This window comes from Streptomyces sp. NEAU-174 (assembly GCF_052665095.1).
In genome coordinates this window covers 380,418-438,088 of sequence record NZ_JBQTCE010000006.1, presented here as the reverse complement: position 1 = coordinate 438,088, position 57,671 = coordinate 380,418, and the positions used below count along the sequence as shown (strand labels likewise).

At 70.9% G+C, this 57,671-nt stretch carries 32 protein-coding genes and 1 pseudogene (1 of these 33 only partly in view); 19 read left to right on the top strand and 14 right to left on the bottom strand.

Translation table 11 applies throughout. The annotated features are described in order from the left end of the window. From ACT2CW_RS20265 to ACT2CW_RS20250, 4 genes are all read left to right on the top strand, one after another. Positions 1 to 12,269: the 3' portion of a non-ribosomal peptide synthase/polyketide synthase gene (locus tag ACT2CW_RS20265; RefSeq protein ID WP_445517667.1), read on the top strand. The gene continues 8,266 nt to the left of window position 1, outside the view; only the last 12,269 of its 20,535 coding nucleotides appear in the window; its start codon lies beyond the left edge, outside the window; its stop codon occupies positions 12,267 to 12,269. After that, a complete protein-coding gene (locus ACT2CW_RS20260; protein WP_445517666.1) occupies positions 12,269 to 19,531 on the top strand; it encodes an amino acid adenylation domain-containing protein in 7,263 nt (2,420 codons plus the stop codon). Before ACT2CW_RS20265 ends, ACT2CW_RS20260 begins: the two co-directional genes overlap by 1 nt. 54 nt (positions 19,532 to 19,585) lie before the next feature. Continuing rightward, on the top strand, positions 19,586 to 19,810 hold the full coding sequence (locus ACT2CW_RS20255) for an MbtH family protein (RefSeq protein ID WP_182468489.1): 225 nt from the start codon (positions 19,586 to 19,588) through the stop codon (positions 19,808 to 19,810). A gap of 133 nt (positions 19,811 to 19,943) precedes the next feature. Continuing rightward, entirely contained in the window at positions 19,944 to 20,756 is an 813-nt protein-coding gene (locus ACT2CW_RS20250) for an alpha/beta fold hydrolase (RefSeq protein ID WP_182468488.1), read from the top strand. Between the two features lie 104 nt (positions 20,757 to 20,860). On the opposite strand, the gene ACT2CW_RS20245 is transcribed toward ACT2CW_RS20250, so the two are convergent. Continuing rightward, positions 20,861 to 23,053 (bottom strand): MMPL family transporter, encoded by a 2,193-nt coding sequence (locus tag ACT2CW_RS20245; protein ID WP_445517665.1) that lies wholly within the window; start codon positions 23,051 to 23,053, stop codon positions 20,861 to 20,863. A 383-nt stretch (positions 23,054 to 23,436) separates the two neighbouring features. On the opposite strand from ACT2CW_RS20245, the gene ACT2CW_RS20240 reads away from it, so the two are divergent. Beyond that, positions 23,437 to 24,465, top strand: coding sequence for an ornithine cyclodeaminase family protein (locus ACT2CW_RS20240; RefSeq protein ID WP_445517664.1), 1,029 nt, complete (start codon positions 23,437 to 23,439; stop codon positions 24,463 to 24,465). A 139-nt stretch (positions 24,466 to 24,604) separates the two neighbouring features. On the opposite strand, the gene ACT2CW_RS20235 is transcribed toward ACT2CW_RS20240, so the two are convergent. From ACT2CW_RS20235 to ACT2CW_RS20225, 3 genes are all read right to left on the bottom strand, one after another. After that, entirely contained in the window at positions 24,605 to 25,249 is a 645-nt protein-coding gene (locus tag ACT2CW_RS20235; protein WP_164422414.1) for a response regulator, read from the bottom strand. Next, positions 25,240 to 26,457 (bottom strand): sensor histidine kinase, encoded by a 1,218-nt coding sequence (locus ACT2CW_RS20230; protein WP_445517663.1) that lies wholly within the window; start codon positions 26,455 to 26,457, stop codon positions 25,240 to 25,242. Before ACT2CW_RS20230 ends, ACT2CW_RS20235 begins: the two co-directional genes overlap by 10 nt. A 92-nt stretch (positions 26,458 to 26,549) precedes the next feature. Next, on the bottom strand, positions 26,550 to 27,206 hold the full coding sequence (locus ACT2CW_RS20225) for a DedA family protein (protein ID WP_445517662.1): 657 nt from the start codon (positions 27,204 to 27,206) through the stop codon (positions 26,550 to 26,552). 205 nt (positions 27,207 to 27,411) lie between these two features. On the opposite strand from ACT2CW_RS20225, the gene ACT2CW_RS20220 reads away from it, so the two are divergent. The 5 genes from ACT2CW_RS20220 to ACT2CW_RS20200 all read left to right on the top strand — a co-directional run bounded on the left by ACT2CW_RS20220 (position 27,412) and on the right by ACT2CW_RS20200 (position 31,908). Next, positions 27,412 to 28,128, top strand: a complete 717-nt coding sequence (locus ACT2CW_RS20220) for a GntR family transcriptional regulator (RefSeq protein ID WP_445517661.1) — start codon at positions 27,412 to 27,414, stop codon at positions 28,126 to 28,128. A gap of 99 nt (positions 28,129 to 28,227) precedes the next feature. Beyond that, positions 28,228 to 29,517, top strand: coding sequence for an MFS transporter (locus tag ACT2CW_RS20215; RefSeq protein WP_445517660.1), 1,290 nt, complete (start codon positions 28,228 to 28,230; stop codon positions 29,515 to 29,517). 35 nt (positions 29,518 to 29,552) lie between these two features. Next, a complete protein-coding gene (locus ACT2CW_RS20210; protein ID WP_445517659.1) occupies positions 29,553 to 30,914 on the top strand; it encodes an acyclic terpene utilization AtuA family protein in 1,362 nt (453 codons plus the stop codon). 4 nt (positions 30,915 to 30,918) lie between these two features. Then, positions 30,919 to 31,227 carry a DUF4387 domain-containing protein gene (locus ACT2CW_RS20205; RefSeq protein ID WP_445517658.1) on the top strand — a complete coding sequence of 103 codons (309 nt, stop codon included), beginning with the start codon at positions 30,919 to 30,921 and terminating at the stop codon, positions 31,225 to 31,227. Positions 31,228 to 31,512: 285 nt separating this feature from the next. Next, on the top strand, positions 31,513 to 31,908 hold the full coding sequence (locus ACT2CW_RS20200) for a hypothetical protein (RefSeq protein WP_445517657.1): 396 nt from the start codon (positions 31,513 to 31,515) through the stop codon (positions 31,906 to 31,908). A gap of 79 nt (positions 31,909 to 31,987) precedes the next feature. Here the strand turns inward: ACT2CW_RS20200 and ACT2CW_RS20195 are convergent, their stop codons facing one another. From ACT2CW_RS20195 to ACT2CW_RS20155, 9 genes are all read right to left on the bottom strand, one after another. After that, positions 31,988 to 32,722: a YqjF family protein gene (locus ACT2CW_RS20195; RefSeq protein WP_445517656.1), complete on the bottom strand. Its 735-nt coding sequence runs from the start codon at positions 32,720 to 32,722 to the stop codon at positions 31,988 to 31,990. Positions 32,723 to 32,757: 35 nt separating this feature from the next. Then, complete coding sequence (locus tag ACT2CW_RS20190; RefSeq protein WP_445517655.1) at positions 32,758 to 33,933, bottom strand: CaiB/BaiF CoA transferase family protein; 1,176 nt, start codon at positions 33,931 to 33,933, stop codon at positions 32,758 to 32,760. 77 nt (positions 33,934 to 34,010) lie between these two features. Beyond that, positions 34,011 to 34,979 (bottom strand): acetylxylan esterase, encoded by a 969-nt coding sequence (locus ACT2CW_RS20185; protein ID WP_445517654.1) that lies wholly within the window; start codon positions 34,977 to 34,979, stop codon positions 34,011 to 34,013. Positions 34,980 to 35,117: 138 nt separating this feature from the next. After that, the gene (locus tag ACT2CW_RS20180) at positions 35,118 to 36,161 is read right to left on the bottom strand and encodes a LacI family DNA-binding transcriptional regulator (RefSeq protein ID WP_182468477.1); all 1,044 of its coding nucleotides are present in this window, start codon (positions 36,159 to 36,161) and stop codon (positions 35,118 to 35,120) included. Positions 36,162 to 36,379: 218 nt separating this feature from the next. Continuing rightward, the gene (locus tag ACT2CW_RS20175; RefSeq protein WP_432046085.1) at positions 36,380 to 37,216 is read right to left on the bottom strand and encodes an amino acid ABC transporter ATP-binding protein; all 837 of its coding nucleotides are present in this window, start codon (positions 37,214 to 37,216) and stop codon (positions 36,380 to 36,382) included. A gap of 5 nt (positions 37,217 to 37,221) precedes the next feature. Then, complete coding sequence (locus ACT2CW_RS20170; RefSeq protein ID WP_086881762.1) at positions 37,222 to 38,007, bottom strand: amino acid ABC transporter permease; 786 nt, start codon at positions 38,005 to 38,007, stop codon at positions 37,222 to 37,224. 49 nt (positions 38,008 to 38,056) lie between these two features. Then, positions 38,057 to 38,854, bottom strand: a complete 798-nt coding sequence (locus tag ACT2CW_RS20165) for an ABC transporter substrate-binding protein (RefSeq protein WP_445517653.1) — start codon at positions 38,852 to 38,854, stop codon at positions 38,057 to 38,059. 231 nt (positions 38,855 to 39,085) lie between these two features. Beyond that, complete coding sequence (locus ACT2CW_RS20160) at positions 39,086 to 41,062, bottom strand: glycoside hydrolase family 127 protein (protein WP_445517652.1); 1,977 nt, start codon at positions 41,060 to 41,062, stop codon at positions 39,086 to 39,088. 180 nt (positions 41,063 to 41,242) lie between these two features. Continuing rightward, positions 41,243 to 42,328, bottom strand: coding sequence for a MerR family transcriptional regulator (locus ACT2CW_RS20155; protein WP_445517651.1), 1,086 nt, complete (start codon positions 42,326 to 42,328; stop codon positions 41,243 to 41,245). 335 nt (positions 42,329 to 42,663) lie between these two features. Here ACT2CW_RS20155 and ACT2CW_RS20150 point away from each other — a divergent pair, with 335 nt between their 5' ends. From ACT2CW_RS20150 to ACT2CW_RS20110, 9 genes are all read left to right on the top strand, one after another. Beyond that, on the top strand, positions 42,664 to 43,695 hold the full coding sequence (locus tag ACT2CW_RS20150) for a hypothetical protein (protein WP_164422444.1): 1,032 nt from the start codon (positions 42,664 to 42,666) through the stop codon (positions 43,693 to 43,695). A gap of 186 nt (positions 43,696 to 43,881) precedes the next feature. After that, the gene (locus ACT2CW_RS20145; RefSeq protein WP_445517650.1) at positions 43,882 to 45,687 is read left to right on the top strand and encodes a family 43 glycosylhydrolase; all 1,806 of its coding nucleotides are present in this window, start codon (positions 43,882 to 43,884) and stop codon (positions 45,685 to 45,687) included. 59 nt (positions 45,688 to 45,746) lie between these two features. Next, entirely contained in the window at positions 45,747 to 47,633 is a 1,887-nt protein-coding gene (locus ACT2CW_RS20140) for a family 43 glycosylhydrolase (RefSeq protein ID WP_445517649.1), read from the top strand. Next, entirely contained in the window at positions 47,633 to 49,075 is a 1,443-nt protein-coding gene (locus ACT2CW_RS20135) for an RICIN domain-containing protein (protein ID WP_445517648.1), read from the top strand. Before ACT2CW_RS20140 ends, ACT2CW_RS20135 begins: the two co-directional genes overlap by 1 nt. 40 nt (positions 49,076 to 49,115) lie before the next feature. Then, positions 49,116 to 51,665 carry a beta-L-arabinofuranosidase domain-containing protein gene (locus ACT2CW_RS20130; RefSeq protein ID WP_445517647.1) on the top strand — a complete coding sequence of 850 codons (2,550 nt, stop codon included), beginning with the start codon at positions 49,116 to 49,118 and terminating at the stop codon, positions 51,663 to 51,665. Positions 51,666 to 51,738: 73 nt separating this feature from the next. Then, entirely contained in the window at positions 51,739 to 52,746 is a 1,008-nt protein-coding gene (locus ACT2CW_RS20125; RefSeq protein WP_182468468.1) for an aldo/keto reductase, read from the top strand. 105 nt (positions 52,747 to 52,851) lie between these two features. After that, a complete protein-coding gene (locus ACT2CW_RS20120; protein WP_445517646.1) occupies positions 52,852 to 53,925 on the top strand; it encodes a CobW family GTP-binding protein in 1,074 nt (357 codons plus the stop codon). A gap of 96 nt (positions 53,926 to 54,021) precedes the next feature. After that, on the top strand, positions 54,022 to 55,473 hold the full coding sequence (locus ACT2CW_RS20115; RefSeq protein ID WP_445517645.1) for an FG-GAP-like repeat-containing protein: 1,452 nt from the start codon (positions 54,022 to 54,024) through the stop codon (positions 55,471 to 55,473). 77 nt (positions 55,474 to 55,550) lie between these two features. After that, positions 55,551 to 57,497: a cellulase family glycosylhydrolase gene (locus ACT2CW_RS20110; protein WP_445517644.1), complete on the top strand. Its 1,947-nt coding sequence runs from the start codon at positions 55,551 to 55,553 to the stop codon at positions 57,495 to 57,497. 16 nt (positions 57,498 to 57,513) lie between these two features. On the opposite strand, the pseudogene ACT2CW_RS20105 reads toward ACT2CW_RS20110, so the two are convergent. Further along, a pseudogene (locus ACT2CW_RS20105) lies at positions 57,514 to 57,671 on the bottom strand (aldo/keto reductase); the annotation flags it as partial.

The window sequence follows — 57,671 nt, the reverse complement described above, 5'->3', positions numbered from 1 at the left end:
TGCTGGCGGTGACCACGGTGGGGTTTGACATCGCGGGTCTGGAGTTGTTTGTGCCGTTGCTGAGTGGTGCGGCGGTGGTGGTGGCGGAGCGGGATGTGGTGCGGGATCCGGTGGCGTTGTGTGGGTTGGTGTCGGCTGAGCGGGTCTCGGTGATGCAGGCGACGCCGAGTCTGTGGCGGGCGGTGCTGGCTGAGGATCCGGCGGTGCTGAGCGGTGTGCGGGTGCTGGTGGGTGGTGAGGCGCTGCCTGCCGATTTGGCGGTGGCGTTGGCTGAGCGGGCCGAGTCGGTGACGAACATGTACGGCCCCACCGAGACGACGATCTGGTCGACGGTGTGGCCGGTCACCCCGGAGGCCGCGCGTGCGCCGCGCATCGGGCGGCCGATTGCCAATACCCAGGTGTATGTGCTGGACGGTGGGTTGCGGCCGGTGCCGGTCGGTGTGCCGGGTGAGTTGTATATCGCGGGTGAGGGTGTGGTCCGTGGGTATCACGGTCGGTCGGGACTGACCGCTGAACGCTTCGTGGCCGATCCGTTCGACCGCACCGGCGGTGGGCGGATGTATCGCACGGGTGACTTGGTGCGGTGGACCGCCGATGGTGAGCTGGAGTATCTGTCCCGGGTTGATGACCAGGTCAAGCTGCGTGGTTTCCGGATCGAGCTCGGCGAGATCGAGACGGTGCTGGCCGGGCATGACCATGTGGCCCACGCCGCCGTCCTCGTCCGCGAGGACCGGCCCGGCGACAAGCGCCTCGTCGCCTATGTCGTTCCGGCGAGCGCCGACGTGATGAGCGTCGCTGACCTGCGCGAGCATGTCGGCTCGCAGCTGCCTGGCTACATGGTGCCGTCGGCGTTCGTCACGCTGGAGGCCCTCCCATTGACGGCGAACGGGAAGCTGAACCGGCGTGCGCTGCCCGCGCCCGACTACGGCGCCGACTCCGCCATTGGCCGGGCGCCACGTTCGCCGCGCGAGGAGATCCTGTGCGGTCTGTTCGCCGAGGTCCTAGGCGTGGAGTCGGTCACCATCGATGACGACTTCTTCCACCTTGGCGGCCACTCCCTGCTCGCGACCAAGCTGGTCAGCCGGATCCGTACCGTCCTGGACGCCGAACTGGCCGTACGCCGCGTCTTCGAAGCACCCACCGTCGCCGAACTCGCGCATGTGCTGGGCGCATCGGCTGTGGCGCGGACCCGGCTGCGGGCGGTGGTGCCGAGGCCGGCGCGGTTGCCGCTGTCGCTGGCCCAGCAGCGGTTGTGGTTCCTGCATCAGTTCGAGGGGCCGAGTGCCACGTACAACATTCCGGTGGCGTTGCGGCTGAGTGGCGCGCTCGACGAGCGTGCGTTGCGGCTGGCCCTGGGCGATGTGGTGGCCCGGCACGAGAGCCTGCGCACGGTGTTCGCCGAGGACGGCGACGGTGCGTACCAGGTGATCCTGGACGCCGCCGAGGTGGACCTGACGGTGGCCGCGATCGACCGGGAGGCTGTACGGGAAGAGCTGAACCGGGCGATCCGGACGCCCTTCGACCTCACGGACGAGGTGCCGCTACGGGCGTGGCTGTTCGAGCTGGGCCATGACGAGTCCGTCCTGCTGGTCGTCGCGCATCACATCGCGAGCGACGCGTGGTCGATGGGCCCGCTGGCTCGCGATCTGACGCGCGCCTACGCGGCGCGGGTCAGCTCCGGTGAGGCTCCGGAGTGGGAGCCGCTGCCCGTCCAGTACGCGGACTACAGCCTGTGGCAGCGCGAGGTGCTGGGCGCGGAACAGGAGGCGGGGAGCGAGATCTCCCGCCAGCTCGGCTACTGGCAGGACGCGTTGGCCGACCTTCCGGAGGAGCTTTCGCTGCCCTTCGACCGGCCGCGCTCGGCGACCGCCTCGTTCGACGGCGACCGGATCACCTTCGAGCTGCCGTCCGCCCTTCACGACGAGTTGACGCGGATCGCCCGTGAGCGCCGGGCCAGCCTGTTCATGGTGGTGCAGGCGGCGCTGTCCACGCTGCTCACGCGGCTCGGCGCCGGTACGGATATCCCGCTGGGCACGGCCATCGCCGGCCGCACGGACGACGCACTGGACGATCTCGTCGGCTTCTTCGTGAACACCTTGGTGTTGCGGACGGACACCTCCGGCAACCCCACCTTCAGCGAGCTGATCGAGCGGGTGCGGGCGCGGGATCTGGAGGCGTACGCCCATCAGGACCTGCCCTTCGAGCGGCTGGTCGAGGTGGTCAACCCGGAGCGTTCGCTGTCCCGGCATCCGCTCTTCCAGACGATGCTCACGCTGAACAACACCCAGCAGGCAGGGGCGTCGGCCGTCGCCTCGCTGCCGGGGCTGACGGTGACCGATGAGCCGGTGGCCTCGGGTGGGGCGAAGTTCGACCTGTCCTTCCGGCTCGGCGAGCGGCGCGACGGTGGCGCGGAAGGGGGTGTGGTGGTGCTGGAGGGGGCTCTGGACTTCAGCACCGATCTGTTCGACCGGGCCACGGCGCAGCGCATCGCGGAGCGTTTCGTTCGCGTGCTGACCGTGCTTGCCGAGGATCCCGAGCGTCGTATCGGGGAGGTGGAGTTGCTGGATGCGGCGGAGCGGGAGCGAGTGCTGGTCGAGTGGAACGGCGAGCGGCGCGATGTACGGGGTGTGTCGCTGCCGGTGCTGTTCGCCGAGCAGGTGGCGCGGACGCCGGACGCGGTGGCAGTGGTGTCGGGTGATGCCCGACTGACGTACGCGGAGCTGGACGCACGGTCGAACCGGGTCGCCCGGTGGCTGATCGAGCAGGGCACGGGACCCGAGCGGTTTGTGGCCATCGCCTTGCCCCGGTCGGTGGAGTTGGTGGTGGCGCTGCTGGGTGTGGTGAAGGCGGGTGGTGCGTATGTGCCGGTGGATCCGGAGTATCCGGCGGAGCGCAAGGCCCACATCCTGGGCGACGCACGGCCGGTCCTGGTGATCGATGACGTGGCGGACCTCGCGGCCGCTGATGCGTATGCGGATGAGCCGGTGCGGGTGGTGGCGAGTCTCAACTCCCCTGTGTATGTGATTTATACGTCGGGGTCGACGGGTCGGCCGAAGGGTGTGGTGGTTGAGCATCGTTCGGTGGGGGCGTATCTGGAGCGGGCGCGGGAGGTGTATCCGGATGCGTCGGGTACGGCCTTGCTGCACTCTTCGGTGGCTTTCGACCTGACGGTGACGGCGTTGTATACGCCGTTGGTGAGTGGTGGCCGGGTGGTGCTGGGTGAGCTTGATGAGCGGGCCGGGGACGCTGGTCGGCCGTCGTTTATGAAGGTCACCCCCTCTCACCTGGGGCTGTTGGAGGCGCTGCCGGAGGGTGTGTCGCCGTCGGGGACGTTGATCATTGGTGGTGAGGCGTTGGTGGGTGAGGCGCTGGCGTCGTGGCGGGCCGTGCATCCGGGTGTGACGGTGGTCAATGCGTACGGTCCGACGGAGGCGACGGTCAACTGCACCGATTTCCGGATCGAGCCGGGCGCGGTGGTTGCCGGTGGTGCTGTGCCGATCGGGCGGCCGTTCTGGAACACGCGGGCGTATGTGCTGGACGCGGGGTTGCGTCCGGTGCCGCCGGGAGTGGCCGGTGAGCTGTACGTCGGTGGTGTGGTGCTGGCGCGTGGTTACTTGGGGCGTGCGGATCTGACCGCCGAGCGCTTTACCGCCGATCCTTACGGACCGGCGGGCGCGCGGATGTATCGCACGGGAGATCTGGCGCGCTGGAACGCCGATGGACAACTGGTCTATGTGGGCCGGGTCGATGATCAGGTCAAGGTGCGGGGCTTCCGTATCGAACTGGGGGAGATCCAGGCCGTGTTGCGTGGCCATCCCGAGGTGGCCCAGGCGGCCGTCGTCGTGCGGGAGGACCGGGCCGGGGACCAGCGCCTCGTCGCCTATGTGGTGTCCGATACCGCCGTCTCGGACACGGTCCTGCGGGAGTACGCCGCCGACGCTCTGCCGGATTACATGGTCCCCTCGGCCTTCGTCACCCTCGAAGAGCTGCCGTTGACCCCCAACGGAAAGCTGGACCGGCGTGCCCTGCCCGCGCCCGACTACGGTTCGGACACCGCTACCGGCCGGGCGCCGCGTTCACCGCGCGAGGAGATCCTGTGTGGTCTGTTCGCCGAGGTGCTGGGCGTGGAGTCGGTCACCATCGACGACGACTTCTTCCGGCTCGGTGGTCACTCGCTGCTGGCCACCCGGCTGGTCAGCCGGATCCGTAGCGTCCTGGAGGCGGAGCTGCCCATCCGGCAGCTCTTCGAGACCCCGACCGTCGCGGGTATCTCCACCGCCCTCGCGACCGACGCCGTGCGGCGCCGCGTCACCGTGGCCGATCCGCGACCGGAGCGTATCCCGCTGTCGTATGCCCAGCAGCGGCTGTGGTTCCTGAACCAGTTCGAGGGCCCCAGCGCCACCTACAACGTCCCGATCGCGCTGCGGCTGACCGGGCCGCTGGACCGGGACGCCCTACGGCTGGCCCTGGGTGATGTGGTCGCCCGGCACGAGAGCCTGCACACCGTCTTCACCGAGGACACCGACGGTGCGTACCAGGTCGTTCGCCCGGCCGATGAGGCAAGGCCCGAGCTGACGACAGTGGAGACGGACCGGGCGAGCCTCGAAGGGCAGTTGCGTAAGGCCGCGCGCCGTGGCTTCGACCTGTCCGCCGACGCGGCGGAACTGCCGCTCCGCGCAACGCTGTTCGCACTCGACAGCGGTGAGGAGCACATTCTCCTGCTGGTTCTGCACCACATCGTGAGCGACGCGTGGTCCCGTTCACCGCTGGCCCGCGACCTGACGGCCGCGTATGCCGCGCGGGTCACCACCGGCGAGGCTCCCGTACTCGAACCGCTGCCGGTGCAGTACGCCGACTACAGCATCTGGCAGCGCGACGTCCTGGGTGAGGAGTCCGACCCGGACAGTGAGATCGCACGGCAACTCGACTACTGGACCGGCGCGTTGGCGGGCCTGCCGGATCAGCTGGAGCTGCCGTACGACCGGCCGCGCCCGCCCGTCGCCTCCTACCGGGGCGACCGCATCCCCTTCGAGATTCCGGCCGACCTCTACGACAAGGTGGCCGCGCTCGCACGGGACACGCAGTCGAGTCCGTTCATGGTGGTTCAGGCGGGGCTCGCGGCATTGCTGACCCGGCTCGGCGCGGGTACGGACATCCCCATCGGTACACCGATAGCGGGCCGAACCGACACCTCGCTCGACGATCTGGTCGGCGTCTTCATCAACACGCTGGTGCTGCGCGCCGACACGTCAGGACGTCCCACGGCCCGCGCGCTGATCGAGCGCGTCCGTGCGCGGAACCTGGCCGCTTACGCCCATCAGGACCTGCCCTTCGAGCGGCTGGTCGAGGTGCTCAACCCGGAGCGCTCGCTCTCCCGTCACCCGCTCTTCCAGGTGCTCCTGGCCTTCAACAACACCGACACAGCGGCCACCGACCAAGCCGTGGCCGGGATCCCCGACCTCACCGTGTCGCCGGTGGCGGCTGACACCGGCGTGGGCAAGTTCGACCTGTCCTTCACTTTCACCGAGCAGCCGCACCGAGCCGACGGGCTGCGAGGAGTGCTGGAGTTCAGCACCGACCTGTTCGACCGGAGCACGGTCGAAACGCTCGGCAAGCGGTACCTGCGTGTGTTGCGGGGCATGGTCGATGCCCCGGACGCCCCGCTCGACCGTATCGATCTGCTGGACGAGGCCGAGGCCCGGTCGGTGTTGTGGGACTGGAATGACACGGCGGGTGAGGTGCCGGGTCGTTCGGTGGTGGAGTTGTTCGAGGAGCGGGTGGCGCGGACGCCGGATGCGGTGGCAGTGGTCGCTGGTGGGGTGTCCCTGCCGTACGGCGAGTTGAACGCTCGGGCCGATCGTCTCGCGCGGCTGCTGGCCGATCGCGGGGTGCGACCCGAGGGCTTTGTCGCGGTGGCGTTGCCGAGGTCGGTGGATCTGGTGGTGGCGTTGCTGGCGGTGTGGAAGGCGGGGGCGGCGTACCTTCCGCTGGACACGGAGTATCCGGCCGATCGGCTCGCCTACATGCTCCAGGACGCCAGGCCCGAACTCATCCTGACCACAGGTGAGTTGATGTCTGTGCTGCCGGACGTCGACATCCCACATGTGCTGCTGGACGCGCCCGGGACCGCCGAGGAGCTTGTCCGGACGGCGGGGGAGCGGCGGCCCACCCACCCGGCGCCGTCCCACGCGGCGTATGTGATCTACACGTCGGGTTCGACGGGTCGGCCGAAGGGTGTGGTGGTGCCGCAGGGGCCGTTGGCGAATTTCGTGGTGGCGATGGCCGAGCGGTTCCAGCTCACCGGGGTGGACCGGTTGCTGGCGGTCACCACCGTCGGGTTCGACATCGCGGGTCTGGAGCTGTTCGTGCCGTTGCTGAGTGGTGCGGCGGTGGTCGTGGCCGAGCGCGATGCGGTACGGGACCCGGTGGCACTGTGCGCGCTCGTATCCAACGAGCGGATCTCGGTGATGCAGGCGACACCCAGCCTGTGGCGGGCGGTGCTGGCCGAGGACCCGGCGGTGCTGAGCGGTGTGCGAGTCCTCGTCGGTGGCGAGGCTCTGCCCGCAGACCTGGCGGTCGCATTGGCCGAGCGGGCCGAGTCGGTGACGAACATGTACGGCCCCACCGAGACGACGATCTGGTCGACGGCGTGGCCGGTCACCCCGGACACCGCGCGTGCGCCGCGTATCGGGCTGCCGATCGCCAATACTCAGGTGTACGTGCTGGACAGTGGGTTGCGGCCGGTCCCGGCCGGTGTCCCCGGTGAGCTGTATATCGCGGGGGAGGGTGTGGTCCGTGGGTATCACGGGCGCTCGGGACTGACCGCTGAACGCTTCGTGGCCGATCCGTTCGACCGCACCGGCGGTGGGCGGATGTATCGCACCGGTGACCTGGTGCGGTGGACCGCCACGGGCGAGCTGGAGTACCTCTCCCGGGTCGATGACCAGGTCAAGCTGCGGGGCTTCCGGATCGAGCTCGGCGAGATCGAGACGGTGCTGGCCGGGCATGAGCACGTTGCCCAGGCCGCCGTACTCGTCCGTGAGGACCGGCCCGGCGACAAGCGCCTCGTCGCCTACGTCATCCCATCCGTGGCGGGCGGACCGGAGCCCCTGGCCCTGCGTGAGCACGTGGCCGCGCAACTGCCCGGCTACATGGTGCCGTCGGCGTTCGTCACGCTGGAGGCCTTCCCGCTCACCGCGAACGGGAAGCTGAACCGGCGTGCGTTGCCCGTGCCCGACTACGGCCTCGACTTGGCCACCGGCCGGGCGCCGCGTTCACCGCGCGAGGAGATCCTGTGCGGTCTGTTCGCCGAGGTCCTGGGCGTGGAGTCGGTCACCATCGACGACGACTTCTTCCACCTCGGCGGCCACTCCTTGCTCGCGACCAAGCTGGTCAGCCGGATCCGTACCGTCCTGGACGCCGAACTGGCCGTACGCCGCGTCTTCGAGGCACCCACCGTCGCCGAACTCGCGGATGCGCTCGACGAGTCCGCCGCCGTACGGGGCCGGGTGGTGAGCGCGAAGCGGCCCGCCCGGGTGCCGCTGTCCCACGCCCAGCAGCGTCTGTGGTTCCTCCAGCACCTGGAGGGGCCGAGCGACGCCTACAACATGGTCATCTCCCTCGACCTGACCGGCGCGCTGGACGAGGAGGCACTGCGTCAGGCCCTGAACGACGTGGTCTTACGCCACGAGAGCCTGCGTACGGTGTTCGCCGACGACGCGGGCGGCGGCGCCTATCAGGTCGTCCTCGCCCCCGATCAGGCACAGGTTCCGCTGACCGTGGAGGAGGTGGCAGACGAGGCGTCCGTGGACCGATTGATGCGCGACGCCGCCGCGTACGCCTTCGACCTCTCCGCCGAGATGCCGATCCGCGCCTCGCTGTTCCGGCTGCCCGCCGTCGCCGAAGGTTCCGACGGGGCGGAAACCGACCGTTCGGCCCTGCTCCTGCTGACGCATCACATCGCGAGCGACGCCTGGTCGCGCGGTGTCCTGGTCCGTGACCTGACGGCGGCCTACGCGGCGCGCGTGACGACCGGCCGTGCCCCCGCCTGGGAGCCGCTGCCGGTGCAGTACGCGGACTACAGCCTCTGGCAGCGCGACCTCCTCGGCGACGAGTCCGACGCGGGCAGCGAGATCGCGCGCCAGCTCGGCTACTGGACCCGGGCGCTGGAAGGGCTCCCGGAGGAGCTGGCCCTGCCCTTCGACCGGCCACGGCCGGCCGCCGCCTCCTACCGGGGCGACCGGGTCGGCTTCGAGCTGCCGCCGGGCCTGTACGAGCGGCTGGTGGGGGTCGCCGGTGAGCATCGCGCGAGTCTGTACATGGTCCTCCAGGCGGCGCTGGCGACCCTGCTGACCCGGCTCGGGGCGGGCAGCGACATCCCCATCGGCACGCCGGTCGCGGGCCGTACCGACGACGCGCTCGACGAGCTCGTCGGGTTCTTCGTCAACACACTGGTGCTGCGCACCGACACCTCCGGCAACCCCACCTTCACCGAACTGGTCGACCGCGTCCGGGCGCGGGACCTGGAGGCGTACGCGCACCAGGACCTGCCCTTCGAGCGGCTGGTCGAGGTGGTCAACCCGGAGCGCTCGCTGGCCCGGCACCCGCTCTTCCAGACCGTCCTCAACCTGAACAACGCCGCTCGGCCCCTCACCGCGCGGACGGGGCTCACCGTCACCGGGCGACCGCTCGGGGCGCCCTCGGCGAAGTTCGACCTCTCGTTCGAGATCGCCGAGGCCGCCGGGACCACCGGGGCCGGGCTGGGCTGTGCGCTGGACTTCAGCACGGACCTGTTCGACCGGGCGACCGCGCGGAGCATCGCCGACCGCTTCGTCCGCGTGCTGGAGCAGGTGGCCGCCGACCCGGCCGTCCGGATACAGGACCTCCAGATCCTCGACCCGGCCGAGCGGCGCGAGCTGACCATGCCGCCACGGCACACCTCAGCCTCCGGTGACACCTCAGCCTCCGGTGACACCTCCGGCGACACCTCTGGCGACACCTCCGGTGACACCATCGTGTCCAGGTTCGAGCGGCAGGTGGCGGCCACTCCGGACGCGATCGCGGTGACCTACGAGACCACGTCCCTCACCTATTCCGAAGTGAACGCGCGGGCGAACCGGCTGGCCCAGCTGCTCCGCGAGCGGGGAGCGGGCCCGCGGCGGTACGTGGGCTTGAGCATGCCCCGCACCGAGGAGCTCGTCGTCGCGGTGCTCGGCGTGCTCAAATCGGGCGCGGCATACGTGCCCATCGACCCGGCCTACCCGGCCGACCGCATCGCGTACATGATCGACGACGCGCGGCCGATCCTCACGGTGACGCCCGATGTGCTCGCCGAGTCCGAGCGGTGTCACGCGGCCGACCCGGATGTGGCACTCTCGCCCCTGGACACCGCGTATGTCATCTACACCTCGGGATCCACGGGGCGGCCCAAGGGCGTTGAGGTGCCGCACGGCAACGCGATACGCCTGATGGACTCGACCGGTCACTGGTTCGGCTTCGGCCCCGACGACGTATGGACGCTGTTCCACTCCTACGCCTTCGACTTCTCCGTCTGGGAACTGTGGGGACCGCTGCTGCACGGCGGACGCCTGGTCGTCGTCCCTTACGAGACCAGCCGGACCCCGGACCGGTTCCTGAAGCTGCTGGCGGACGAGCGGGTCACCGTACTGAACCAGACCCCATCGGCCTTCTACCAGCTCATGGCGGCCGACCGGGACGACCCCGAGGCCTCCGCACGGCTTCGCCTGCGCCATGTCGTCTTCGGCGGCGAGGCGTTGGAGCTGGGCCGGCTGGCCGACTGGTACTCCCGGCACCCCGATGACGCCCCGTCCCTGGTGAACATGTACGGCATCACGGAGACCACCGTGCATGTCACATATGCCGCGCTCGACGAGGCCGTCGTCGCCGCCTCGTCCGGGTCGGTGATCGGCGAACCGATCCCCGACCTCGCCGTGTATGTGCTGGACGAGCGGCTCCGGCCGGTCCCCAGGGGTGTCGTCGGGGAGCTGTACGTCGTCGGAGCCGGTCTGGCCCGCGGCTATCTGGGCCGGCCCGGACTCACCGCCGAGCGGTTCGTGGCCAACCCGTTCGGCGAGGGCCGCATGTACCGCACCGGGGACACCGGACGCCGACTGGCCGACGGGCGCCTGGAGTACCACGGCCGCGTGGACGACCAGGTCAAGCTGCGTGGCTTCCGTATCGAGCTCGGCGAGATCGAGGCGGCGCTCGAGACACACGCCGCGGTGGCTCGGGCAGCGGTGATCCTGCGCGAGGACCGGCCCGGCGACAAACGCCTCGTGGCCTATGCCGTGCCGGCCGCCGGCGCCGAGTCCACCCCCGGGCCCGACGCGCTGCGCGCCCACCTCGCCACCGCCCTGCCCGAGCACATGGTGCCGTCGGCCGTGGTCACGCTGGACGCGCTCCCGCTCACCCTGAACGGGAAGCTCGACCGGCGCGCCCTGCCCGCGCCCGTGTACGGCGGGAAGCCGGAGACGGACCGGCGGGGTCCGCGCACCGAGCGGGAGAAGACGCTGTGCGGGCTGTTCGCCGAGGTGCTGGGGCTGGACGGGGTCGGTATCGACGACGGCTTCTTCGATCTCGGTGGCGACAGCATCATGTCCATCCAGCTCGTCAGCCGCGCCCGGCGGGCCGGACTCGAACTCGCGGTGCGCGACGTCTTCGAGCACCGCACGGTGGCCGCGCTCGCCGACATCGCCACGGAAACCGTCCGCGTGGCCGCGGAGGAGCCGGGGGCGGACGTCGGTGACGTACCACTGACGCCGATCGTGCGCTGGTTCCTCGAACGGGGCGGCCCGGCCGACCAGTTCAACCAGTCACGGCTCGTCCAGGTGCCCGCGGCGCTCCGCCAGGAGCAGCTGCGGTCCGCGGTGCAGTCGGTGCTCGACCACCACGGCGCCCTGCGGGCCCGGCTCACCGCCGCTCCCGAACGGCGGCTGGAGATACGCCGGCCGGGCGCGGTCGACGCCGCGTCCCTGGTCCGCCGCGTGGCTGCCGCCGGGCTCGGGGAGTCGGCCCAGCGGGATCTCGTACGGCGGGAGACCGAGGCCGCACGGGAGCGTCTCGACCTGGACGCGGGACGGCTCGTCCAGGTGGTCTGGTTCGACCGCGGCGCGGACACACCGGGTCTGCTGCTCCTCCTCATCCACCACCTGGTGGTCGACGGGGTGTCCTGGCGCATCCTGGTACCCGACCTGGCCGAGGCGTACCGGGCCGTGAGCGCCGGGCGGGAGCCGGAACTCCAGCCCGTGGGCACCTCGCTGCGCCGCTGGGCGCGGCGTCTGACGGAGGCGGCGGCACGGCCCGCGCGGGCGGCGGAGGCCGCCTGGTGGCAGGAGGTGCTGCGGCCGGGGGACCCGCTCCTGGGCCGACGGCCACTGGACCCGGCCGGGGACACCTACGGGAGCGCGGCGCATCTGACGGTCACGCTGCCGGTCGCGGTCACCGAGAGGCTGCTCACCCGGGTGCCATCGGTGTTCACCGCGGAGGTCAACGACGTGCTGCTGACGGCGTTCGCCCTGGCGTGGGCCCGCTGGCGCGGCGGCCGGGGCGTCCGGGGCGCGGGCGGCCGGCCGGCCGGGGTGCTCCTCGACCTGGAGGGCCATGGGCGCGAGGAGGACCTCGTGGGTGCCGTGGACCTGTCCCGCACCGTGGGCTGGTTCACCAGCCTCTATCCCGTACGGATCGACCCGGGCACCGCGGACCTCACCGACGCGTTCGCGGGGGGCCCGGCCGCGGGGGAGGCCGTCAAGCGGATCAAGGAGCAGCTGCGGGCCGTGCCCGACAAGGGCATCGGCTATGGCCTGGTCCGGCATCTCAACGCGAGCACCGCACCGGGGTTCACCGGCCTGCCCGAGCCGCAGGTGGCATTCAACTACCTGGGACGTTTCACGGTCGCGGATGCCGAGGAGGCGGGCAGCGCCACGGTCCCGGACTGGACCGTGCTCACCAGCGCCGCCGGTATCGGCGGCACCGACCCCCGGGTGCCGCTCGCCCACCCCCTGGAGCTCAACGCCCGCACCGACGACGGACCGCGCGGACCCGAACTGGCCGCGACCTGGACCTGGGCGGAGGGCATCCTCGACCGGGCCGAGGTCGGCACGCTGGCGGACCTGTGGTTCCAGGCCCTCACGGCCCTCACCGAGCACGCGGAACGCCCCGACGCGGGCGGGCTCACCGTCTCGGACGTTTCCCTGAGCCTGCTGAGCCAGGACGAGATCGAGTTGCTGGAAGACGACTGGAGGACCATGTGATGGCGACGCAGCCCGGATTACAGGACATCCTGCCGCTGGCCCCGCTTCAGGAAGGCTTGCTCTTCCACAGCGTCTACGACGAGGCGGCGCCGGACGTCTATGTCGTGCAGGACACCATGGATCTGGAGGGCGACCTCGACCCGGAGGCGCTGCGCGCCGCGTGCCGCACCCTGCTCCGGCGCCACGCCAATCTGCGCGCGGGATTCCGCTACGCGGGCCTGCGGCGACCCGTCCAGTTCATTCCGCATGAGGTGCCCCTTCCCTGGGAGGAGTTCGACCTCGCCGCGCTGTCCGATGACGAGCGCGCCGCGGCGGCCGACCGGGTGCTGGAGGCGGACCGGCGGCGCCGTTTCGACCTCGGCAAGCCGCCGCTGATGCGGTTCACCCTGCTGCGGCTCGGCGCGGGCCGGCACCGCTTCGTCCTGACCAACCACCACATCCTGCTGGACGGGTGGTCGCGCCCGATGCTGCTGCGCGAACTGCTCGCGCTGTACGCGTCCCGGGGGGACGACAGCGGGCTGCCACGGGTCCGGCCCTTCCGGGACTACTTGCGCTGGCTCGCCGACCAGGACCGGGACGCCGCGGTGGCCGCGTGGCGCGAGGCGGTGGCCGGACTCGACGGCCCCACGCTGGTCGCGCCCCGGGCCGGCGACCGGCCCGCGGTCGTGCCGGGACGCCTGGACGCCGAGCTCGAACCGGCCGTCCACGAAGCGCTCTCGGCTCTCGCCCGGGAGCGCGCGCTGACCCTCAACTCGCTGGTGCAGGGCGCCTGGGCGGTCGTCCTCGGCGGGCTGACCGGCCGCGACGACGTGGTGTTCGGCGCCACCGTCTCCGGGCGGCCGCCCGAGCTGGCCGGGGTCGAGACGATGGTGGGCCTGTTCATCAACACGCTGCCGGTCCGGGTACGGCTGCGCCCCGGCGAGCCGCTGGTGGACATGGTGCGCCGGGTCCAGGACGAGCAGACCCGGCTCCAGGCCCACCAGCAGATCGACCTCGCCGAGGTGCGGCGGCTCGCCGGAGCCGGTGAACTCTTCGACACCACGATGGTGTTCGAGAACTACCCCGTGGACCTCACGGCCGGGAACGACGAGCCCGGCGGGGTGAGCGGCCTGACCGTGGTCGGCGCCCGCAACCGCGACGCCGCCCACTATCCGCTGGCGCTCGTCGCGGTCGCCCGCGGCGGCCTGCTGCGGCTGCGCCTGGACCACCAGCCCGATCTCTTCCCCGACGCGTCGGCCCGCGCCGTCCTGGACCGGGTGGTGCGCGTCCTCACCGCGGTGGCCACCGACCCGCTGCGGCCCGTCGGCCGGCTCGAACTGCTCTCCGGGGACGAACAGCGGGCCGTGTCCGCGTTCGGCCGTGGCACGGACACCGACATCCCGGACCTCAGCCTGCCGGAGGCGTTCCGTGCCCAGGCCGCCCGCACCCCGCACGCCACCGCCGTCCGCACCGGTGCCGACGCCCTCGACTACGCCGCGCTCGACGCCCGCTCCGAAGCGCTGGCGCGCCGCCTCACCCGGCTCGGAGTGGCTCCGGAGACCCCGGTGGCGCTGCTCATGGAGCGCTCGGCGAACGTGGTCGTGTCCGCGCTGGGAGTCCTCAAGGCGGGCGGCGCGTATGTGCCGCTGCGCGAGCGCGACCCGGCCGACCGGCTCCGTCAGCTCACCGGCCTCGCCGGTGTCTCCCTGGTGCTGACCGACCGGGCGAACGCCGACCGCGCCGCGGACCTGGGACTCCCCTCGGTCGTCGTGGACGACGGCGCCGTGGCGCCCGATCCCGCGCCGGGGGAGCCCGATCCCGCACTGGGGGAGCCCGATCCCGCGCCGGGAAAGCCGCTGCCGCGCCTCCACGCCGACCAGATCGCCTACATCTGCCACACCTCCGGCTCCACCGGAACCCCCAAGGGCGTCGCCGCCACCCACCGCCATGTGCTCGAACTCGCCCATGACCGCTCGTTCACCGGCGGCGCCCACACCCGGGTCCTGGTCCACTCACCGCACGCCTTCGACGCCTCCACCTACGAGATGTGGGTGCCGCTGCTGACCGGCGGCACCGCCGTCGTCGCCCCGCCCGGCGACCTCGACGCAGGCCTGCTCGGCAAGCTGCTCGTCGAGCACGAGATCACCGGGATGTTCCTGACCACCGGACTCTTCCAACTCGTCGCCGACGAGGCGCCCGAACACTTCGCGGGCCTCCAAGAGGTGTGGACCGGGGGAGAGGCGGTCCCCGCCGCGTCCGTCCGCCGGGTGATGGACGCCTGCCCCGACACGACCGTCGTCGACGTGTACGGGCCCACCGAGACGACCACGTTCGCGGTGCGGCACCGGCTTCCCCGGGGACAGGAGGTCCCCGCCTCCGTCCCCATCGGCAGCCCGCTGGACAACACCCGGCTGATGGTCCTGGACACGGGCCTGCGCCCGGTGCCGCCCGGCACGGCGGGCGAACTGCACATCGCCGGAGCGGGTCTGGCACGCGGCTACTGGCGGCGGCCCGGGATCACCGCGGAACGCTTCGTCGCCGACCCCTACGGCCCGCCCGGCGCCCGCATGTACCGCACCGGCGACCTGGTGCGCTGGAACCCCGACGGCGTCCTCGAATACCTCGGGCGCGCGGACGAACAGGTGAAGCTGCGCGGCTTCCGCATCGAGCTCGGTGAGATCGAGGCGCGGCTGGGCGGCCACCCCGACGTCGCCCAGACCGTCGTCACCGTGCAGGAGCCACGCCCCGGCGACAAACGCCTGGTGGCCCACCTCGTCGCCGAGCGCGGCACCACCCCCTCCCCGGAGGACCTGCGGGCGCACCTCGCCGCCGAACTCCCCGACTACATGGTGCCCGCCGCGTTCGTCGTCCTCGACGCGCTGCCGCTGACCGCCAACGGCAAAGTGGACCGCAGGGCCCTGCCCGTGCCCGACACCGGTCCGGCCGCCGCCACCGGAGCGCGCCGCGCCCCGCGCAGCCCCCAGGAGGAGATCCTGTGCGGTCTCTTCGCGGAGGTCCTCGGTCTGCCGTCGGTCGGCATCGACGACGACTTCTTCGACGCAGGCGGACACTCGCTGCTCGCCACCCGGCTCGTCGGGCGCGTCCGTTCGGTCTTCGGCGCCGAGCTGGCGGTGCGGCAGCTGTTCGACACGCCGACCGTGGCCGGGCTCGCCCGCGCCCTCGACACGGCCGGATCGGCCCGGCCGGCGCTGGTGCCCGCCGAGCCGCGCCCCGACCGCGTCCCGGCCTCCTTCGCCCAGCGCCGGCTGTGGTTCCTGCACCGCTTCGAGGGCCCCTCCCCGACGTACAACATCCCCTTCGCGCTGAGGCTCACCGGCGATCTGGACCGCACGGCGCTGCGGGACGCGCTCGTGGACGTCGCGGGGCGCCACGAGTCGCTGCGCACGGTCTTCGCCGAGGACGCCGAAGGCCCGTACCAGGTCGTGCTGAGCTGCCCGGAGGCCAGACCCGCGCTGACCGTCGTCCCCGACGTGCCGCCGGACCGCCTGGAGCGGGAGATCGCCGCCGCCGTGGGGTACGCCTTCGAGCTGACCGAGGAACTCCCCCTGCGGGTATGGCTGTTCGAGACCGGTGAGCGGGAACATGTGCTGCTGCTCCTGGTCCACCACATCGCGGGCGACGGCTGGTCGGTGCCGCTGCTCGCCCGCGACATCGTCTCCGCCTACGCCGCACGGCGCGACGGTGCCGCCCCCGCCTGGCGGCCGCTGCCGGTGAGTTACGCCGACTACAGCCTGTGGCAGCACCAGGTGCTCGGCTCCGAGGACGACGAGGACAGCCTGATCTCGCGTCAGCTCGCCTACTGGAAGCAGACCCTGGCCGGACTGCCGGACGAACTCGCGCTGCCCGCCGACCGGCCGCGCCCCGCCACCTCCGCCCATCGCGGCGAACGCGTCCCCTACCAGGTGCCGGGACCGCTGTACGAGCGGATCCGCTCCCTGGCGGGCGCCACCAAGGCCAGCCCCTTCATGGTGGTCCAGGCCGCGGTCGCCGCGCTGCTCACCCGGCTCGGGGCGGGCACCGACATCCCACTGGGCACCCCGGTGGCCGGCCGCACCGACGACGCCCTGGACGATCTCGTCGGCTTCTTCGTCAACACGCTGGTGCTGCGCACCGACACCTCCGGCAACCCCACCTTCCGGGAGCTGATCGCCCGCGTCCGGGACACGGACCTCGCGGCATACGCCCATCAGGACCTGCCGTTCGAGCGGCTTGTGGAGGCGCTCAACCCCAAGCGCTCACAGTCCCGGCACCCGGTGTTCCAGACCATGCTCACCTTCAATAACACCGGGCAGCGGCAGGCGGCGGACGCGGCGGCCCCCGAGGACGGCGTGGGGGCGCCGGGCCTCGCCGTCGAGCAACTGGACTCGGACACCGGTACCGCCAAATTCGATCTGCTGCTGTCCTTCGCCGAGCGGCACGCCCCCGACGGCAGCGTGGACGGGCTGAACGCGGGTCTGGAATTCAGCACCGATCTCTTCGAACGCGACACGGCGGAGCGGATCGTCGCGCGGCTCATGCGGCTGCTGGCGGCGATGACCGCGAACCCGCAGGCGAGGCTCGGCGAGGTGCCGCTCCTCGATGAGGACGAACAGGCCGCGGTGCTGAGCGGCGGGCAGGGCGCGGTCCGCGCCGCGCCGGACGCCTCGCTGCCTGATCGGTTCGAGGCGGCCGTCGCCCGCGGTCCGCACGGCGTGGCCGTGGAAACCGCGGCCGGGGCGGTCGGCTACACGGAGCTGAACACGCGCGCCAACCGCCTCGCACGGCTGCTCATCGACCGCGGGGTGGGCCCCGAGGACCTCGTCGCGGTCGCCATGCCCCGGTCGGCCGACCTGGTCACCGCCCTCATGGCGGTTCTCAAGGCCGGCGCCGGCTATCTGCCCGTCGACCCCGAGTACCCGGCCGGCCGCATCGCGTTCATGCTCGAAGACGCCCGCCCCGCCCTCGTGCTGACCACCCGCGAACTGGCCGAGGCACTTCCGGAAGCGCTCGCCGGCCGTACGTTCGTGACCGACGACCGGCACGCCGCCGAAGCGCTCGCCGCGTACCCCGCGACCGATGTCACCGACGACGAGCGCGCCAGGCCGCTCGACCCCGCGCACCCGGCCTACGTCATCTACACCTCGGGTTCGACCGGGCGCCCCAAGGGCGTGGTGATGCCCGCGGGCGCCCTGGCCAACCTCCTGGACTGGCACCAGGCGCAGCTGCCGGGCGGACTGGGCACCCGGGTGGCCCAGTTCACCGCGGTCAGCTTCGACGTCTCCGTTCAGGAGATCCTCTCCGCGCTGCTGCACGGCAAGACCCTCGTGGTCTGCCCCGAGGACGTCCGCCGCGACCCGGCCCGCCTGGCGCGGTGGCTGGACGACACCGGAGTCCAGGAGCTGTACGCGCCCAACCTGGTCATCGACGCCGTATGCGAGGCCGCCACCGCCCAGGGGCTTCAACTGCCGCACCTCACCGACCTGGTACAGGCCGGTGAGGCGCTCACCCCGCACGGCGCCATCCGCGCGTTCTGCGCCGAGCGCCCCGGCCGGCGGCTGCACAACCACTACGGGCCCGCCGAGACCCATGTGGTGACGGCCTGCCCGCTCCCGGCGGACCCCGACGCCTGGACGCCCGGCCCCGCCCCCATCGGGCGGCCCGTCGACAACACCGCCGTGCGGCTGCTCGACCCCTGGCTGAACCCGGTGCCGCCGGGCGCCCCCGGAGAGCTGTACATCGCCGGAGCCGCCCTGGCCCGCGGCTACATCGCCCGCGCCGACCGCACCGCGGAGCGGTTCGTCGCCGATCCCTACGGCCCGCCGGGCACCCGGATGTACCGCACCGGCGACCTCGCCCGCCTCACCCGCGCCGGACACCTCACCTACCTGGGGCGCACCGACACCCAGGTCAAGGTCCGCGGGTTCCGCATCGAACCGGGTGAGATCGAGGCGGTCCTCACCGCCGCCCCGGAGGTGGCGCGGGCGGCCGTGGTCGTACGGGAGGACCGGCCGGGCGACCGGCGCCTGGTCGGTTACGTGGTCGGGGCGCACGGCGGGGAGCCCGAGGCGCGCCGGTTGCGCGAACACGCCGCCCGCCACCTGCCCGACCATATGGTGCCCGCCGCGTTCGTCACCCTGGACGCGCTGCCCCTGACGCCCAACGGCAAGCTCGACCGGGCCGCGCTGCCCGCGCCCGAGTACCGGACCGGTACCGCCCCCGGCGTGCCGAGGACGCCCGAGGAGCGCGCGCTGTGCGCCCTGTTCGCCGAGGTCCTGGGCGTGGAGAAGGTCGGAACCGAGGACGAGTTCTTCGACCTCGGCGGTCACTCCTTCCTCGCCGCCCGGCTGGTCGGCCGGATCCGCGACGAGATGGGCGGCGACCTGCCGGTACGCGCGGTCTTCGACGCACCCTCACCCGCCGCGCTCGCCCGCCTGCTGACGGGCGGGGCGGTCGCGGCGGGCGGGGCCGCAGAACGCGGCTCGACGGGGGCACTGCTGCCCCTGCGCGCCCGCGGTACGGCCGCACCGCTGTTCTTCCTGCACCCGGGTGGCGGCTTCAGCTGGTGCTACTCGGGGCTGGTCCGCCACCTCGGCGCCGATGTACCGGTCTACGGCGTCCAGGCCCGCGGCCTCGACGGCGCCGGACCGCTCCCGGCGTCCATGGACGAGATGGTCGAGGACTATGCCGCCCGGATCCGTTCCGTGCAGCCGCACGGCCCCTACCGGCTCGCCGGCTGGTCCTTCGGCGGGCTGACCGCGCAGGCACTGGCCGTCCGGCTGCGAGCGGAGGGCGAGGAGGTCGGGATGCTCGCGGTGCTCGACTCCTACCCGCCGGGGGAGCACAGCGACCACTCGGAGCCGGTGGAGCACGAGGTCGTCGCGAACAATCTGCGGGCCATGGGGTTCACCTTCGACATGGCCGAGCTCATAGCAGACCAGGAGCGGGTTCTGCTGCGCTTCCGGGAGTTCCTGCAAGGGGGAAATCATCCCATGGCCCACCTCGACCACCTCGAGGCCCAGGACGTGCTGGCCCTCAAGGACGTCTACGTGAACAATGTCCGGATCATGCGGTCTTATGTGCCCCAGTTCTTCGACGGGGACATGCTTTTCGTGTCCGCGGATCGGAAACCCGCCGACCGGGAAACCCTCCTGGATGTCAACTTGTGGCAACCCCTGATAGGCGGGTCGATCGAGATCTGCACCGTAGACTCGAATCACGGAGATCTGATGACCGACGCCCGTCACGCGGCCCGTATCGGACGTTTTCTCGCCGACCGGCTGTGAACCGTGAATGTACGTCAAACGCAAGAGAAGAATTCTTCGAGAAGGAGCGATCTCATGAGCACCAACCCCTTCGAGGACCCCGAGGGCACCTATCTCGTGCTCGTCAACGATGAGGGGCAGCACTCTTTGTGGCCGGCGTTCGTCGAGGTTCCTCAGGGCTGGCGCACGGTCCTGGCCGACGCCACGCGGGACGCGGCGCTCGAATACGTCAACACCCATTGGACCGATATGCGCCCCAAGAGCCTGATTCAGGCCATGGAAGGCGCCGGCGCGGCCTGAGCCGCGGCGCCGCCGCACCCGCTGGACCGCCGTGTGGCCCGCCCCGCCGGGACGCCTCCGACGCGTCGCGCCCGATGGGCGGGCCACACCCATGCCCGCGTACCCGGAAGACCAAGGAGAAGGGAGGAGCGAGATGCCGGTCATCGATGTCAACGGAATACAGCTCCACTACGAGGAAGCCGGCGAGGGCGAGCCGGTCGTGATGATCCAGGGGACCGGCGCCGGCCGCACCGTGTGGCAACTGCACCAGGTGCCCGCCCTCACCGCGGTCGGATTCCGCGTGATCACCCTCGACAACCGGGGCATACCGCCGACCTCGGAGTGCCCTGAGGGGTTCACCCTCCAGGACATGGTCGGCGATGTGGCGGGGCTCATCGAGTACCTCGGGATCGGTCCGTGCCGGGTCGTCGGCACGTCCCTGGGCGCCTTCGTCACCCAGGAACTCGCGCTGTCGAGGCCCGATCTGGTGCGCCAGGCCGTCCTCATCGCCACCCGGGGCCGCACCGACGCGCTGCGGGCCGCCCTCACGCGTGCCGAGATCGAACTGTACGACGCCGGGGTGGAACTCCCGGTCCGGTACGCCGCCGTGGTGAGAGCCCTGAAGTCGCTGTCCCCGCGCACCCTCGACAACGAGGCGGCCATGGCCGACTGGCTCGACCTGTTCGAGCTCTCGCCCGCGGGCGGTCCGGGACATCGGGCCCAGATGGACTTGAGCACGCTGGACCACCGACTCGAGGCATACCGGGGCATCCGGGTCCCCTGTCAGGTCATCGCCTTCGCGGACGACCTGATCACTCCTCCGCACCTGGCCCGCGAGGTCGCCGACGCCATCCCGGGAGCCGAGTACGAACTCATCGAGGGCTGCGGGCACTACGGCTATCTGGAAGACCCCACGACGGTGAACAAGGCGATGGTGGAGTTCCTCACCGGGACGGCCGCCCACTGACGGCCATGGGGAAGCCGGACGGCACGGGAACGAGGGGAGGGGGGAGGCGCCCGACCGGGGGTATCGGGACGGCCCTCCCCCCTCGTCAAGGGGCGGTTCGGCGACTACCGCCGCCGGTGGCCGGGCGGGAACGCGCTGGGCGCCTCGTCCCTGCCCGTCCCTGGCGCGCGGGATGGTGCGTACGAGGCCGCCGGCACATCGGCACCGCCGCCGGCCGGAGCCGACCCGGGGGAGCGCCGCCGACCGGTTCTGGACGTGCCGCCGGGCCACCAGTTCCACGGGCCGAGTGCCGTCATCAGCGCCGGCAGCACGAAGATCCGGATGACCACGGCGTCCAGCGTGATCGCCGCCGCGAGTCCCACGCCCAGCTGTTTGAACTCGACCGCGTTGAGCGTGCCGAAGATCGAGAACACGGCGACCATGACGATCGCGGCACTGGTCACGACGCCCGCCGAGCGGACGATGCCCTCTCGTACCGAGTCCTTCACGGACGCGCCGGCCAGGGCCATCTCGCGGATCCGGCTGACCACGAACACGTGATAGTCCATGGACAGCCCGAAGAGCACCACGAACAGGAACAGCGGAAGCCAGGACACCACCGTGCCCGAGCTGTCGAAGTCGAGCAGGCCCTCCGCCCAGGTGTGCTGGAAGACCGCCACCAGGACACCGAACGAGGCCGCGGCGGAGAGCAGGTTCAGCAGCACCGCGGACAGCGCCACGGCCAGAGAGCGAAAGATCACCGCCATGGTGCCGAAGGTCAGCAGCAGCACGAAGCCCACCACCCAGGGCATGCGCTCCTCCAGATGGGCCGTGAAGTCGGCGCCCTGGGCCACCGCGCCGCCGACCGCGCTCTCGGCGTCCGGAACCTCCTCCAGCGCCTGGGGAACCCATCCGCGCAGCACCTTCATCGACTCGGTGGCCTTGGGGTTCTTCGGCGGGTACGGCGTGCCCACATCGACGGTGTGCACCCGGCGGTCCCCGGACTCGCGGATCACCGGCGTCTGGTCATGGGCGAACAGGCTGTTTCCCTCGGCACGGGCGATCAGCCCCCGCAGGGCCGCCTCGACCTGCCCGGCCTCGTCGGCGGGGGCCCGTACCGCCACCTTGTGCACGGTTCCCTCGCTCGGGAAGGCGGCGGTGAGCCGGTCCGTCGCCCGTACGATCGGGATGTCCCGTGACAGGTCGTCCTGGCCGGGCTGCTTGAGTTTCATGTCCAGGGCGGGCAGGGCGAGCAGCAGCAGCGCGCCGATCGAAACCACCAGCGTGAGAACCGGTTTGAGCAGCGCCGGGCGCAGCAGCGCCGGCCACATCCGCGACTCGCCGGAGCGCATCGTGAGCCGCCACAGGAACGGCACCCGGGGCCGGTCCACCCAGCGGCCCAGCTTGGCGAGGAGGGCGGGCAGCACGGTCACCGAGCCGAGGACCGCGACCGCCACGACGATGATGGAACCGGTGGCCAGGGAGGCGAAGGTGGCCTCCTGGGCCAGGTACAGCCCGGCCATCGCCACGATCACGGTGGTGCCGGACACCACGACCGTGTGCCCCGACGTCTCCGCGGCGATCTCGATGGCGTCGAGGTGGGACTTGCCCTTACGGCGCTCCTCCCGCTCCCGCTTGAGATAGAAGAGGGAGTAGTCGACGCCGACGGCCATGCCCATGAGCAGGATGACATTGCTCACCGCGCTGGTCTCCGGCAGCACGTGTGAGGCCAGGGACGACAGGCCCATCGCGGAGACCACACAGGACAGCGCGAGCAGCACCGGCACTCCGGCGGCGATGATCGCGCCGAAGACCACCAGCAGGATCAGCAGGGTCAGCGGAACGCTGATCAGCTCGGCCCTTCTGAAATCCTCGCCGATGGTGTCCGACATGCCCTTCACCGTGGAACCGTCGCCCACCTGCTCGATCGTGAGACCGTCGTCGGCGCGATCGGCCTCGGCGCTCACGTCCAGCAGCGGGCGGACCCGGTCCATGGCGTCGTCCTCGTCACCGGTCATGGTCACCGGTACCAGCAGGGCCTTGCCGTTCGGCGCGGGGACCGGCTCACCGACGCTCCGCACCTCGGGCAGGTCCTTCATCCGGTCGGTGATGTCCTGGGCCGCTCGCCGCGCCGCCCGCCGGTCCAGCTTCCCGCCGGAATCGGCGGTGATGAGCACGTTCTCCTCGGGCCGCTCGGTGAAATCCCCCGAAGAAACGATCTTGCCCGCCCGGCCCGACTCCCGGACCCCGGACTCCTCGGAATCGAGCTTGTTCGAACCGGTGGCGCCGCCGAGGAAGAGACACAGGGCGACGAACACGACCCACAGTCCGATCGCCGACCACGGGTGTGTGGCGCTCCAACGGGCAACCCGTAACGTCGCCGGTTTCTTTCGCACCGTCTCTATCCTCCCAATATCGCCGCACCGCCGGGGCGGCTGACGGATTTATGACGGTGAAACGTTAGTTCCGTGGCCCGGACGTCGATACGGGGTAAACCGCCTGGGTAGTCATTGTTTCCCGCAACTGTCACCCTGTGGTTCCCCGCAGGGTGACGGCTGCGGGAAACCGTACTCGCCCAGGCGAAAACTTGACCGGAGGAAACCGCGGCCATTAGTTTCATATCCCGGTTCGTCCTTTCCGATGGATCGAAAAATCCATTGGCAAGTAAATGCCGCACCATTATGCGAATCAAGGGGAAACAATGGAAACCACGGTCCTCACTCGGCAGCATGTTGCCAAGATCGTCCAGGAGAAGGGATTAGACCTTTTCATGGACCGGATGATCGACCGGCTCGATGAGGCGTTCCGTGAGGAAAGCCGACGGGGCATCACCCCGGCGCGGGACGGATTCCTGCGCGGTCCGGAGAACACGGCCATCCTCGAATGGATGCCGCACCACCAGCCCGGCGACTCGATCACCATCAAGACCGTGGCGTACACCCCCACGAACCCGACCACCCACCAACTGCCCACCATCGTGGGCACGATGGCTCGCTACGACGACGAGACCGGCCGTCTGCTGGCCATCGGCGACGGCATCCTGCCCACCGCCGTCCGCACCGGCGCCGCCTCCGCCATCGCGAGCCGTCTGCTGGCCCGCCCCGGCAGCCGGGTCCTCGGCCTGGTGGGCGCCGGCGCCCAGGCGGTGACCCAGACCCACGCCCTGAGCCGGGTCTTCCCGCTGGACCGCGTCCTCGTCCACGACATCGAGCCCGCTCACGCCGCGTCCTTCGCCGAGCGGGTGGAATTCCTCGGAATCGACGTGGAGGTGGCGCCGGTCAGGGAGATCGAGGCGGCATCGGACATCATCTGCACCGTCACCTCGGTCGGGGTCGGGGACGGTCCGGTCCTCCAGGGCGAGCGGCTGCGCCCGCACGTCCACATCAACGCCATAGGCGCCGATCTGATCGGCAAGTACGAGGTGCCGCGGTCCGTGCTGAAGTCCGCCTTCGTCACCCCGGATCACCGGGGGCAGGCGCTGCGCGAGGGCGAGTGCCAGCAGCTCGACGCCGACGACCTGGGCCCGGAGCTGCCCGTGCTGTGCGCCGACCCGGCGCTCGCCGAGGCGCGGCGGGAGGGGCTGACCGTCTTCGACTCCACCGGATTCGCCCTGGAGGACCGCGTCGCCTTCGATGTGCTCCTCGAACTCGCGGAGGAAGCCGGCATCGGCGACCGGGTGCAGCTGGAACACCTGCCGGAGGACGCGCTCAACCCGTACTCCTTCCAGTGACCGAACCGGGCTGTGCCCGCCCGGACATGGCCGGGCCGCGAACAGCCCGGCGGTGTGCCAGGCGCCGAGAGGTGTTCGACGGCATGTGGGACGACGTCGTCGGGCACCTCGGTACGCGTGCCGTCACCGGTCGCGCGCCTCAGGACTCCAGATACCGCAGGACCGCCAGGATCCGCCGGCTGTAGCCTGCGGTGTGCGACAGCTCCAGCTTGTCGAAGATCGTGTTGAGGTTCTTCTCCACCGAACTCAGCGAGATGTGCAGCTTCTGCGCGATGGCCGTGTTGGTGTGACCCTGCGCCAGGGTCTCCAGGACACTTCGCTCGCGCGGGGTGAGCTGGGCGAGCGGGTCACCGTGCGTGGTACGGATGACCAACTGGCGCACGACCTCCGGGTCGATGGCCGCGCCGCCCGCGTGAATCCGCTCCAGCGCGTCCAGGAACTCCTCGACCTGGGCGACGCGGTCCTTCAGCAGATACCCGACCCGCTCCGCGTTGGCGGCCAGCAACTGGGCCGCGTAGTTGCGCTCCACATGCTGGGACAGCACGAGCAGGCTTATCCGGGGCCAGCGCTTGCGGATCTCCAAGGCGGCCCGCAACCCGTCGTCGGTGTGGGTCGGCGGCATCCGGATGTCGACGACGACCATGTCGGGCGTCTGCTCCTCGACCTCCTTCATGAGGGACACCGCGTCGCCCACCGCCGCGACGACCTCATGGCCCTCCTCGACGAGCAGACGTACCAGCCCCTCCCGTAGCAGGGTCGAGTCCTCGGCGAGGATCACGCGCATGGAAGCTCCGCGGTAATGGTCGTGGGTCCCCCGAGGGGGCTGTCGATGTGCAGCAGACCGTCGAGCGCGCCCACCCGGCTGCGCAGCCCGGTGAGGCCGCTGCCCGATGGGTCCGCCCCACCGGTGCCATTGTCCTCCACCCGCACCAGGAGCACCGCTCCGTACAACGCGAGCCGGATGGAAATCGCCGTGGCACCGGAGTGCTTGGCCGCGTTGGTCACGCACTCCGACACCACGAAGTACGCGGCGGTCTCCACCGTCTGCGGCAGCGTACGGTCGACCTCGAAGTCCATGCGGATGGGAATGGAGCACCGCTCGGAGACCCCGCTGAGCGCTTCCCTCAGCCCCAGGCTGTCCAAGGCGGACGGATAGATCCGCCACGTCGCCTCACGGAGTTCGGTGATGACCTCCTGGGACTCCTGGTGCGCCTGGTGCAGCAAGGCGTCCACCTGCTCGGGGTTGCGGCCACGGCTGCGGCGCGCCCGGCCGAGCAGCATGGCGAGTGCCACCAGGCGCTGCTGGATGCCGTCGTGGAGATCGCGCTCGATGCGGCGGCGCTCGGCGTCGACGGCTTGGACGACCGCGGCCCGGCTGGTGGCCAGTTCGTCGATGCGCTGCCGCAGAAACTCCTGCTCGGACGGTCCGAAGCACTCGCGGGCCAGCTTGGCGTCCAGCGCCGCCAGGGAGTAGATGCCCTGCACGTCGAGGAAGAGCAGCACTCCGCCGAGCAGCGCCTGGGTGAGGAGTTCCTGGAGGTCGAGGCGGCCTTGGACCAACCGCACGGCCAGTACGGCGGCGAGGATGACACCGAACCCCAGCAGCCCCACGACGATGGTGTACAGCAGCCCCGTGTAGCTGCGGATCGCCAGATAGCGCAGGACCTTCTGGTCGGAGGACTTGTAGTGCTCGGGGAAACGATCTCCGTAGAAGACGAAGCGGCGCACCCGGTCCAGCCCCGCGACCCGGCGGGCCCCGGAGGCGAGCGCGGCCAGGGCGCGGGGCCGGGTGCGCGGCCACAGCAGGAAGGCCGCCAGGGCCGTGCCGACGATCAGCAAGTAGAGGAATCCGAGCAGGGCCGTACAGCAGCCGAGCAGCGCTCCCGGAATCTTGCGCGGCCACGAGGGTTCCGCCGCCCCTCCGCCGTCGTCCTCACCGGATGAGCCGAGAAACAGGTGATGAGTGGCGATTTTTGTCGAATCCCCCTGCACGGGGGCAGAGCCTAGCCCGGCCGCACAGCCCGGGCAAGATCGCCCGAGCTGTGGCGCGAGCACGGCGGAGGGGCCGGGGCGCGCGTCGTGGCTCATGAAGCGTGGCGCCGCCGGTCGCGCCCGCGGAAGCGCATGACCACGTAGACCACTATGGCCACCACGACCGCGGCCAGGACCACCTTGGAGAGCACACCGACGTAGGTCTCCACCTCGTCCCACTGATCGCCCAGCCAGTAACCGGCCATCACCAGCACCGTGTTCCAGACCAGGCTGCCCAGCGTGGTCAGCAGGGCGAAGACCGGCAGCGGCATGCGCTCGACCCCGGCCGGGATGGAGATGAGGCTACGGAAGATCGGCACCATGCGGCCGATGAACACCGCCTTGGTGCCGTGCCTTTCGAACCATTGCTCCGTACGGTCCAGATCGGACGTCTTCACCAGCGGCAGCTTCGCCCAGATGGCGTGCATGCGCCGGCGGCCGACGAGCATGCCGATCCAGTACAGCACCAGCGCGCCCACCACCGAGCCGAGCGTGGTCCAGAACAGCGCCGAGGCCAGGCTGATCACACCCTGACCCGCCGCGAACCCGGTCAGGGGCAGGATCACCTCGCTGGGCAGCGGCGGGAAGAGGTTCTCCAGCGCGATGGCCAGACCGGCTCCCGGACCGCCCATCGCGTCCACGAGGTCCGCGGCCCAGCCGGCGATGCCGTCCGAGGGCTCCTGGGGCAGGGCCAGGGTCATCAAGTGCATGCGTGGTCTCCAACATGGCGGTCCGGCGCCGGGGCGCCTCCCGCCCCGACGCCTGCCAATCTAGAAACCGCGGACCTGCGAGGACATGAGGATTGCCGCCCGACCCGGTGGTGTTCTCCGCAGCGCTGACCCTGCGGAAAACCGCCGTTGTCGCAGGAGCTTGGCCACATTGACTGTTTGCTATAGCAGAAGTACTCTCCTCGGCATGAGCGCTGACGCCCTGGGTTCCGTCGAGACCACGTCGCTGGCCGACCAGGCATACCGTCGGCTTCGGGACGCGATCCGCGGGGGCGTGCTGCGGCCGGGTGAGAAGATCACCGAGCGCGATCTGGCCGCCCGCCTCGGGGTCAGCCCGACCCCGGTCCGGGAGGCGCTGCGGCAGTTGGTGCACGAGAAGGTCGTCGAAAGGGCGGGGCCGCGTGCCCTGCGGATCGCCGACCACTCCTCGGCGGCCCGCTCCGAGATCGTGGAGGCCGAGGTCCGCCTGTCCGCCCTCATGGCGCGCCTCGCCGCCCGCAACGCCACCGCGGAGCAGCTCACCGGCCTGGTTTCACTGCTCGCCAGGACCGACCGGATCGTCGCCGGGATCGAGCAGACCGTCGCCGGGCAGGGTGTGGAAGCCGATGTGAGCGACGGGCTCGCGGCCGTCTTCCGTGAGCTGCGCCTGTTTCACCGTCAAGTGGAGGCGTGCGCGGGCAACCCCGTCCTGGAGGGCCTGCTGGATCAGGCCCGGGCCTTCAGCGACGAGGAGCGGCTGGACCTGACGGTGAGGCTCGCTCCCGAGCATGCCGAGGCGTTCCGCGCCCGCTATCACGAGCACCGCGAGTTGCTGGACGCTCTCCTCGAACGGGATGAGGACCGCGCCGAGGAGCTTGCCGCGCGGCATCACCGCGCCGCCCTCGCCCAGTTGTCCGGCGGCTGACCTTCGATCCGCCCGCCTCCTCGGCGTACGGGACACGTCGAGCGGCGATCCTCTTCCACATCCCGCTTGCTATAGCATATTGCGTAGGAGTCGCCACCCATGACGCTTGATTCCCCGCCCGACTCCCACGCGGCCATGACATCGTCCCGCCCGGCGGCGGGCGAGCGCATGAACCGCGGTGCGGTGCTCTGGGTGACCCTCGCGGTGTTCGCTCAGGAAGCGGTCTGGAACTTCTACGACGCCCAGGTCCCCGAGCAGTTGCGGCACTACTTCTCCTCCGCGGGCGTAATCGGGCTGATCATGGGCCTGGACCACTCCTGGGGCATCCTCACCCAGCCGTCCGTCGGGTTCCTCTCCGACAAGCTCGCCCGCCGCCGCACCGGCCGGTGGCCGATCGTCCTGGTCGGCGCCGCGCTCGCCACCGTGCCGTTCGTCCTCATCCCCTGGGCCACGAACCTGCCGGCGCTGATGGTGTGCGTGGTCGGCTTCGCCGCGGTCGCCAACGCCTTCAAGGGCGTCACCGAGACCCTGGTGACGGACTATGTCGCGCCGTCCGCCCGCGGCAAGGCCCAGGGCTTCGTCAAGGCCGGCGTCAGCCTGACCATCGTCGTCTCTTCCGTGATCAGCCTCCTGGTCGTCGACCGGTCACTCCATCTCGCCTTCGCGATCCCCCCGTTGCTGATGCTGATCGTGCTCGGGCTGTCCTGGGCCTTCCTCGGCCGCCGCCACACCGACGCACTCCTCCCCGACGAGGAGAAGACCGAGGACGTGCGGGAGTTCGGCTCTCCGTGGGCGGTGCTGAGGGACGCGCTGCGTTCTCCGTCCAGCCCGACACTGCTGCTGATGATCGGCATCTTCTGTTTCGCCGGCATGTGGTCGGCGCTGCGCTCGCTGATGACCCCCTACGGTACGCAGGTTCTCGGCCTGACCCGCGGTGCGGCCGGCGGCCTCGTTCTGCCGGGCGCGGTCGCGTTCCTGGTGTCGGTGCTGCCGATCGCCTACGCCTCCCACCGGCTCGGGCAGTTGCGCGCGGTGCGCTACGGCGTCGTCCTGTTCATCGCCGGAGTCCTGGTCGGCTTCGCCGTCCCCACCGCCCCGGGCACGGTCACCGCGATGGTGCTCTCCTCTCTCGGGTACGCGTCCTTCGCGGTCAACGCGCTTGTCGCGCTGTGGAATCTCGCGCCGACGCGGAAGGTGCTGGGCACCTACACCGCCCTCTACACCATCGCCTCCGCGTCCGGCATGGCGCTGGGCCCGGCCATCCTCGGCACCACGGTCGACCTGACCGGCTGGCGCTGCATGTTCCTCAACGCCGCCGTAGCCGCCGGCGTCACCTTCCTCGTCTTCACCCGCCTGGCTCGACGCGCCCCCGACCGCGCCACCGCCTGAGGCCCCCTCCGGACGCGATGAAAGGCACCACCCTGATGGAACTCCGTATCCTGGCCCCCACCGGCGCGCTCGGTGCCGGGTTCGACGCCGACGCGCTCGCGCGCGGCCTCGCCGCCCGCCCGGACGTGATCGCCTGCGACGCCGGCTCCACCGATTCCGGCCCCGCCGCCCTCGGCTCGGGCATCCCGAAGCTCTCCGCCCAGGCGGTCACCCGCGATCTGCGACTGCTCCTGAAGGCCCGTGACCAACTCGGCGTGCCACTGATCATCGGCTCCTGCGGCACCTCCGGCCGCGACGCGGGAGTCGACCAGGTCGCCTCCCTCACCCGCGCCATCGCCACGGAAGAGCACCTGCGCTTCAAGCTCGGCCTGATCTACGCCGACCAGCCCGCCCAGCGCCTGAAGGACCTCTACGACACGGGCCGGATCCGGCCCCTGGCGAACGCGCCGGAGATCGACCGGGAACTGTTCGAACGCGGCCACACCGTCGCGATGATGGGCGTCGAACCCCTCCAGGAAGCCCTCCGGAAGGGCTGCGACGTCATCCTCGCCGGCCGAGCCAGCGACACCGCCCTGTTCGCGGCGCTGCCCCAGCTGCGAGGTGCCGACCCGGGCCTGACCTGGCACATGGCCAAGACCATCGAGTGCGGCGCCGCCTGTGCCATCCCGCCGTCCGCCAACGGCCTGCTCGCCACCCTGCGGGACGACCACTTCGACGTCACCACACTGGCCGCCGGCACCCGGCTGACCCCCCGTTCGGTCGCCGCCCACACCCTGTACGAAAACGCCGACCCCTATCACATCGCCGAACCCTCGGGCGTGCTGGACACCACCGAGGCGACCTACGAGCCGGTCGACGAACAGACCGTCCGCGTCCGCGGCGCCCGCTACCTCCCCGCCGACGACTACACCAACAAGCTCGAGGGCGCCGAACTCGTCGGCTACCAGACCGTCATCATCGGCGGCGTACGCGACCGAGTCGTCATCGACGCCCTCCCCAAGCTCCTGCCGATCGCCCGGCGGTACTTCGACGCCAAGATCCTCGACGTCTTCCACGGCGAGGTCGACCCCGCCGACATCGACATCGACTACCGCCTCTACGGCGCCGGAGCCGTCCTCGCCGGGAACGAACCCGATCCGCTCACCCCACGCGAACTCGGCGTCCTGATCACGGTCACCGCACCCGACCAGGAGACCGCCCACGCCATCGCCACCTTCGTCGCCCACGCCAGCAGCCACCTGCCCATCGCCGAGTACGACGGCCTGGTCTCCACCCTCGCCTACCCCTACTCCCCACCCGAGATGGACCGCGGAGCCCTGTACCGCTTCACCCTCAACCACGTCGCCACCGGCATCACGCCCACCGAACTGTTCCGCACCGTCACCGAGGAGCTGTGACCCCATGACCACCCTTCTCGACTACTGCTCCCTGATCCGCTCGAAGAACGCCGGCCCCTTCACCCTCACCTTCGACTTCATGTGCCACGACCGGACCGCCTACGACGCCCTCATCGCCACCGGCTTCCTCAACAAGAACCTCTTCGCCACCCTTTACGGCGTTCCCCCCGGCCAGATCCTCCTCGTCCACCACCCCCTGGCCCTCGCCGTCAAGGTCTCCCTGCCCCGGCCCACCGTCCAGGGCGGCCCGCACGACACCGACTGCTACGCCGGCCAGCAGTACGCGCCACTCATGGACATGGAAATCGCCTAGACATAATGCGGAACGCCGGACGACGAGGAACCACTGAGGAAGCGTGAGCACATGGGAATGACCAGGTCGAAGAAGAATGCCGTCGGCTGGATCGTCGGCATATGTGTGATGGCCGCGGGGTCGGCCCTCGTGGGGTGTTCGGCGGACTCGACGAAGACAGAGGACACGAAGGGCACGAAGGCTACGAAGAGCACGAAGGGCCCCGACTCGACCGCCAGTGCCACTGCGTCCCCGAAGGGGCAGTCCGGCGGTCAGTCCACGGCGCAGGGGGCGGTGGCCGCGTGGGTGACCGCGGTCGTCGAGGACCGTCCCAAGGAGGCCTGCCTGGTCATGGCGACACCGGCCGGCGACGGGTCTCCCGCGAAGCCCGGCACCGAGGCGAGGTGCGGAGGCAAGGGGCCGGAGGCACAACGGATGAAGGAACAAATCCATCGCATGCACACCTCGTTCACGCCCGACCAGCCGAAGAGTCCCCCGACGGTGAAGGTCGCCGAGGTGCCGGTCACGGACAAGAAGGCGACCGTCGACGGTGACCAGGTCACCGTGGACGGCCGGACATTGAAGGCCATCGTCCTGTCGCACTCCACCGGAGTGGAGAAGGACCAGGTCGGTATCAGGATCGAGGCCGGCGTCGTGGAAGGTCGCTGGTACGTGACCAATCTGGGTCTTTCCGTCGGCTGACGACGATGCCCTCGACGTCGTCATGTACGCCGTCGAGGGCATCCGCCGCGACAGCGAAAAGCACGCGGATGTCCTGGGCTCATGCGCGTTGCGGGGTCCCGAAGCGCACGGCGACCCCGGGGGAGTAGAGCACACTCACCGGCGGGCCCGTCATGGGCGGCAGGCCCGCGGTGGTGATCAGGCCGTCGTCGAGATCGAGCAGCTCGGCCCGGTGCAGCGGCCACGGTGCGTGGTCGTTCGGCAGATGCACCGTGCGGCCGTGCCAGGAGACGTGCAGACCCCACCGGGCGGTCAGGAAGCGCTCCAGCCGTGTGGGCTCCGCGATGGCCCCGCCTATCCGCACCACGGCCCGGCTCGTGCGGCCCCGGGCCGCCGGGCGTCCGCGCGGGCCGCAGCTGTAGGTGATCACGTCGTTCTCCCGGCGCAGCCGCATCGTGGACCACCGATAGGGCAGCCGGACGGTGAGCCGGCCCACCAGCACGGGGAGCAGCCGGGCCGCGTCCAGGGACCGGAACACCACACCGCGCCGGCCCCGCCCGTCCACCGAGTACAGCCGCACGTTCGTCTCGCAGAACGTGCCCAGATACGGCAGGCCGGGCCCCGGCCCGAAGCCCACGCCGCGCATCAGGAACGGGACCAGCCCGACATAGCTGACACCGTCGAGGGTGTCGGGGCGCGTACCGGCAGGCAGCAGCGGGGCCACCCGCTCCGGCTCCACCGGCCAGTGCAGGAAGGTGAGTTCATCCCAGCGCTGGACCAGCGTCGGCCGTCGCACGGGCCGTGGCGTGGACGGGGTGACCGGCTCGATCTCCATGGCCGGTGTCCTAGCACAGGAGGTCGAGCCACCCATCAGGCGGGTCCCGGATTCCCGGGGCGGGGGACCGGTTCGGAGAACTCGGCGCGCACCGCCTCCGTGTGCTCGCCGAGCCCCGGGACCGGCCGCATCGGTGCCCTGCGGCCCGCCACCTCCACCGGTGGCAGCAGGCCCCGCAGCGGTCCGACCGGGGAGCCGAACTCGCCCCAGCGGTCCCGGGCGTCGAACTGGGGGTGGGCGGCGAACTCCGCGAGGTCGCGCAGCCGGGCGCTGGCGATACCGGCCCCGTCCAGCAGCGCGATCAGCCCCTCGGCGGTGTGGTCCGCGAAGCACGCCTCCAGCTCACCCGTCAGCTCCTCGTCATGGGTGCGGCGCAGCGGATTGTCCGCGAAGCGCGGATCGCGGATCAGCTCCGGGCGGCGGAGCACCCGCCCGCACAGGGCCACCCATTCACGGTCGCTCTGCACACTCAGGAACACCTGGGCGCCGTCCCCGCAGCGGTAGGCGCCGTACGGCGAGATGGACGGATGGCGGGCGCCGCTGCGGACGACTCCGGCGCCGCCGTACGCCTGCGCGAAGAAGGGGTGGCCCATCCACTCGCCCAGCGCGTCCAGCAGGCTCACGCTCAGATCGGTCCCGGCGCCGGTGCGCTCCCGCTCGTACAGCGCGGTGAGAATGCCGGTGTAGGCGTACATCCCGCCCGCGATATCGGCGATCGAGATCCCGGGCCGGGCCGGGGCCTCCGGGCTGCCGGTGATCGACAGCAGCCCCGCCTCGCACTGGATCAGCAGGTCGTACGCCTTCTTCTCGCGGTACGGGCCGCTGTCCCCGTATCCCGAGATCGCGCAGGTGATCAGGCGGGGGTGGGCGGCCCGCAGCGGCTCCGCCCCCAGGCCCAGCCGGTTCACCGCGCCGGGCGCCAGATTGTGCACGAAGACATCGGCACGGGCGAGCATCGCCCCGAGCAGCGCCCGGTCGGTGGCGTCCTTGACGTCGAGGACGACGCTCTCCTTGCCGCGGTTGACCCAGACGAAATACGCCGACACGCCCTTGACCTCGCGGTCGTACTCGCGGGCGAAGTCCCCGCGCCCCGGCCGCTCCACCTTGATCACCCTGGCCCCCAGATCGGCGAGCTGACGGGTGGCGAACGGGGCGGCGACGGCCTGCTCCAGGGCGACGACGGTGATGCCTTCCAACGGCTGCGCGGGCACGGGCGGCTCCTTCGATGCGGGTAGCACCTGTCTACCCGCTGCCGGGCGGCGATCGAACGCCGCCCGGCACGTCCGGCTCAGCCCAGCAGTCGTCCCAGATAGGCGATCTGCTCGGCCTGCTGATGGGTGCCGCCGCCCTCGTGGCCGTTGAAGGACCACACCTTGAGGTCCTTCCTCCCGGCGTAGTGGTGATACGCGGCGAAGCCGCAGGAGGTCGGGGTGGTCTCATCGCGCAGGGCGGTCGAGAACAGCGCCGGCGCGTTGGCGCGGACCGCGAAGTTGAGCCCGTCGAAGTGGTCGAGCGTGGCGAACACGCGCTCGGCCAGCTCGCGCTGTCCGGCGCAGAACCGCGCCAGTTCACCATAGGGCTCCGCGTCGGTGATCTCGACCGCTCGCCGGATGTGGGTCATGAACGGCACATCCACCAGCGCCGCCGTCAGATCCGGCACCAGCCCGGCCGCCGCCAGGGCCAGCGCACCGCCCTGGCTGCCCCCGCTGACCACGATCCGCGCGGGGTCCACCAGCGGATGCTCACGGGCGGCCTCCACCGCGCGCACCGCGTCCGTGTACAGCCGCCGGTAGTAGTAGTCGTCCGGGGAGAGGACGCCATGGGTCATCTTGCCCGGTGTCTCGGGCCCGGTGCCGCCGACCGGATCGGGGGTGACGCCGGGGGAGTGCTGGACCCAGCCCTGGCCCCGGCTGTCCATCACGAAGACCGCGTAGCCCACCGACGGCCACAGCAGCCAGCTGTGCGGCAGCCCCCGGCCGCCGCTGTAGCCGAGGTACTGCACCACGCACGGCAGCGGGCCCGCCACGTCCCTGGGGGCCAGCAGCCAGCCGCGTATCCGATGCCCGCCGAAGCCGGAGAACTCCACGTCGTAGGTGTGCACACGGGTCAGTCCGGTGTCCTCCTCGGTGAACACCGCGTTCAGCTCGCGGGTGCGGGCCTCGGCGAGGGTCCGCTCCCAGAAGGCGTCGAAGCCGTCCGGCTCGGGCAGCGGGGGCCGGTAGGTGCGCAGCTGCTCCAGGGGCAGGTCGATGAACACGGTGGGCGGACCTCCGTAGCGATCGGTGCGGTGAAGGGGTGCGCGGTCAGGAGCCGATTGAGGAGTCGGGCCAGGGGCGGGGGAGGGGACGGGGGATACGGACTCGTCCGGTCATCCGTGCAGTGTTCGACCCCTCGGTCATAAGGGAGCGCGGAGTGGCGGAGCGGTACTGGACCGGACCATGAGCCGGGTGGACAGCTCGGTCCGGATGGCGTCCGGCACCTCGCCGGTCATCAGCCGCAGCAGCGTGCGCAGCGCCGCGCCCGCCATCTCCGACAGCGGCTGACGGACCGTCGTCAGCGCGGGCGTGATCCAGCGGGCCTGCGGCAGATCGTCGAAGCCCACGACGCTGATGTCCCGCGGCACCCTCAGCCCCCGCCCCCTGACCGCCTGGTACACACCCGGCACCATCTGGTCGGAGCAGACGAAGACGGCCGTGGGCGGCTCGGGCAGATCCAGCAGCTCACCCGTCCGGTGGCGCGCCCCGGCCTCGCTGATCTCGCCGTAGCGTACGTACGCCGACGGCACCGGTAACCCGGCCGCCGCCATCGCCGAACGGTAACCGGCGACCCGGCCGCCGTCGCGCACCGCCCGCCCCGGACCGCCCAGCACCGCGATCCGGCGGTGGCCAAGACCGATGAGGTGCTCGGTGGCGGCCATCCCGCCCTGCCAGTTGGCGGCCGCCACGGACGGCACTCCGGGCGGCGGGTCGCTCGCGGGGTCGATCAGCACAAACGGGATCCGCCGCTCGTCGAGCCAGGAGTACTGGGCGGGGGCGAGCTCGATGAGATGGAACAGCACACCCGAGCTGCCCCGGGCGTACAGCTTCTCCGGCCAGCCGTACTCGAGCCGGCCGCCCCGACTTCGGGTGGCCGCGGCCGAGACCACCACCTCGAGGCCCGCCTCGTGCGCGGCCTCCGCCGCGCCGTGCAGCACCGCCCCCGACCGGGCGCTGTCGAGTGAGTGCACCACCAGGTCGACGATCGCGGTCGGTTTGGGCGCCTCGCAGCGCGGCCTGCGGATGTACCCCAGGCGGTCCAGCACCTCGGTGACCCGGCGGCGGGTCTCGGGGGCCACGTCCTCCCGGCCGTTGACCACCTTCGACGCGGTCGGCACCGACACACCCGCCTCACGGGCGACGACCGCCAGCGTGGGCCCCGTCGATCCCGAGGAACGAGCCATTGAGACTCCCTTCTCCGACCGCCCACGTGGAACCCCTGACCGGGCAGCAACCGGTTACCAACCCTAAGGCCGCCTCAAGTCGCCGGGAAGACCCCGGTCGTCGAGGTGGCAGGCCCCCGACTCCTTGTCGCCGCCGCCCGCGACAAGGTTGCCCGCTTTTCACGCGGTCCCGGGAGCCGTCGACGCGTCGGCCCCGTGGACCCCGGCCCGCACGCGGCTCAGCGGTCGATCCGCGCTCCGTGCGGGCCCGTGTCCGGCACCTCCCCGACCCGCGCCGCGGCCGGGTTGAGCACCCGGGTGAGAAAGGCGCGGGTACGGGGGTGGACCGGATCGGACACGACCTGCTCCGGTCCGCCCTCCTCCACGATCATCCCGTCGTCCATGAACACGACCCGGTCGGCGACCTCCCGCGCGAAGCTCATCTCATGGGTGACGACCAGCATCGTCATCCCCTCGTCGGCCAGGGCGCGCATCACCGCGAGCACATCGCCGACCAGCTCCGGATCGAGCGCCGACGTCGGCTCGTCGAAGAGCATCAGCTCCGGGTCCATCGACAGCGCCCGGGCGATGGCCACCCGCTGCTGCTGCCCGCCCGACAGCTGCGCCGGATAGGCCGACTCCTTGTCGCTCAGGCCGACCCGCCGCAGGGTCTCCCGGCCGATCCGCGCCGCCTCCGCCTTGTCGCGGCGCAGCACCCGGCGCTGGGCGATGGTGAGGTTCTCCAGGGCCGTCAGATGCGGAAAGAGGTTGAACGCCTGGAACACCATGCCGATCCGCCGCCGCACCCGGTCGATGTCCACATCCGGGTCGGTGACCTCGGTCCCCGCCACGGTGACCGAGCCCGAGGTCGGCTCCTCCAGGAGGTTCACACAGCGCAGCAGCGTCGACTTGCCGGATCCGGACGGGCCGATGACACAGACCACCTCGCCCCGCCGGACGGTGAGATCGATGCCCTTGAGCACCTCCAGCTCACCGAAGGACTTGTGCAGACCCGCCACCCGGATGGCGACGCCGTCCGCCTCGCCGGTCCCCTTCGCCCCGGTCGTCTCCTTCACGCCCGTCACCTCGCCTTCGCCGCACGGGCCTCGAGCCGGCGCACCAGGTGGCCGAGCGGAACGGTGATGATCAGGTAGCACACCCCGGCCACCAGGATCGGGGTGAGGCTGCGGTGCTGATTCAGCGCGTCCCGGCCGAACTTGGACAGCTCGTACTGGTCCAGGGAGAGCCCCAGCAGATAGACCAGGGAGGAGTCCTTGGTCAGCAGCACCAGTTCATTGGTGAGCGGCGGCAGGACGATCCGGAACGCCTGCGGGATGATGATCGAGGCCATCGCCCGGCTGTGGGACATGCCCAGCGAACGCGCGGCCTCCATCTGCCCCTTGGGCACCGCCTGGATGCCCGCGCGCATCGTCTCCGCGATATAGGCGGCGCCGACGAGCCCCAGCGCCAGCATGACCGTGACATACCGGTCCAGCGCCACCTGGAAGGCGAGCGGCACCCCGAAGCCCAGCGCGATGAACACCAGCAGCGCGGGCACTCCGCGGAAGAACTCGATGTAGGCCACCGCCAGCCAGCGGTACGGCGGCACCTGCGAGAGCCGCATCAGCGCCAGCACCACGCCGAGGACCAGGCCGAAGCCGAAGCCGAGCAGGGTGTAGACGACGGTGTTGACCAGGGCGGTGGTGATGATGTCGGGAAACAGGGACCGGGCGACCTCGGCGTCGAAGAACGCGCGCCGCAGTTCACCCCAGTCCGCGGCCAGGACGATGGCGAGCAGCAGGGCGATCAGCACGGCGTACTGCACCGCTCGTATCGCCCGCACCCGCTGCCGGCGGGTCATTGCCATAAGTGTGCGGACTCCTCAGCTCCGAAGCTCCGATGGCCGTCAGCGGGTGTCACTTCTTGGGCGCGGTGCCGAACCACTTCTTGTAGATACGGTCGTAGGAGCCGTCCGCCCGGGCCTTTTTCAGCACCGCGTTGATCTTCTTGCGCAGTGCGTCATTGCCGGTCCGTACGGCGATGCCATAACTCTCGCCGGTGTCGAACTCGGCCGCCACCGCGGTGTCGGGGTTGTCCTTGACGTAGTCGTAGAGCACACCGTTGTCGTTGATGCCCGCGTCGGTCTGCCCGGTCTTGACGGCGGTCAGCAGCAGTGCGAGGTCCTCGAACTGGACCAGCTTCGCGCCCTTGGCGTGCTTCTGGGCGTAGGCCTCACCGGTGGTCCCCTGCTGGACCGCGAGCTTCTTGCCCTTGAGGTCGGCGAGGGACGTGAACGGCTTGCCCTTGGTGGTGAGCAGCGCCTGGGTGGCCTCGAAATAGGGGGCGGAGAAGTCCAGGTTCTTCTCGCGCACCTCGGTGATGGTCATCCCGGCGGCGGCCACGTCGCACTGGTTGGTGTTGAGGTCCTCCCCGGACTGGATGCCCTCGAAGGGCGTGTCCACGATCTCCTGCTTCACATGGAGCGCGGAGGCCACGAGATCGACCACGTCCACATCGAAGCCGACGATCTTCTTGCCCTGCTTGGACTGGAAGGGCGGGTAGGGCAGATGGGTGCAGGTCGTGAGCTTCCCTGAATTCACCAGGCTGATGTCCTTGCCGCTGGACCCCGACGACTTGGTGCTGGTGCACCCGGCCAGCAGGGCGGATACGGCGGCGATGGCTATGACGGGCGGCAACGCGGAGCGAGCGAACACGGCACCTCCGGGGGCAGGGTCGGCGAATGCCCACGGATCTCATGATCAGTGAGTCGGCCCGCATCCTCCCACCGGAAGTGGCGCGGTGTCTTTACGCGTGCAATTGCGACCGGGTAACGAAGAGGCGAGGTCAGCGCCGCCGGCGCCGCTTGCGGCGCTTGCTCCAGAACCAGCCGGCCGGCGGCCCGTCCGCCCGCCAGGGCGGGGATCGGCTGGACGGTGCCTGGACCGTCAGCCGGGCCGACCCTGGACCGGGATCCACACCCGCATCGCGCCGGGCTCGCGGTTCGCCCACGCGTAGTACGGGATCGCGGTCACCGGGACCGGCTCGGGGGCCTTCGCGCCGCCCGCGGCCCCGCCGGGGCCCGTACCGCCGCTCCGGTACGGCCACCAGTCGTCGCGCGCCGGGGCGTGGGGCAGGGCCAGGGCGGTGATCACGGTCACCCGGCCCAGCAGCTCCGGCCGGTGCTCGGGGATCAGCGCGGCATCCGGGTCGAGGCCGACGTCGTCCAGCCGCAGCCCGGCGGGCTGATCGGGCTGCTCCAGGCAGTACACCAGCGGGCCGCGCTCGATCGCGGCACAGCCGCGCACCCCGTCGATCCGCGGATCGGGCCGGGTGAGCCGGGGGTCCAGGGGCAGGCTCAGCACGACCGTCGCACCGGGCCGCCAGCGGCGCCGCAGCCGCAGCCAGCCGTTCTCGGCCCGCTCGGCCACCGGCTCCCCGCCGATCGTCGCCTCGTACGTCCGCGCCCAGTGCGGGATGCGGAGCGACAGCGTCCAGTCCCGCTCCGGCGGGGCCGCGTCCACGACCACCGCGATCCGCCCCTCCCAGGGGTAGCCGGTCCCCACCCGGACCGCCCCGCCGCCCGCCTCGTACGAGCCGGACGCGTACTGGTGCAGCTGGAGCCCCTCGGCGTCGCCGCTCGCCATGTAGTGCGGCAGCGAGGCCAGCAGCCGCATGACGTTGGGCGGGCAGCAGGCACACCGGAACCACGGCGTCCGGTGGGCGCTCTGGTCACCCGTGGCGGCCTTACGGTTCTCACCGTCGTGGCGGACCCGCAGCGGGTTCACATAGAGCCAGCGCTCACCGTCGATCGACACCCCCGACGCGAAGCCGTTGAACAGGGTCCGTTCCACCAGATCGCTGTAGCGGGCCTCCCCGGTCAGCAGCGCCATCCGCCAGCCGAAGTGGATGGCGGCGATGGCCGCGCAGGTCTCGGCGTACGCCCGGTCCGGCGGCAGCTCGTACGCGTCCCCGAAGGACTCCAGCTCGTGCCGGGAGCCGACCCCGCCGGTCAGATGGGTCTTTGTGGCGGCCATGTCCTCCCAGAGCCGTACCAGGGCGTCCCGCAGTCCCTCGTCGCCGGTCTCCGCCGCCACATCGGCGGCCCCGGCCAGGAGGTACAGCTGGCGCACCGCGTGCCCGGTGACCGCCGTCGCCTCCCGCACCGGGACGTGGTCCTGCCAGTAGGGCGCCCCGGGGCGGGGGCCGGGCGAGCCCTCCGGCGGGCCGTCGCCGAGGCTGCCCCGCCCGCGCCGGTCCACGAAGTGCCCGGCCAGCTCGAGATAGCGCCGTTCACCGGTCTCCCGGTACAGCTCGACCAGCGCGGTCTCGATCTCCGGATGTCCGCACACCGTCTCGTCCTTGCCGGGCCCGAACGTGGCGTCGATGAGATCGGCGTACCGCACCGCCACATCGAGCAGCCCGTCCCGGCCGGTGGCCCGGTGGTGGGCGACCGCGGCCTGGAGGAGATGGCCCGCGCAGTAGAGCTCGTGCCCCCAGTGCGGGTCCGCCCACCGCCGGGCGTCCGGGCCCAGCTGGTAGTACGTCTGGAGGTAGCCGTCCTCGGCCTGGGCGGCCGCTACCAGCCCGGCCAGCCGTTCCACCTGGCGGGACAGCTCCTCCTCGGCCGGTCCCTCGCCGCCGTCCGCCAGCTGCCAGGACGCCGCCTCCAGCCATTTGTGCACATCGGAGTCCTGGAACGGGAAGTCGCCCCGGAAGCCGGACTCCTCCGGCGCCGCTCCCGCGGCGGCCCGGAGGTTGGCGAGATTGCCCGCCCGCTCCAGCCGGTCCGGCCCCTGGGGAACGCTCACTTCGGCGTTGACGCGGCGTCTGGCGGCCCAGAAGCCGCCGGTGATCCGCGCCGCGGTGGCCGGGCGGAGCGCGGTGCGCGCTTCCCGGGAGAGCCGGATCGGACCTGCGGACATCCGCCCACCCCTTACGCCGCGCCGCCGGCCATGCCCGTCTCCCGGTCACGCGGGAGTGGAAACCGGTTTCCGCCGTGAGCATATGGAGGCGTTCTCCCGGCCGACAAGCCCTTGCACACACCATTCATCAACGTTCAACAGCCGGAACCGGCGGGCGGGCGGGACGGCCGGAGCGGCGGCTTACGCCGAGGTCAGCACCGCCTGCTCGGCCACATGGGCCACCACACAGGTGACGTTGTCGGGTCCGCCCGCCCGGTTGGCGAGGGCGACCAGCTCCCGTACGGCCCGGCCCGGGTCGTCCTCGGAGGCGAGCACGCGCTGGATCTCCTCGGTGGGCACGACCCCCGTCAGCCCGTCCGAGCACAGCAGGTAGCGGTCCTCGGCGCGGGCGTCCCGCAGGGCGAAGTCCGGCTCGAACGCCGAACCGGCGCCCACGGCGCGCAGCAGCAGCGCCCGCTGGGGGTGCGAGGCGGCCTCCTCGAGGGTGATCCGCCCCTCGTCGATCAGCGACTGGACCACCGTGTGGTCATGGGTGATCTGGAAGAGCTCACCGTCGCGCAGCAGATAGGCGCGCGAGTCGCCGATGTGGACCAGGCCGAGACGGGAGCCCGACCACACCATCGCGGTGAGCGTCGTGCCGACGTCCCGCAGCGCGGGGTCGGAGGCGGCCAGCGCGGAGACCGACTCATGGGCCCGGTGCGCCGCCTCCTCCAGGGCGCTGAGCAGCTCTCCGCCGGGGACGCCCGCGTCCAGCGGTTTCAGCGCCTCGATCGCCGCTTCGCCGGCGTGCCGTCCGCCCCCGAATCCGTCGGCCACGGCGAGCAGGCGCGGACCGGCGTAACCGGCGTCGTCATTGCTCTCCCGGACCGAGCCGGTGTCGGAGAGCACGGCGTAGCGGATTCCCAGGGTGGTGTGGTCAGAAGACATCGTGGTGTCCTTCCCGGACAGATGGTCGACGAGAAAGGCGGCCAGGTCCCGCCGGGCGGCGGTGTCGGCCTCGACACGTGCCCAGTACGCGCGCACCTCCCGCGCCGCCGCCTCCGGCTCCAGCTCGCACACCGCCCAGATGTCGGCCAGCGGCATGCCGAGCCGTCTCAGCCACGCCACCAGACGGGCCCGCTCCAGCTGGGCCGGATCGTAGAGGCGGTAGCCGGAGTACGGATCGACGCGGGCGGGCGGCAGCAGCCCGAGCTCGTCGTACAGGCGGAGCGCCTTGGGGGACAGCCGCGACGCCCTCGCGAACGCACCGATGGTCAGCAGCCCCATGCTCGCCCTCCTCGTCGCCGGGCACCTCGCCCGGCGACCACGATGCTCGGGCTTCCCCAAGGGGGAAGGTCAACTGGCGAAGTCGTGAGGGGGTGAAGGGGCGATGGGTGCCGCCGGGCTCGCGATCAGTATCGCTCCTCCGTACGACGAATTCCCGAAGCAAGCGAACGTGTCCAGTCCGATAGCGACCTCTCATGACCATGAGTCGGTCATATCCATACATCTTGCGTTCTTCGGGTATTCGCCATGCTTGCCCCGGGAATTGACGGGGTATCCGCGACTCTCGTGGCCTCACGAGGTCTTACGAGGCCTCATGAGAAGAGGGAGGTCCTCTCATGGTCGTTTCCACCACTCCCGGCACCGTCTGGGGCACCTGGATCAATCTCCAGGGCGGCATTCACTCCGAGCCCGCCCCGGTCACCTTCGCCGACGACCGGGTGCAGGTCTTCATCCGGGGCGGGTCGAACGTCCTGTGGAGCAGGGTGGAGGCCCGCGACGGCACGTGGGGGCCGTGGCAGCAGTACCCGGGCGTGTCGGTCGACGGCATCCCGGCGCCGATCCGGGGCAAGGACGGCAAGGTCCGGGTCTTCTACCGCACCCCGAGCAACAATCTGGAGGTCATCACCCAGACCGCCATCAACTCCGGGTACGGACCGCCCCAGACCCTGGTCACCGGCATCGGGGACGACCCGGCCGCGGCGCTCGGCGCCGACGGCAGGATCTATGTGTTCTTCCCCGGCACCGACAACGCCCTGTGGTACATCCGCAATCAGGATCTTCAGTACGAGACCTACACCTCCGCGACATCGCTCGGGGGCGCCATCTTCGCCACGCCCTCGCCCATCCTCGACGGGGGAGGGCGGCTCGTGGTGGCGGTCAAGGGCGCGGGCGAGATCCTGTCCACCATCCAGCAGCAGACCGCGAACTCCACCGTCTGGGAGGCGTTCTCCCCCAATGCCACCAATGTGACCAGCCGCCCATCGGTGTGCCTGGACGCGGCGGGGCGGGTGCAGATCTTCTACCGGGGTTCCGACGGGTCCGTCCGGCGGGTCGGACAGAGCGACGACTACGACACGTTCGGCGCGCCCGTGAGCCTCGGCGCACAGATCGTCTGGCGGCCCACCTGCGCCCTGGCCCAGGACGGCCGGATCAACGTGTTCATCAAGGCCACCGACAACGCCCTGTGGGTCGCCGTGCAGAACACGGAGAACGGCACGGCGTACAGCGGCTTCCAGTCCCTGGGCGGGGTCGTCGGCTCCGCGGGCGTCGGCGTCCCCATCCTCAATGAGGAGAACCTGCTCTACGTGTTCATCCAGGGCAGCGGAACCGCCAGGGACCTCTGGCTTCAGCGCCAGACCTTCGTCTGATCCACCCCTCCCCCCACCACTCCATCGCGCGTCCTCCAGGGCTCCACGGTTTTCGAAACTTTCGCACCCTCTCCAGGGGCTGTCGGAAGTCATCAGAACCCTTAATCTCCGAACAAATTCGATCACTTCGGATCTCGGAGCCCTCTGATGCCCCCGCATGCCACCCGACCCTGGAGAGCGCCGACAGTGCTGCTCGCGCTGCTGGCCGCCCTCGCCCTCGTGGTCCCCCTCACCGCGCACCGTGTGCACGCCGCGGAGCACCACCGGAGCGACGGGAGCGGACGCGCCGTGCGGCAGCCCACCACGGTCTCCCGCTATCTGTTCACCGCCTTCACGAACAGCGGCGAGAGCAATATGTACGTCTACGGGTCCGACGACGCGGAAAACTTCTGGTCGATCCAGGACAAGGCGTACACCCCGCCCTCCGGCCTCGTCCGCGACCCCAGCGTCATCCACCGCGGCGGCCGCTATTACGTCGCGTACACCACCGGATGGACCGGCACCACCTTCGGCCTCGCCGTGAGCGACGACCGTCGCACCTGGACCCATCTCGCCGATGTCGACCACGGCGTGGCCGCCAACAACACCTGGGCACCGGAGTTCTTCACCGACGCGCCCGACGGCAAGGTCCGCGTCGTCGTCTCGCTGTCCACCGGGCCCACCGCCTACCGGCACTTCCAGCCCTACGTCCTCACCGCCCTCGACGACACCCTCACCAAGTGGAGCAAGCCCCAGCCGCTCGAGGGCATCTCGCCGAGCGAGAGCGACTACAACGGCTACATCGACACCTTCGTGGTCCGTAAGGGCGCCACGTACCACGCGTTCACCAAGAACGCCACGGGCGAACTCATCGAGCACGCCGTCGCCGACCGCGTCACCGGCCCGTACCGCTTCACCGGCAAGGGCGACTGGGCGGGATGGGGCGGCCTGCTGGAGGGCCAGACCGTCGTCGGCCTGCCCGGCGGCGGCTATCGCATGTTCATGGACGGCTACACCGTCAAGAAGTACTACTACAGCGACAGCCCCGACCTGGAGCACTGGACGCCCAAACGGGAGCTGCCCGGCCTGTCGGGGGTGGTGCGCCACGGCACCGTCATCCGGGAGACCGCCACCGTGCGGGCGGGCGATGCCAACCCCGCGCTGCCCGGCTACCACGCCGACCCCGATGTGATGTACGCCGAGGGGCGGTACTGGATCTATCTCACCGAGGACGGCCACCCCGGCTGGAGCGGCACCCGCTTCAACGGCTTCTCCTCACCCGACCTCGTCCACTGGACCGACCACGGCCCCGCTCTCGACCTCGCCGATGTCTCCTGGTGCCACGAGAATGCCTGGGCCCCCTCGGTCGTGAGGAAGGGCGACACCTACTGGATGTACTTCAGCGCCTGCCAGTCCATCGGCGTCGCCAAGTCCTCCAACCCCCAGGGGCCGTTCACCGACGCCCTCGGCAAACCGCTGGTCGCCAAGGGGCAGTTCGGTCATCAGTCCATCGACCCGGACGCCTTCATCGACGACGACGGCACCCCCTACCTCTACTTCGGCCAGGGCGCCTTCGAGGCGGCCCGGCTGAACGACGACATGGTCTCCTTCGCGACCCAGCCGGTGAAGATCACCCCGCCCGGCTACAACGAGGCCCCGACCGTCTTCAAGCGCGCGGGCCGCTACTACGCGATGTGGTCGGAGGACGACACCCGCAGCCCTGACTACCGCGTGGCCTACGGAGTCTCCGACTCACCGCTCGGCCCGTTCACCAAGGCGGCGGGCAACCCGGTCCTGGCCAAGGACCCCGGCGATCAGATCCTCGGCACCGGCCACAACTCCGTCATCCAGGTCCCGGGCCGCGACGAGTGGTACATCGTCTACCACCGCTTCGCCCGCCCCGGCGGCGACGGCACCCACCGCGAAGTCGCCATCGACCGGATGCGGTTCGGCCCCGACGGCACCATCCAGAAGATCCGCCCGACGCAGGCCGGCATCGAGCCCGTCCGATAGACGGCATCGAGCCCGTCCCGACGTCAGGCGCGTCATCCGCCAGAGCAGGAGAGAACCGTATGAGCCGCAGCGAAGAGCACCAGCCCAGCCGCAGACGCGTGGTGATGGGCGCCCTCGTCCTGGGGGCGGCCGCCGGAACGCCCGGCATCGCGCGGGCCGCCACCCCCGCCGCGCCGCGGGCGGCCGCCCAGGCCCCCGCGTACGCCAATCCGCTGGTGCGCCGACGCGCCGATCCGCACATCCTCAGGCACACGGATGGCTACTACTACTTCACGGCCACCGTCCCCGAGTACGACCGCATCGTCCTGCGACGCTCCAGGACCATCGGCGGCCTGGCCACCGCCGCCGAGTCGGTGATCTGGAAGAAGCACACCAGCGGAGACATGGGCGCTCACATATGGGCCCCGGAAGTCCGCTTCATCGACGGCAAGTGGTACGTCTACTTCGCCTCTGCGCCCGCCAACGACGTCTGGAAGATCCGGATGTGGGTGCTGGAGAACGCGAGCGCCAACCCCTTCGCCGGGACCTGGACCGAGAAGGGCCGCATCGTCACGCCCCTCGACTCCTTCTCCCTCGACGCCTCCACCTTCACCCATCAGGGCACCCGCTATCTCGTCTGGGCCCAGAGCAACCCGGACGTCGGCAACAACTCGAGCATCTACCTCGCCCGGATGGCCAATCCGTGGACCATCACCGGGCCCCAGGTGGAGATCTCCCGGCCGACGTACGACTGGGAAACCCGTGGCTTCAAGGTCAACGAGGGCCCCTCCGTCCTCCAGCGGAACGGCCGGGTCTTCCTCACCTACTCCGCCAGCGCCACCGACGCCAACTACTGCATGGGGCTGCTGACCGCCTCCGCGGACAGCGACCTGCTCGCCGCGTCGTCCTGGAAGAAGAGCCCGCGGCCGGTCTTCACCAGCAATGACACCACCAAGCAGTACGGGCCCGGCCACAACTCGTTCACCATCGCCGAGGACGGCCGCACCGACCTCCTCGTCTACCACGCCCGTCAGTACAAGGACATCACCGGCGACCCGCTGAACGACCCCAACCGGCACACCCGCGTCCAGGCGCTCGGCTGGAAGGCCGACGGCACCCCGGACTTCGGTGTGCCCGTGGCCGACGCGCCCGCGCGGGACACCACGGCCGCCACCCGCTTCACCATGACGGCGTTCACCAACAGCAGCGAGTCGAACATGTACGTCTACCAGTCGTCCGACGCGACCACGTACACCCTGCTCAAGGGGCCCGCCTACACCCCGCCGTCCGGGCTGATCCGCGACCCCAGCGTCATCAAGCACACCGACGGCTACTACTACATCGTCTACACGACCAACTGGACCGGGAACACCATCGGCTTCGCGCGCAGCCGCGACCGCGTCAACTGGACCTTCGTCCGCAATCACACCCTCCCGGTGGCCGGTCTCGAGCGCACCTGGGCGCCGGAGTTCTTCGTGGACGACGACGGCGGCGTCCACATCGTGGTCTCGCTGGACACCACCTCCACCCCCGACTACATCTTCCGGCCGCATCTGCTCACCGCCACCAACGCCGCGCTGTCCTCCTGGACCACGCCCACACCGCTGAAGGGCCTGGACACCGCCAACTACATCGACACCTTCGTGGTCCGCCACGCCGGGCAGTACCACGCCTTCACCAAGCAGGAGACGACCAAGTACATCGAGCACGCCACGGCGGGCAGCCTCGGCGGGCCGTACACCTTCCGCGGCACCGGCGACTGGGCGGGCTGGGGCAGCTGGCGCGAGGGTCCCGCGCTGGTGCGCCTGGACAACGGCGGCTGGCGGATCTACTTCGACGGCTACACCGAGCAGAAGTACTACTACAGCGACAGCCTCGACGGCTTCCGGACCTGGACCCCGATCCGGGAGCTGCCCGGACTCACCGGATTCGCCCGCCACTTCACCGTCCTGAAGGAGACCGTGTGATGCGCGGACGTCACAGAGCGCGTCTGTGGACCCTCGTCGTGGCCGCCGTCCTCGGGCTGCTCGCCCCGTTGGCGGGAGCCGGCGCGGCACAGGCCGCCCCCGTCACCGTCGTCAACGGCACACAGTTCACCACCCCATCGGGCGAGGTGGTGCACGCCCACGGCGGGGGAGTCATCAGGTCCGGCGGCTACTACTACTGGTTCGGCGAGAACCGCAACGCCGACAACACCTTCCGCTATGTCTCCGCATACCGCTCCACGGACCTGAAGACCTGGGAGTTCCGCCGCCACGTCCTCACCCAGGCCACCGACCCCGAGCTGGCCTCCGCCAACATCGAGCGGCCCAAGGTGCTCTACAACCAGCGGACCGGGCAGTACGTGATGTGGATGCACAAGGAGAACGGCAGCGACTACAGCGAGGCGCGCGCCGCCGTCGCCACCTCCGCCACCATCGACGGCGACTACACCTGGCGGGGCAGCTTCCGCCCGCTGGGCCTGCACATGTCCCGGGACATCACCCTCTTCCAGGACGGCGACGGGGCCGGATACATGGTCTCGGCCGCCCGGGACAACTACGACCTGCACATCTACCGGCTGACCGACGACTACACCGGGGTGGCGAGCCTGGTGGCCAACCCCTGGCCCGGCGGCCACCGCGAGGCACCGGCGCTCTTCAAACGCGGCAACGTGTACTTCATGCTGACCTCCGGCGCCACCGGCTGGAGCCCCAATCAGCAGCAGTACGCCACCGCCACCAGCCTGGCGGGCCCCTGGAGCGCGATGCGCAACGTCGGCGACGCCACCGCCTACGGCTCGCAGACCGCGTACGTCCTGCCGGTGCAGGGCGGCGGCACCACCTCGTACCTCTATCTGGGCGACCGCTGGGGGAACTCCTTCGGCGGCACCGTCAACGACTCGCGCTACGTCTGGCTGCCGCTGGCCTTCCCCACCGCCACCACCCTCGGCATGGACTGGTATCCGCAGCTCACCATCGACACGGCGGCGGGCACGGTGACCGGCTCCGGCGGGCCGTACACCACGCTCATGGCGCGGCACAGCGGCAAGTGCGCCGACATCGTCTCCGGTTCGCAGACCGATGGCGCCGCGGCGGTGCAGTACACCTGCAACGGCGGTGGCAATCAGCTGTTCTGGTCCAAGGACGTGGGCGGTGGCCAGGTCCAGCTGGTCGCCCGGCACAGCTCCCAGTGTCTGACGGTGGCCGGCGGCTCCACCGCCGACGGCGCCGCCGTGGTTCAGTCGGCCTGTGGCACGGGGACGAACCAGCAGTGGCGGGCCACCGACACCGGTGACGGCTACGTCCGGTTCACCGCGCGCTCCAGCGGCAAGTGCCTGGACGTCGCGGACGAGTCCACCGCGGACAAGGCGGCGCTCCTCCAGTGGAGCTGCACCGGCGGCGCCAACCAGCAGTGGCGGCGCGGCTGACGGACATTGTTCGTAATTTCGGACCTCAGTGAGGGAAGTCATGAGCGAACCAGTCGACAGACGGCACTTCATCGCCACCACGGCCTCAGGGGCCGCGGCCGTGGCGCTCACCGCCGCAGCCGGACCCACCGCCGCGGCGGCGGCCCCCGGCACCACCCCGGCCGCGGCCCACCGCAAACCCAAGGCGCTGACCAGTGCCCAGCCCTTTCCGCTCACCGCCGTGACCCTGCTCCCCGGCGCCTTCAAGGACAACCAGTCCCGCAACACCGCCTATCTGCGCTTTGTCGACATCGACCGGCTGCTGCACACCTTCCGCCTCAACGTGGGCCTCCCCAGCAGCGCCCAGCCCTGCGGCGGCTGGGAGAGCCCCAGCACGGAACTGCGCGGCCACAGCACCGGCCACCTCCTGTCCGGGCTGGCCCTCAGCTACGCGGCCACCGGCGACACCGCACTGCTCGACAAGGGCCGCAAGCTGGTCTCGGCGCTCGCCGCCTGCCAGGCCAAGTCCCCGGCCGCGGGCTACGGCCAGGGCTATCTCTCGGCGTTCCCCGAGAGCTTCTTCGACCGGCTGGAGGCCGGTACCGGGGTGTGGGCGCCGTACTACACCATCCACAAGATCATGGCCGGGCTCGTCGACCAGTACCGGCTCGCGGGCAACGCCGAGGCCCTTCAGACCGTCCTGCGCCAGGCCGCCTGGGTCGACACCCGCACCGGCAGGCTCGGTTACGACCAGATGCAGCGGGTGCTCCAGACCGAGTTCGGCGGCATGAACGACGTCCTCGCCGATCTGCACGCCATCACCGGCGACAGCCGCTGGCTGAAGGTGGCCGAGCGCTTCACCCACGCCCGTGTCTTCGACCCGCTGGCCCGCAACGAGGACCAGCTCGCCGGGCTGCACGCCAACACCCAGATCCCCAAGATGGTCGGCGCCATGCGGCTGTGGGAGGAGGGGCTCGACAGCCGCTACCGCACCATCGGCGAGAACTTCTGGAAGATCGTCACCGATCACCACACCTACGTCATCGGCGGCAACAGCAACGGGGAGGCGTTCCACGAGCCCGACGCCATCGCCGCCCAGCTCTCCAACAACGCTTGCGAGAACTGCAACAGCTACAACATGCTCAAGCTCACCCGGCTGATCCACTTCCACGCGCCGGAGCGGGTGGACCTGCTCGACTACTACGAACGCACCCTGCTCAACCAGATGCTGGGCGAGCAGGACCCGGACTCGGCCCACGGCTTCAACATCTACTACACGGGCCTCGCCCCCGGCTCCTTCAAACAGCAGCCGTCCTTCATGGGCACCGACCCCAACCAGTACTCCACCGACTACGACAACTTCTCCTGCGACCACGGCAGCGGCATGGAGACCCAGGCCAAGTTCGCGGACACCATCTACACCCACGCCGACCGCAGCCTGCTGGTGAACCTCTTCATCCCCTCCGAGCTGCGCTGGCAGGACAAGGGCATCACCTGGCGCCAGACCACCGGCTTCCCCGACCAGCAGACCACCACCCTCACCGTCACCTCCGGCGCGGCCTCCCTCGAACTGCGCGTCCGCATCCCCTCCTGGGCGGCCGGGGCCCGCGCCACGCTCAACGGCACCACCCTCGCCGACCGGCCGGCCCCCGGCAGCTGGCTGATCATCGACCGCCAGTGGAAGACCGGCGACCGGGTCGAGGTGACGCTGCCGATGAAGCTGACGTTCGACCCCACCCCCGACGACCCCGACGTCCAGGCGGTGCTCTACGGGCCCGTGGTGCTCGCCGGGGCGTACGGCGGCCGCACCGGGATGACCATGCCGCGCCTGGACACCGGATCCGTGTCCCGGACGGCCACCAGCCCCCTGCGGTTCAGCGCCACGGCCAGTGGGGAGAGCGTGACCCTGCTGCCGGTCGCCCGCGTCCACCACCAGCACTACAACGTGTACTGGCTGACCGGGCAGCCGCCCACCCCGCCGCCCGCCTTCGCCGCCTGGCACCGCCTCGACGAGACCTCCGGCACCACCGCGGCCGACGCCACCGGCCGCGGGAAGACCGCCCGGCTCGTCGGCGGCGCCTCCTGGACGGCGGGCAGAACCGGTGGCGCGGTCGCCCTGAACGGCACGGACGGCCATGTCGTCCTCGCCGACGACCTCCTGGCCGGTGCCCGTGCCTACACCCTGGCCACCTGGGTCCGGCTGGACGGCACCCCCGCCACCTGGACCCGGATCTTCGACATCGGCACCGGTGTCACCGCCAATATGTTCCTCACCCCCGTGGCCGACTCCGGAAGGCTGCGCTTCGCCATCACCGCGGGCGGCGGCGGGGCCGAACAGCGCATCGAGGCCGCCCCGCTGCCCACCGGCCAGTGGGTCCATGTGGCCGTCGCCTACGGCAGCGGCACCGCCGTCCTCTATGTCGGCGGGCGCGAGGTGGGGCGCAACACCGCCATCACCGTCGAGCCGGTCCACTTCGGCAACCACATCCGCGCCGGCTATCTCGGCAAGTCGCAGTACCCGGACCCGTACCTCAAGGCCGCGTTCGACGACGTCCGTGTGTACGGCAGGACACTCAGCGCTAATGAGGTCGCCACTTTGGCCCAAAGCTGACAAGCTCAGGCGGGCGGGCCGTCCCCACGGCCCGTCCGCTCCCAACCGCACCGTACGGACAAGGACGACGCGCATGGTCCACCTCGCCGCCGAGAACCGCTACGACTCCATGCAGTACCAGCGCTGCGGCCGCAGCGGTGTGCTGCTTCCGAAGGTCTCGCTCGGCCTGTGGCACAACTTCGGCGACACCCACCCCCTGGAGACCCAGCGCGCGGTGCTGCGCCGCGCCTTCGACCTCGGTGTCACCCATATCGACCTGGCCAACAACTACGGTCCGCCGCCCGGCAGCGCCGAGAGCAACTTCGGCTCGATCTTCGCCCAGGACTTCCGCCCCTACCGCGATGAGCTCTTCATCGCCAGCAAGGCCGGATACCTCATGTGGCCGGGGCCGTACGGCGAGTGGGGTTCGCGCAAGTACGTCCTCGCCAGCCTCGACCAGTCGCTGTCCCGGATGGGGCTGGACTACGTCGACGTCTTCTACTCCCACCGCTTCGACCCGGACACCCCGCTCGAGGAGACGATGGGCGCCCTCGACAGCGCGGTGCGCCAGGGCAAGGCGCTCTACGCGGGCCTGTCCAACTACCCGCCGGAGGCGATCGCCGAGGCCGCCGCGATCCTGAAGGAGCTGCGCACCCCGTACCTGATCAACCAGCATCCGTACTCGCTCCTCCAGCGCGGGGTCGAGGGCGGGGTGCTCCAGGCGTCCGCCGAGGCGGGCGTCGGGGTCATCGCCTTTTCGCCGCTGGCGCAGGGGCAGCTCACCGACCGCTATCTGCACGGGGTGCCCGCCGACTCGCGCATGGCGCTCGGCCACTTCCTCAAGCGTGAGACGCTCACCGAGGAGCGGCTGGGCCTGCTGCACGCCCTCAACAAGCTCGCGGAGGGGCGCGGCCAGACCCTCGCCCAGCTGGCGCTCGCCTGGGTGCTGCGGGACCCCCGGGTGGTCTCGGTACTGATCGGCGCGAGCAGCGTCGCCCAGCTGGAGCAGAACGTCGCGGTGCTGGACTCGCCCGACTTCAGCGACGCCGAGCTGGCCGAGATCGACCGGCTCTCGGCGGAGGCGGGGATCGAGATCCCCTGACGGGGTTCGCTGACGTCCGCGGGCCGGAGACCGGCCCGGCCCGCGGCCGGATAGCATAAGCGGTCCGCCCGAGATCACTACGGACCGCCGCACGGAGACACAGCCTTGGCCACACAACGGATTCCGGTCATTCTCATCACGGGTTTTCTGGGCTCCGGCAAGACGACGATGCTCAACCATCTGATGCGGGACAGTGCGGACACCCGGATCGGCGTCATCGTCAACGACTTCGGATCGATCAACATCGACGCCCTGGCCGTCGCCGGGCAGGTCGATTCGATGATCCCGATCGAGAACGGCTGTCTGTGCTGTGCGGCGGACGCCTCCGAGATGGACGAGATGCTCGAGCGGCTCACCGATCCCGAGCTGCGCATCGATGTCGTGGTGATCGAGGCCAGCGGCCTCGCCGAGCCGCAGAGCATGATCCGGGCGCTGCTGTCCAGCAGCAATGAACGGATCGTCTACGGCGGCCTGGTGGAGGTCGTGGACGCCGCGGAGTTCCCGGACACCCGCGTCCGCCACCCCGAGCTCGACCGCCATGTCCGCGACGCGGACCTCGTCGTGCTCAACAAGACCGACCGCGTCGCCGAGGACGAGTGCCGGGATCTCCTGGAGACCCTCCAGGAGATCGCCCCCGGCGTGCCGGTCGTGACCGCCGCGCACGGGCGGGTGGACCCCGCTCTCCTCTTCGACCGCCCGCCCCGCGGGACCGCCGAGGAAGACTTCCGGCAGCTCTCGTTCGCCGACGTATGGGCCGACGATACGGGTTGCGCGGACGGGTGCGGGGACGACGGCCACGGCCATGACCACGGCCATCACCTCCACGCCGCCTACGAGAGCGTGGAGTTCTCCGCGGCCGAGCCGCTCCATCCGCGCCGGCTGATGGAGTTCCTCGACAGCCGCCCGGTGGGTCTCTACCGCGCCAAGGGGTTCCTCCACTTCGCGGGCGCGGGCCGGGAGTGGAAGTTCGGGCTGCACGCGGTCGGTTCGTACCTCCGCTTCCAGCTCTCGCCCTGGGAGTGCGATGAGCCCCGCACCACCCAGCTGGTGATGATCGGCACCGGGGTCGACGCCGGCGCCCTCACCAAACGCCTGGCCGAGTGCGTGGCGGCGCCCGAGGAGGAGATCGACGAGACACATATGATGGGCGTGTTCCGCTATGTGAACGAGATGGACTAGGGAAATCGTTGGAAGCTGCCGTGCAACCCTGAGGCGGCGTCACGGGTCCTGCTGGGTGTACATGAGGTAAACGCTCATCAACGAGCAGGAGGAAGTGTGCGCCCCCGTTCCCTCACCACCGTCGTGCGCTGCGCGACGGTGGCCGCACTTGTGACCACCCCCGCCTTACTGGCCGTAACCCCCGCGGGCGCCGCCGAGGCCCGCACCGCCGCGGCCGCCGCCCCGAAGGTCGACTTCAACAAGGACGGACGCGCCGACCTCGCCGTCTCCGCCCCCACCGGCACGGTGGGCGGCAAGGCCAAGGCGGGCTATGTCGCCGTCGTCTACGGCTCCGCCTCCGGCGCGGACACCGCCCACCGCCAGGTCGTCAGCCAGGCGACCGAGGGCGTCCCCGGCGACCCCGCCGCGTCGGCGTACTTCGGGGCCCACACCGTCGCCCGCGACCTGGACGGCGACGGCTACACCGATCTGGTGGTCCAGACCGGCAAGTCCCCGGCCCTCACGGTCCTGTGGGGCTCGTCCAACGGGCTGACCGGCGGCACCCAGCTGCCCGCCGGCAACGGCGACCACTGGGGCGACAGCGTCATCACCGGCGGCGACTTCAACGGTGACGGCCACGCCGACCTGGCCGACGTGGTCACCACCGGCGAGGGCCCGGACGACGAGAAGACCGGAGTGCGCGTCCGCCTCGGCCCGTTCACCCGCGACGGCAAGGACGCGGGCAGCTCCTTCTCCGACACCGGCCGGTTCGACGCGCCGACCAGTCTGACCGCGGGCGACATCACCGGCGACGGGAAGGACGACCTGGTCTCCACCCACGCCTTCGAGGAGATGTCCCAGTCCAGCCTGTTCTTCAAGGGCGACGACAAGGGCCTGTCGCAGAAGGCCGCCGACCTCACCGACGCCGCCTCCGCGACCATCGGCGACGTCGACAAGGACGGCCACGGCGATCTGGTGCTGCGCACCGTTCCCGGTGACGTCATCGAGAACCTGCCGTACGACCACGGCACGCTCAAGGTGCTCTACGGCACCGCGTCGGGGCCGAGCACCACCCGCACCACGACCATCGACCAGAACACCGCGGGCGTCCCCGGCGTCAACGAGGACGGCGACCAGTTCGGCTACGCGCTGAGCTCCGGCGACGTCAACGGCGACGGTTACGCGGACATCGCCGTCGGCATCCCGTACGAGGGCCTGGACTCGGTCAAGGAGGCGGGCAGCGTCGTCCAGCTCTACGGCGGCCGGGGCGGGCTGTCCGGCACCGGCGCCCAGGCGTTCACCCAGGACACCGCCGGTGTCCCCGGTGTCGCGGAGGCGGGCGACCACTTCGCCATGGCGACCGGGCTCGCCGACACCGACGGCGACGGCAAGGACGACCTGGCCGTGGGCGCCCCCGACGAGGACGGCGCTCAGTCCACCAGCGGCGCGGCCTGGGCGCTGCGCGGCCAGGCGGGCGGCCTGACCACGAGCGGTGTCGTCTCCTTCGGGCCGGACTCCCTCGGGGCGCCGGAGGCCGGTGCGGCCCTGGGGCACGGTTTCCAGCGGTAACCGTATCGCCCCGGTGCCGAACTGCTCTTCGAGCGCGAGTAGTTGACGATCCCTCAAGTTTACTGGACGGTAGGTCCATGCCGACTCATGAGACACGAGGGATACGGATCGGCCGCCCCCGACCGGGTCGCACCCGGTTGCTCGGGGTGGCCGTCCTGCTGCTGGCGGCGGCCGCGGCCCCGGGCACTCCGGCGGCCGCGGCCGAGGCGCCCTGGTTCGACGGCCGGGCCGCGGACCAGGTGACCGTGGACGGCACCCGGTTCGCCGACGGCCATGGCCGCGAGGTCGTGCTGCGCGGCTTCAACGTGTCCGGCGAGACCAAACTGGAGGAGAACGGCGGGCTCCCGTTCGCCACCACCGCCGACGCGAGGAAGTCCGCCGCCGCCATGCGCCACCTGACCGGCGCCAACGCGGTGCGGTTCCTGCTCTCCTGGGCCCATGCCGAGCCCGAGCCCGGCCAGGTGGACACCGGCTATCTGGAGCAGGCCACGGCGCAGATGAAGGCGTTCCTCGACGCCGGAATCCGGGTCTTCCCCGACTTCCACCAGGACCTCTACTCCCGCCATCTCTTCGACAAGGACAGCTGGTACAGCGGCGACGGCGCCCCGAAGTGGGTGATCGACGCGGGCGGCTACCCCAAGGAGTCCTGCGGCATCTGCTTCCACTGGGGCCAGAACATCACCCAGAACCAGGCGGTCATGAGCGCCACCCGCGACTTCTGGCGCAACCGCGCCCTGACCACCGGCGCGGGCACCGTCCGCGTCCAGGACGCCTTCCTGGCCACCGCCGAGAAGACCATGACCTACCTCGCCCGGCAGCTCACCGACGACCAGTTCACCCGCGTCGTCGGCTTCGACCCGCTCAACGAGCCGTACGCGGGCGCGTACGACACCGGGCAGAACAGCCGCACCTGGGAGAAGAGCGTGCTGTGGCCCTTCTACGAGAAGTTCCGCGCCCGTATGGACGCCGCGGGCTGGCAGGACAAGCCCGCCTTCGTGGAGCCCAACATGTTCTGGAACTCCAACCTGGACTTCCAGCGCCAGGAGGGCGGACTCCTCGACGCCGGAAAGCCCGGCCCCGACTACGTCTTCAACACCCACTACTACGACCAGAAGGCCATCTCCGGGATCTTCATGCCCGGCAAGGCGGCCGACGGCCAGTACGCGGGCGACTTCGGCGCCCTGCGCGACCGCTCCACCGCACTCGGCCTGCCCGCCGTCATGAGTGAATTCGGCCATCCGCTGGCCGGCTTCGCCTCCGACAAGGCCCCCACCGTCGTCAAGGGCATGTACCAGGCGCTGGACTCCCGCCTCCCCGGCGCCTCCTGGTGGACCCGGCCGGCCGACTCCGGCGCCGTGCTCTCCTCCACCCAGTGGCAGTGGGACCTCTACAACGGCCGCCACCACGAGGCCATGAACGGCAACACCGGGAAGGTCCTCACCGAGGGCGACGCCTGGAACGACGAGGATCACTCGGCCGTACGCCTCGACGACTCCGGCGCCGCCGCCCTGCGCCAGGACGCCCGGCTGCTCGACCGGATCTATCCGCGCGCCGTCGCGGGCCGCACCCTCGCCTTCACCTTCGAGGACCGCTCACGCGACGGCTCCACCACGCTCAGCTGGGACCGCGTCCCCGGCAGCCTGCCGAACGTCGCGAAGGTCACCGGCTCCGGCCGCTACGGCATGCTGGTGTGGCGCTCCGACGGCGCCACCGACGCGCCCACCGAACTCCGGCTGCCCCGCGACTTCGACCCCGCCCGTACCACCGTGGTCTCCGATCTGGGCACCCTCACCGGCCCGCCCGCGTACAGCGCACACGGCCACACCGCCGACCACCCCGTCGCCACCGCGGCGGAGCCCGGCGACGGCGACGGGAGCCGGCTGGTGCTCTCCGCCCCGGCCGACGAGGCCACCGGCACCCTGCACTACGCGCTGATCGCCGACGGCACCGCCGCCCCCTCGGCTGAGCAGCGCGCCGCCGCCCAGCGCGAACTCGCGCGATGGGCGGCGGACGCCGGTTTCTGAGCCCCGCGTGCCACCGTCACCAGCGATGGTGCACCTGGGCCCGGATCCGCCGGTCGTACAGGTCGCCGACGGCCTCCAGCGTGGCGCCCGGCAGCGGGGGCAGCCCCGCCGCGGCCGCGTTCGCCCCAAACCCCCCCGGCGAACCCGCCCCCCGGAGGACCCAAGGCCCGCCCA

What these genes read in the sequence shown, in the direction of transcription:
- ACT2CW_RS20180 (WP_182468477.1), bottom strand. Translation starts at nt 36,161, where the DNA reads ATGGCTCGTTCCTCGGGATCGACGGGGCCCACGCTGGCGGTCGTCGCC.
- ACT2CW_RS20125 (WP_182468468.1), top strand. Translation starts at nt 51,739, where the DNA reads ATGGTCCACCTCGCCGCCGAGAACCGCTACGACTCCATGCAGTACCAG.
- ACT2CW_RS20235 (WP_164422414.1), bottom strand. Translation starts at nt 25,249, where the DNA reads ATGCGCGTGATCCTCGCCGAGGACTCGACCCTGCTACGGGAGGGGCTG.
- ACT2CW_RS20170 (WP_086881762.1), bottom strand. Translation starts at nt 38,007, where the DNA reads ATGGCAATGACCCGCCGGCAGCGGGTGCGGGCGATACGAGCGGTGCAG.
- ACT2CW_RS20250 (WP_182468488.1), top strand. Translation starts at nt 19,944, where the DNA reads ATGCCGGTCATCGATGTCAACGGAATACAGCTCCACTACGAGGAAGCC.
- ACT2CW_RS20135 (WP_445517648.1), top strand. Translation starts at nt 47,633, where the DNA reads ATGCGCGGACGTCACAGAGCGCGTCTGTGGACCCTCGTCGTGGCCGCC.
- ACT2CW_RS20195 (WP_445517656.1), bottom strand. Translation starts at nt 32,722, where the DNA reads ATGGAGATCGAGCCGGTCACCCCGTCCACGCCACGGCCCGTGCGACGG.
- ACT2CW_RS20215 (WP_445517660.1), top strand. Translation starts at nt 28,228, where the DNA reads ATGACGCTTGATTCCCCGCCCGACTCCCACGCGGCCATGACATCGTCC.
- ACT2CW_RS20110 (WP_445517644.1), top strand. Translation starts at nt 55,551, where the DNA reads ATGCCGACTCATGAGACACGAGGGATACGGATCGGCCGCCCCCGACCG.
- ACT2CW_RS20255 (WP_182468489.1), top strand. Translation starts at nt 19,586, where the DNA reads ATGAGCACCAACCCCTTCGAGGACCCCGAGGGCACCTATCTCGTGCTC.
- ACT2CW_RS20220 (WP_445517661.1), top strand. Translation starts at nt 27,412, where the DNA reads ATGAGCGCTGACGCCCTGGGTTCCGTCGAGACCACGTCGCTGGCCGAC.
- ACT2CW_RS20155 (WP_445517651.1), bottom strand. Translation starts at nt 42,328, where the DNA reads ATGGGGCTGCTGACCATCGGTGCGTTCGCGAGGGCGTCGCGGCTGTCC.
- ACT2CW_RS20160 (WP_445517652.1), bottom strand. Translation starts at nt 41,062, where the DNA reads ATGTCCGCAGGTCCGATCCGGCTCTCCCGGGAAGCGCGCACCGCGCTC.
- ACT2CW_RS20205 (WP_445517658.1), top strand. Translation starts at nt 30,919, where the DNA reads ATGACCACCCTTCTCGACTACTGCTCCCTGATCCGCTCGAAGAACGCC.
- ACT2CW_RS20240 (WP_445517664.1), top strand. Translation starts at nt 23,437, where the DNA reads ATGGAAACCACGGTCCTCACTCGGCAGCATGTTGCCAAGATCGTCCAG.
- ACT2CW_RS20260 (WP_445517666.1), top strand. Translation starts at nt 12,269, where the DNA reads ATGGCGACGCAGCCCGGATTACAGGACATCCTGCCGCTGGCCCCGCTT.
- ACT2CW_RS20210 (WP_445517659.1), top strand. Translation starts at nt 29,553, where the DNA reads ATGGAACTCCGTATCCTGGCCCCCACCGGCGCGCTCGGTGCCGGGTTC.
- ACT2CW_RS20130 (WP_445517647.1), top strand. Translation starts at nt 49,116, where the DNA reads ATGAGCGAACCAGTCGACAGACGGCACTTCATCGCCACCACGGCCTCA.
- ACT2CW_RS20150 (WP_164422444.1), top strand. Translation starts at nt 42,664, where the DNA reads ATGGTCGTTTCCACCACTCCCGGCACCGTCTGGGGCACCTGGATCAAT.
- ACT2CW_RS20225 (WP_445517662.1), bottom strand. Translation starts at nt 27,206, where the DNA reads ATGCACTTGATGACCCTGGCCCTGCCCCAGGAGCCCTCGGACGGCATC.
- ACT2CW_RS20140 (WP_445517649.1), top strand. Translation starts at nt 45,747, where the DNA reads ATGAGCCGCAGCGAAGAGCACCAGCCCAGCCGCAGACGCGTGGTGATG.